The following is a 56,504-nucleotide window of genomic DNA, read 5'->3' on the forward strand; positions in this document are numbered from 1 at the left end:
AAATTTAGCATAATCTGTTAATAACTCATTTGGAAAAAGCGAAGGCATACACTGAAAAGTGCATAAATAAGACCCAAGCAAGTATCCATAAACAGTTGTGCTGGCGACAATAGCAAGAGTGAACCACCTGATCCCTTCCCGAACTCAGAAGTGAAACCTCTTCGCGCTGATGGTAGTGTGGGGTTACCCATGTGAGAGTAAGTCATCGCCAGCTCATTATTCCTAAAAACACCCCCAACCTAAACGTTGGGGGTGTTTTTTTATGTGGGGAATAAAAGAAATAAAAGTTAAATATTAGGAATGATGAAAAATATTCAAGAGCTGTATAGATAATCGTTGAGGTTTATTTTTTACTTAGGGCTTGTTAATATTTACTAGATCACTTGTATTAAAGCAGCTGATTTAGATCAAACCGATAATTTGAAAATATAGTTAAGCTGTTAAAATATAATAATTTTTTATGAGTTATTCAGGACACTTTAGAAAGAAAGTATTAGCTAAGCTTGAGGAAGACTATTCCATCCGAGCAGTTGCTTCACAATTTGAAATTGATAAAAATACGATTTTAAGTTGGAAAAAGTATATTGAAACTAAGCGAAGACGGCCTCGAAAACCATCAAAAATCGATGATCAAGCATTAAAGAATGAAGTTGAAAGCATCCCCTTGCGTAACAGTATTACTCATACCCAGATGAGCGTGCTCAGCGTTTTTCTTGTGCTCAATCTTCTATAGGTAATGCAAAAGACGATTGGAGATTGCAGTTAAAGCTAACCCACCCAAAACCAGATCCTGAGCTTAGAAAGAAGTTTAGTGATTCTCTTGATCTTTTAAAGATCATCCCCTCATCATTTATCTTGATGAAAATGGATTTAAATCCAATAGAAAAAATGTGGGCATGGGTTAAACGCAAACGTAAAGAGTGGCTTGTTGATTCTATTGATCAGCTATTCCAGTTGTTTTTCATTTGTGTATGGGAAATTAGACGGTTTGACTATAGTTAGTCACTTAAAACTATCTTTAAAGTATCAACTATATTTTTAAATATTGAGTTTAAATTAGTAAGCTCTTGAGAGAAATTTTGCCATGGATAATTTTCTCTAATTTGATAAAGAATGGCTTTAATGAAATTTCTCGAATTTTGTTGCAGATAAACTCTAAAATTATGGATGAAGAGCATAGTTTCATAAGGCTGTTAAGCGATAAAATTTTATTTACTCGCTATTTTTTGAACAGTAAAGATTATATCTACTTGTTTATGAATCAATAGGCATCTTATACCTATAATGCACTTTTCAATGTTTTCTGATGTTGTTGCACTTGATGTGCATATTTTTTACCTTGTTTCTTCATTTTGTGGTTAGTGTTATAACCTGTAGGGCCTACATTGTAATAGGCCAAGGCTTTCGGCCAACTACCAGCCTTGCTATTATAAGAGGCTAAAATATATGTACCACAATTAATATTATTATTTTCTTCAATCAAATCCCCAGAACATATTCGTTGCCAATAACGTGGAATAATTTGAGTAAGCCCAACAGCACCTACAGGTGAAATAGCATAGTTTTTATAACTTGATTCTTGTCGAATCATGGCAGCTAATAGTAATGGATCAACATTATACTTATCAGCACTTTGAACAATCATAGGCGATACACGATTTGCTGTATTGGGTTCAACAGCATAAGCTTTTTGTATGCCCATAGATAATTTAGCAGACCGTTTAGCAATTGAGCCACTGCCTAAAGATGAACAACCTGTAAAAGCTAGGGCAATAATGGCTATAGTTGCGAATTTAAATATACAGAAATGAGTATTTAATAATTGTGATTGTAAGTGAGATGTAATCAACAAGGTTAGAAACCAAAAGTAAAATTTTATTGAAAGTTATGCTAGTGACCTTAGTCGCTAGAGTCAATAGTTGATGTTTTGTATTATTTACTCAATTTGTGAAAAATGTTGATGTTAAAATTATTGACTGATTTTGGAAAATAAATTATTTCATATAAATAGAATATCTTATTATTTTGATGCAAAGTATTCATTAAAGAGTATTTTAACTGCTTAATTCTTTTAAGATGGCTTCATTAAAAGCTGGAATATCGTCTGGGCATCGTGAAGTAATCAAAGACCAATTGTGGATATTACAACGATGAACATCTTCATTCACCCAATTTCCGCCAGCATTTTCTAGATCCAATTGGATGCTTTTATAAGAGGTTAAAATTTTATCTTTAATTCGTCCAGCATTGATTAAAACCCAAGGTGCATGACAAATAGCGGCAATAGGTTTTGCATTATCTGTGAAGTATTGAATAATTCTATGTGCATCTTGATTTAGCCTAAGTATATCAGCATTTATAGTTCCCCCAGGAATCACCAAAATATCATAATCTTGTGCTGAAACTTTGGCTAACGTGGTTTGTGGAATATAAGAGGTTGCAGATTCTTTACCATTTTTAACTGTATGTACTTCCTTTTGTTCTTCAGCAGCATGAATCACTTCAATGCCTTTCGATTGTAAAAATTCAAGTGGTTTGATTAGTTCATCGTGTTCTATACCAACATTAGAAGTAATAAATAATGCTTTTTTAGACATGTTAAAAATCCTGAATTTTGTATTCGAATTTTTACATTAACAAAGTGTATTCGATGAAGCTGTACAAAATTTAGCTTGTTCTTGTTAAGGTTTGAAAAAATTGAGTGAAAAATAAGCCCCATACGTGATGAGGCTTATTTTATATAGATTTCAAGTTAGACCTTTTTCTTACTTTTATGCATCCTGCTTGTGTCGTTTATTATTTTTATTATTGGAAACATCCTATTTCCTGATAATTTAATCATATATTTTTGGATCTATTTCAACTAGCCGAGATTGTATACTTTAGTTGTAAGTAATTGCGTACAAAATAGAGATCATTGGTCGGTAAAACAGAGTCGAAGAATGACTGATTTTCTATCGCTCTAATATTTAGGCGTACATTAAAGTAGTTTTTGCATCCAAATTTCACAAGCATGGCTATGTCCAGTATTTCCTTTAGGTTGGTCTAAATATTTAAAACCTAATTTTTCATACAGTTTGATTGCTTGCCACAATTCTTTGGTCGTTTCTAGATAACAAGATTTAAAACCTTGTTGCTCAGTAAATTGAAAACTTTTTTCTAGTATTTGCTTAGCAAAGCCTAAACTGCGAATTTCAGGCAAAAAATACATTTTTTGAATTTCTAGGATGGTTTCATCACCTTTTAGTTCGGATAAACCACCGCCACCAAATATTTGACCATGTTCATTTTCAATAATCCAATATTGGCTGTTTTTCTGTGAATATACGCTGTATAAATCATCTAAAATTGGATCAGCTACGGCAAAACCAGATTCAGCAGCGAGTCTAAATTCTTTGGAAACTTCGCGAATAATACGTGCAATTTCAGTATTATCTTGGGCTTGGATCGGTCTGATGTGATACATAAACTTAAATCAATAACAATAAAAAAAGAGATGGATTTTTATAACAAAAAATTCATCTCTTGTAAGTTCTTTTTCGATTAAAAAATTACAAAACTATTTTAATTCACTTGAATTTTTGCCTAATTCGCGACGCGCAATAATGAGTTGTTGAATTTGTTGTGTGCCTTCAAAAATGTCGAGAATTTTTGAGTCACGCGCCCATTTTTCCAATAATTCATCTTCGTTATAGCCAACAGTTGCAGCCAATTCGACACATTTTAATGTAATTTCATTACAAATTCGTCCTGCTTTGGCTTTTGAAATAGAAGCTTCACGTGAGTTTGGTTTTTTATTGTCAGCCATCCACGCAGCTTTCATGGTCAGTAAACGTGCAGCTTCCCATTCTGCTTCCATCCGATAAATTTGTGCGGCTATATAGGATGTCTGTAAATAGGGCGTTGCATAATTTTCATCGAGTTGATCTTTAAAAATTTCTTTAATTCTTTCTAGCGATGCTTTGGCACAGCCTACAGCCATTGCAGCGACCAAAGGGCGAGTGTTATCAAAAGTTTCCATGACACCAGCGAAACCTTTTGCCACATCAATTTCGGCATGACCCAATAAATTTAGACTCGGTACACGGCAATCAATAAAGCTAATCACGGCAGTATCGGATGCTTTAATACCGAGTTTATGTTCCAGACGTTCTACTGTCATTCCCGCAGTTCCTTTCGGAACGACAAAGGATTTAATCGCAGCTCGACCTTGTTTTTTATCTAAGCTTGCCCAAACAACAACAGAATCTGCACGTTCACCTGAAGTCACGAAAATTTTTTCGCCATTTAAAATATAATCATCGCCATCTTTGGTTGCAGTGGTACGAATCGCTGCGGAATCTGAACCACAGCCAGATTCGGTAATGGCCATTGCGGCCCATGTGCCTTTGAAGCGTTCTAGCTGTTCGTCATTTGCAACAGCTGCGATTGCGGAATTACCTAAACCTTGACGTGGCATACTGAGTAATAATCCAGTATCTCCATAGCACATCTCAATGACACCGAGTGCCGTAGACATATTGACACCATTTTTATTTCCAGCTTCGGTGTTGCCACGTTTTCCGACGGCAGCACCTGCGTTCATACCTTCGCCACCATCGTTCATCCCGTCAAGGATTGAGGCAAACATATCGAGTTCTTTAGGGTAGCTATGTTCGGCTTTATCATATTTACGTGAAATGGGGCGCAGTACATTGACAGCCGTTTCATGGGCTTGATCTATCAGTAGCTTAAATTTTTTAGGATTTTGTAAGTTCATGTGCTTTATTCCTTATTTTTATAGATTAAGCATGTAAGCCTGAATGTAAGATTGCTGTTGCACGTAAATCACGATACCAACGTTCTACAGGGTGTTCTTTGGTAAAGCCATGACCGCCTAAAATTTGCACACCATTCGTTCCAATTTGCATTGATTTTTCTGCACAGAGTAACCGTGCTAAATAGGCTTCGCGATGAAAAGCTTGACCTGCTTCTGCAAGACTTGCCGCATTTAAAATCAACATACGCATCGCATCAATTTCAATTGCCATATCTGCAATCATAAATGCCACACTTTGACGATGTGAAATGGGTTCACCAAAAGCAGTGCGTTCATTGGCATATTGAATACAGTAAGCTTTGACTGCTTCACAAGTGCCTACGGCCATAGCGCACCACATTAAATTACCTAAGTCTAAAAAAGCTGGATAATTAAAGTCTTCATCACCTAACAGTTCAGCAGGGGTTTGGTTGAATTTTAAAGTGACCGTTTCAGCGGCTTTCATCCCCATGGCTGTGCTTTTTTTAGCGGTAATAGTATGGTCGCGTTTTACAATGAACACCTCTGGTGAGCCATTAAGTTCAGCATTTACCAGCAATAGATCAGCCGTTTCACCTAAGATCACCAGAGTCTTTTCTCCATCAATGCTATATTTTCCATTGTCTGAAATTGCTTTGGTTTTTAAGTTGAATGGATTAAATGCAGGGGTTGCTTCTTGTATGGCAAACGTTGCTTGGATGTCGCTATCATTAGCAAAGCTGGGTAAATAGGTCGCTTGAATTTTTTCCGAACCCCATTGTGTAATTGCATTTATGACACTGAAGGTAGAAAGTAAACCCGCAGTTAAGCTGAAATCACCTTTAGCTAAATGTTCAGCAATCAAAATATTACTTAAAATATTTTTTTCTGTTGCCACGCCACCTAAGGCTTCAGGAAGCGCATAGTAATTTAATCCTAGATTTGTACAGTGTTGCCAAAGCACAGTGGGAAATTTTTCATCTTGATCTGCTGAATGTGCTAAAGGATAGAGGACTTCAGATGCAAATTGATCCATTGCATCACAGGTCATTTGTTGTTCTTCGGTGAGGTTTAAATCGAAGAGTGATTTTTGCTGATTGGGTAGACGCTGTTTGTGGATATTTACATCTGCTTTAAATACTTTTTGGGTTTTACTTAAGGTCTTAAAACTAATTTTTGAGCCTTGATATAGCGATTTTTCCAAAAATTTACGTAGCTTGAGCTGATCAAGAACATCACTTCCCGCAATTTTGGTGATCAGTGAAAGCCCAAATCCTTGTGCCTTGTTTACCATATTGGTCATTATTATCGTCCATCAGTTTTTGATTTTTTGTATTTTTATGCTGACATGTGAACATGGAAAAGACTATGTCGTTGCTGACAATTAAAATTGACTTAGATGAATGGTTTTAAGTTTTTTTAAAATTTCTTAAATTACTGAATAATATTTATTTTTTTAGATTTTAATTTAGCATTAGAAATAGGGGATTGACTAGAATGACAATAAGCTCATTCTAGTCAAGACCGCTTTATAAGAATTTTTCAACCATGTTACGGACATTGGTTTTTGCATCAATCACGGTCATAAAAGTGTATGCACCAATGAATTTACGGCTAATAAACATAAATTCTTTTGGCGGTACGCTGAAATAACGCGATGCCATTGATTTGGATGCACGCTGCATTACACGGCTATGTAGTTGGCTCTTTTTCCAATCGTAACGCTGTTGTTCATCCATAACGCCTTCAGGTAAGTCTGGATTATTTGTGATTGTACTAAAGGCTTCAGTGGCTAATAAAAAGACTTTCGCCATGTCGGGTTTAATGCTTTGAGGAATGGAATCAAAGAATTCATAACCAGTCATGGCATTGACCATTTCATCAATATTATGATGATAGCCTGCTTGAATTAAATTGCGAGCAACGCTCAGCAAATGCTCATCAAATTGACGAATAGCACCAAAATCTAACAGTACAATTTTATCTTTACTGTCTGATCCATTGCCCAATTGCACCAAATAATTGCCAAAATTTGGATCGGTTTGCATTTCGCCCCATTCAAAAATTTCACGAACGGCAATTTCTAAAGATGCTTCACCAAGTTGATTGCGACGTTCTTGAGGCAGCGACAACATCACAGGGCTATTGATCGGGACACCACGTTCAAAGGTCATACAAAGAATTTGATCTGTGCAGTACTCATCAATAATGTGCGGTACGACATAGCGTGGGTCATCTTTTAAACGGGCTGCAAAACGACGCGTAGTCGCAGCTTCGATGTCATAGTTGACTTCACGATGCAGCATTTCGCGGACTTCATCAAACCATTGATCAAATTCACGGGTTTGCGGCACGATGCGCGTCAGTTTAAGCATATTTTTAAATAAGCTCATATCTGAATCAATAGCATCGGCTACACCAGGATATTGGATTTTAAGAACAATTTCCAAGCCATCTGATTTGCGAGTGGCGCGATGTACTTGTGCCAATGAGGCTGTGCCTAAAGGTTCATGGTCAATCGTTAAATCATGCAATTTAGAACCTAATTGTTGTTCTAAATGCTGTTTAATGGCTGGCCATGCAAGGGCAATGGTTTGATTATTTAATGTATTAAGCGCTTGTGTGATTTCTTCAGGTAAAAAATGTTCGCCATACAGCGCCATCATTTGACCAATTTTAACGATCGAACCTTTGAGTTTACCAATTTCAGAAACAAGATAATCGGCTTGTTCTTTCATGGCTTTTTTACGTTTCTTTTCTTTTTCTGCTTCACTGGAAAACATAGTTGTCGCATTAGATGCAGCCCAACGAGTTCCTGCTAGTAAAGATGCTTTAGCGATAGATAAGCGTCGATCCATAGAGGAAGTTTTAAGTTGTTTAAGCTTATCGTTCTGATCTGACATTAAACAAAATCCTTTAATCAGCAAGTCGCAGAATAATTAATTGTAGCGGATATTAACGTGTATTGACGTATTAAAAAAGTTCAACATGCTTAAATAGAGTATGAATATGCTGAATATTTAATGCATTTTTCAATAAAAGCACCTTTTATGAAGATGAATCTGTACTTTTATGTTGCGAGCCTAATCATGGGCAAGCGTACTTTTTAAAGGTGTTTATCACAAAGAATATGTGTTAAGAGCTGTATATCCGCTACTTACATATTAAATTGAATTTTAATGTTACTTTTTTGGATTAACGTCGTTTTATTGTTTTGAATATACTGAAAAATCATGGCTTGAACAGTATCATGCTGAAAACCAAGTGAATAACCTTTTACAATGATAATGCTAGGTAGACTAAAAAATAGATATTTAGCATCATCTTCAGTCGCTGTTGCATAAATACCGTGTTGAATGAGAATTTCTTGGAAAAACTTTTTTTCATGTAAAACTTGAGTGGATAACGTGTCATTCCAATAATTTTGACGCATTGCCATTAAATTGTTGTGTTTATAACTCATAATAAAAGATTCGATGCTGAATTGAATGAGAGTGTGTTCAATATAAGGGCATTTGTGCCGAATTCAATATGAAAATTGCAGTGAGCTTTTTTGATCTTTAGATTTCAACATGCTGTGATAGGAATCTGTAGATGATTACTGTACTATTCATAAAATAAAAGAATAGAATTTTAAATGAGTCATGTCGACAAGGGGAAGTCATGCGATTCGGATCAGCCATTTTTGGATGTATCATTGCTTTGGGGTCAAGTACAGCTTTTGCTAATGGATACTCAGCAGTATATACGCAGTGTTTAAATAAAGCTTACGGTGATCTAGAAATCATTAAAAAGTGTGTCAGTACAGAACAGGAAAAACAAAATAAATTACTGAAAAAGTATTACGAAAAAGTTTTGGAAAATAATACTCAGCACATGGTAAATATTAAACAACAGCGTCAACTTTGGCAAAATCAGGTTGAACAGCGCTGTTATTCGGCACTAAAAAGTGATTTTGGTAAAATAAGGCAAGCGAAGTGCCAGTTAGAGATGACCATGAACCAAGTCGGTTATTATCAAAGTAAGCAATTAGGTCTGAGTTAATTGTGCATGAATGTCATGCAAGCGTTATAAAAACCAGTAAAACAAGGTATCATAAGGCGTTTAAAAATATCGACCTTGGAGATGCCTTAAGTGGATCAACTGACCATTAGCCCTGAACATTTGCAGGAAGCCGCTGAAAACCTAGTTACCATTCGCGATTTTATTCGTTTTGGTGTTTCAGCTCTACGTCAATATGATGCACATTTAGGTCAAGGTACGGAAGACTTTTTTGCTGAAAGTTCGGCTTTAGTATTGCAAACATTGGCATTGGATTGGAGTGCGAATCCAGAAATTTTAGATGCGAAATTATTGCCAAGTGAAAAAGCAGAATTTATCAGTTTGCTTGAACGTCGTATCAATGAAAAAGTGCCAACCTCTTATTTATTGAATCTGGCGTATTTCTGTGACAAGCCATATTACGTAGATGAACGTGTGCTTATTCCACGTTCACCGATTGCAGAATTGATTAATCAGCGTTTTGCACCGTACTGCTTAGATGAAAATGGTCAAGTACGCGAAGCTTTAAATAATCTACCTGAAAATACAAATCCTAAAATGCCACGTCGTATTTTAGATATGTGTACAGGTTCTGGTTGTATCGCAATTGCTTTGGCATATGCATTCCCTGAATCTGAAGTGGATGCGACCGACATTTCTAAAGAAGCTTTAGAAGTGGCTTCGATTAATGCTGAACATCACAATATGCAATATCAGGTTGCATTGATGGAATCAGACTTATTTGCAAAAATTCCTGCTGAAAATCAATATGACTTAATCGTTTCAAATCCTCCGTATGTGGATGCTGAAGACATGGCTGATTTACCTGCTGAATTTTTGCATGAGCCAGAACTTGCACTTGCTGCGGGTCAAGATGGTTTAGATTTAGTGCGTAAAATGTTAGCGCAAGCTGCTGATTACTTGACTGAAGATGGCTTAATCGTGATTGAAGTCGGTAATTCTGAATGGGCAATGAAACAGAATTTTAATACTGTGGATTTTCATTGGTTAACATTCCAAAAAGGTGGTTCAGGTATTTTTGCTTTAACAGCAGAACAATGCCGTAAATACCGTGATTTATTTGTAAAATCGGTTCAAGCATAAGGAGTTGTGAACATGGCAGGTAATAGTATTGGACAGCTGTTCCGTGTAACGACTTGTGGTGAATCTCATGGCGTTGGCCTCATGGCAATTGTCGATGGTGTTCCGCCAGGTTTAGAACTTTCTGAAGCTGATTTGCAACACGATTTAGACCGTCGTAAGCCGGGCACCTCTAAATTTGCAACTCAACGTAAAGAACCCGATGAAGTTGAAATTATTTCAGGTGTATTTGAAGGTAAAACTACAGGTACATCGATTGGTTTGCTAATTCGTAATACCGACCAAAAGTCGAAAGACTATGGCAATATTGCACAAACCTTCCGTCCGGGGCATGCAGATTATACTTATACCCAAAAGTATGGCTTTCGTGATTACCGTGGTGGCGGTCGTTCAAGTGCGCGTGAAACAGCGATGCGTGTAGCGGCAGGTGCGATTGCCAAAAAATATCTGGCTGAAAAGTTTGCGATTGATATTCGTGGTCATGTCACGCAAATTGGCACAGAAAAAGCAGAAAAATTAGATTGGGCAGAAGTTCCGAACAATCCTTTTTTCTGTGGTGATGTTGATGCGGTGCTTCGTTTTGAAGCTTTAGTGACTTCATTGCGTGAACAAGGCACAAGTTGTGGTGCAAAGCTTGAAATCGTTGCCGAAAAAGTTCCAGTAGGTTGGGGCGAGCCTGTATTTGACCGTTTAGATGCCGACATTGCCCATGCGATGATGAGTATTAATGCGGTTAAAGCTGTTGAGATTGGTGATGGTTTTGCTGTTGCAGAACAGTTTGGTCATGAAACACGTGATGAGTTAACAACCGATGGTTTCTTGGCAAATCATGCGGGCGGTATTTTGGGTGGCATTTCATCTGGGCAAACGATTCGTGTGGCAATTGCATTAAAACCAACTGCAAGTATTACCACACCGGGTAAAACCATTAATATTGATCGTCAGGATACTGATGTATTGACCAAAGGTCGTCATGATCCTTGTGTGGGTGTACGAGCGACACCAATTGCGGAAGCCATGCTTGCCATAGTATTGATGGATCACTTTATGCGTCATCGTGCGCAAAATGCGGATGTGATTGCACCGTTTGCACCGATTGAGCCGAAGTGAAATAAAGATTTTCTTTACTGAACCTTGTTAGTGAAGAATTCATCTACAGGCTTAATAAAACCAGACTTTATGTCTGGTTTTATTTTTGCATTTCATTCAAAATCTGCTAGATTTTGTTAATCACAGATCAAGATAATAAAAATTGAAAAACTTAAGTTTAAGAATAGCAAATTCTTCAGATATTCAAAATTTAGTGATTCTAATCAACCAAGCTTATAGAACAAATAATGCTGCGAGTTGGACCAGTGAAGAAGGTATTGTTGCTGGGACAAGAATTAATGAAGAACAATTGGTTCATCTTTTGTGGCAGAAGAATGTGTGGCTCTTTGTCGCCGATGTTAAGGACAACCCTCAACAGGGATTGCTTGGCTGTATTGGTTTGACTTTCCAACAAGATGCAGTGGAAATAGGTACTTTTTGTGTTGCATCTGCTTGGCAAAATCAAGGTATTGGTCGGCAGCTACTTAAATATGCAGAAATGAAGGCACAAGAAATATGTATAAATTTAAAGTGTTATGAGATGTTTGTACTTGATGCCAGATCTGAATTAATTGAATATTATGAACGGTGTGGATATGTTAAAACCGCTTACATTGAAAATTATCCTGTGAATGCAAATGTAGGCATCCCATTAATTGATTTAAAGCTACAGCAGATGAAAAAGTTGATCACGCAATAGATAACTTCTCCGCTGTTGTTGATCTGTAGCATAAGCTAAAGCCATGCTAAGGAAACGACTAAAAATATAAGTTATATTTAAAAAGCCAATAAATTTAAAAGCTTAATAACTTTATACTGATTTTTATAAATCACTTCTAATTTTTGGGGAAAGCAAACTAAATTTAGCCCACGAGAAATGAGCAAGTCGATTTGTTCTTGCCCCAGTAGATGCGGCACTTTCAACTTTATCATTTTATTTTTCCACGGCTAATTTTTTTATAAATCTTAGAATGTAAAAGAGGGATTGTTTTGCCTGCGTTACACTGAATTAAATAAAATGTGTGTTAGATTATAAAAAGATAATATAATTCTATTCTTTAGAAGTTTTTGTATTCAATATTTAATTAATATAATCATTAAGCTCAATAAAATGTTATATAAATAAAAATAGTTACAATTTAAACAACAATGATTGTGTATTTATTGTATTTAGATAAAATCTAAAAAGCAGCAACCATAGAATGTGGTTGAATTAAGTCATACGAATAGGATACATCGCAATGACTGCTATGAATCAATATGGAACAAAATTAGAAATTACAGCTCATTCGGAGTGGTCTCAAAAGTTTTGGGATGAACTTTTTCCTGCGAAAGAACGAGTTAGCAAACACCCTTTATTTTTAGATATGGCGAATGGATCATTGAGTCTAGAATGTTTTCGTTCAGCATTACTCAATTTTTATCCTTTAGTTGCTCATTTTCCAGCTTATATGGCTGGTGCGCTTGCTAAAGCAACATCATTTTCTCTAGAGGGGGTCATAGATACTAGAAATTGGTTAATTCAAAATATTAAAGTTGAAGAAAGTCATCTGCGTTGGTATCAAGATTGGGCTAGAGGCTTTGGTTTAACCGCTGAAATGTTAAATGAAGTTAGACCTCCTGCTGCAATGAATGCAGTGAATCATTTTCTATGGGATGTTAATTTTAGAGGAACTTTAGCGGAAAGTATTGCTGCAACAAATTTAGCAATTGAATGGGCAACAGGGGACTGGACAATACAAGTTTACAAAGGAATACAAGCATATACAGAGCACCCAAAAGTAAGTATTAATAAGCGATCTTTGGCTTGGTTAAGAGCACATGCTCATTATGATGATTTACATCCGTATGAAGCAATGGAGCTTATCAAGCGATTGTGTGATAAAGATCCTGTATTGCAGAAGAAAGCATTTTTAGCTGCACAAGAAGGTTTGGCGTATTATGAATTAGCGTTAGATGCATGCTACAAATTACGTTAGAAAGATTTACAAACCTTCATTTAGAAAAAAACTGTACCAACCTTAAATAAGATTGCTACTATTCTTTGGGTATTGCTCTTTTGGGATGCGTTGGAAATCATTTGTAGCTCTTAAAATGTTTTGCTCATGTAAAATTTCAATGTAAGTGCTGGAATATACTATATTTTAAAGCTATTGAAATTGAATAACTAAATTTTAATTGTTTGATATATATGGTTATTTTTTACAACCAAATTGGTTAACAAATATAATTAATTTAGTGTTCGCAAATGGTATAAAAATTGCTCATATTAGAATAAGCAATTATTGCAGGAGAGATGTTCTTCTGTGAACACGCCGAAGGAGCAACGACCCCGGAAACTCTCAGGCAAAAGGACTGTAATAATTTTAAAAATCTGGAGAGAAGCATATAAAATATGCTCACCGAAGGGGATGGTCAGCGTTGAAATTTTTAGCGTCATGGTCGAAGCTCTCAGGTACCAATGACAGATGGGGCTCATAGAAATGTCAGTACATTTCAAGGGAGTGTCGTATGTGTCATATTGTTGTGATTGGATCGGGAATTACTGGTGTTACTTCTGCCTATGAGTTGGCAAAATTAGGCTATAAAGTCACCGTGATTGATAAACATTTATATGCTGCTATGGAAACATCATTTGCCAATGGTGGGCAACTTTCAGCGTGTAATGCAGAGGTTTGGAATCAAAAATCTACGGTGCTAAAGGGCATGAAGTGGATGTTTAATAAAAATGCACCTTTGCTGCTTAATCCTTCATTTGACCTGCATAAATATGGCTGGTTAATAGAATTTCTCGGTAATATTAAACATTATGAAGCCAATACGCGTGATACCGTAAAAATGGCGTTATTGGCACGTGAGCGTTTATTTACCGTGGCTGAAGAAGAGAATATTCAGTTCGATTTAGAGAAACGTGGAATTCTTCACTTTTATCACAATAAATTGGATTATGAAGTAGCCACTCGGGTTAATACTTTATTGAATGAAGGTGGGCTAGAACGAAATGCGGTTACGCCAGAAGAAATTAAAAGTATAGAGCCGAGTTTAAAGGGTGAATATTATGGTGGCTTTTATTGCCCAGGGGATGCAACAGGGGATATTCATAAATTTACAATAGGTTTAGCCAAAGCCTCTGAAAAATATGGCGTGAAGTATGTGTTTGGTATGGAAGTCACTGATGTGAAGCATCATGCCAAAGGTGTTACGGTGCTTTATCATGCAAGTAATGAAAATATGCAATTGGATGCAACGACAGTGGAATCACTAGAGGCCGATGCGATTGTGGTTTGTGGTGGTGTTGGCAGTTACCATCTGGCAAATTTATTAGGTGATCGAGTTAATATTTATCCAGTGAAGGGATATTCGATTACGCTTAATTTAAATGATGAAGATAGTGTTAAGCATGCACCATGGGTTAGTTTACTGGATGAAAGTGCAAAAATTGTGACTTCGCGTTTAGGTGCAGACCGTTTAAGGGTCGCAGGAACAGCAGAATTTAATGGTTATAATCTTGATATTCGAGCAGACCGTATTCAACCACTGACAGACTGGGTGAACAAAAATTTTAATATTAGTACTGAAAATGTTGTGCCGTGGGCAGGTTTACGTCCAATGATGCCAAACATGATGCCGACTGTCCGACGTGGTCGCCGTGAACGAGTGTTTTATAATACAGGGCATGGACATTTAGGTTGGACGTTATCTGCTGCAACAGCAGTGATGATTAGTCAAGAAGTGGCATCACAACATCCCATTTAATTGTATAGAAACTAAAAAAGTGCAACGTGATATGTTGCATTTTTTTTGTCAGTTTAATATATGATTATCAAAAGATTTTCCTGAGATGCAAGAAAATGAACAAAGTCTGTCCAGTGATTCTGAGAAAAAACAATCACGTATTGGAAGTTTTACTTTTTAAACATCCGACAGCAGGTATTCAACTTGTAAAAGGTACGATTGAAAAATCAGAACAAATCTTTCATGCAGCTATACGTGAATTGTATGAAGAATCGGGCATCATTGTCGAAGAACAACAATGTTATGATTGGGGAGCACATCAAATAAGCAACCAAACGTGGCATTTTGTTTTTTGTGATACTTCAAGTCAAGATTTAGAGAATCAATGGTGTTATGACACATTAGATGATTATGGGCATTGTTTTGAGTTCTTTTGGGAAAATATAAATACGTATCACATACTAGATTTACATTCCAAGTATGTACAAGCCCTAGATTTGATCAGGCAGAAAATGAATCTTTATTTGCGGTAAGCAATAAAAAAGTCGCTAATATTCAATTTCAAAAAAATAATGAATGCATTAAAAAATTAATCATAAAGCCGATATACACCGACAAAACGTTCACAGCCTTTTTGTTTGGTTTTGACCGATAAGATTGCTTTATTGAAATTGAACTGATATTTGCAATCATGTTCGTTATCTATAATTTCATCTTTCTTTTCTGTTGTTGTATACGCCAAGAATGGAATGGTTTGAGTTTCTAATTTATTGTTCGGGTTACGGTAGGCAATACCTTCAATTTTAATTTTATCTTTGGTGAGTTGATGGACTTGTAAATGCACAGGTTGACTGGCAATTTTGCCATTTTCAAATTTTAAATAGTGATTGGTTAAACTCTGATTCAGTGATGTGTAAAAATTAAGATCTTCAATACGTAATTCAAATTGTTGTTTATAACAATCTAAACTTTTACATTGCTGTAAACGCTTAAACCATAAGGTATGTGTATCTTCTAATAAATGAACAGGTGCATCACTGACTAAAAAAGCAGTTATATAATCATTGCTTAATTTTTTTCGAAATTCTAAAAAACTTTCAGCACAAATATTTTTCATTGACGATGTATTTGGGTGAGAGCAGTCAATTTCTTGAGCATAAGTCATGGTTGAGCACAAACAGCCAATACTGAATAATGTGCTTAATGTTTTAATGAGATTAATATCGGTATTCACCAGCATGATCGCTTATAATTTCACTATGTTGCGCTGATGTAACTATAGCGAAATAGAAAGCGTGAATACAACATTTCAATCATTTATTTCTTAAGGATGCTAAAAGTGGTCGCACAAATTCGAATTGGTCAGGGAATGGATGTACACGCCTTTGAAGAAGGTGATTTTGTAACTTTAGCAGGCATTAAAATTCCCCATACACATGGCTTAAAAGCCCATTCAGATGGTGATGTCGTGTTGCATGCTTTATGTGATGCGTTATTGGGCGCGTTAGCTTTGGGGGATATCGGGCAGCATTTCCCTGACACAAATGCAAAATTTAAAGGTGTAGATAGCCGAGTTTTACTTAAGCATGTCTATCAACTTATTTTGGATCGCGGTTATGTGTTAAATAATGCCGATATGACTGTCGCATGTGAACGTCCTAAATTAGCCAAACATAATTTAGAAATGCGTCAAAGTATTGCTGATGTCTTAAACGTGCATGTCACGCAAATTAGTATTAAAGCGACAACCACAGAACAGCTCGGTTTTACAGGACGTCAGGAAGGCATTTTGGCAACGGCAACAGTCTTGATTTCACATCAAGCAAAATGATCTGGATGGATGAGCGCCTGTTGTAATTCTTTGGTGGCTTTACGACCTTGCAGTTGTAAAGCGACTGCATGAATTAAGCCTGTCCATGTGTCATTGGGTTCCCAAATGCTATGCATCAGCTCTTGCGCCGTAGGCATGTCCATATCCATAGAATATTGACGATATAAATACATCAAACAACTTACATGATAATTTTTACTACAGTGAACCCAAACCATTTGTTCTTGTACTAAATGAGCAAGCATATCTAATATTAGTAAACATTGGTCATCAGATGGGGTTTCAGCAGAAATAGGCAATTGAATATAGTTTAAGCCTAAATCTAAACAAATTTTATCTTCATGAGTTAAATGCTGCTTTGCATCAGATAATCCCAAATTCACAATTGTCGTGACACCGTATTCTTTAATCAGCTTTAACTGTTCAGCAGATGGCTGAGCAGATGTGAATAGGTGTTCGTGAATAAACTGGAAATTTTGAATGTGGCTTAATGCATTTTCAATTTCATTCATAAGATAAAACTTTTCCTAAGGTTAAAGTAGAAACGCCATCAATCAAGATGGCGTTTTAAATCTCTTAGCGATTTGGTAAAACGTCTTTGAGTGCTTCATGCATATCAAGTAGGGCTTTTTCAGTGGTTTCCCAATCAATACAGCCATCCGTCACTGATTGACCATATTCAAGATCATTCAGATTTTCAGGAATATCTTGACGACCACCTTTGAGATGGCTTTCAACCATAAGACCAACAATTGACTTGTTACCATCTAGAATTTGTTCTGTGATGTTTTTCAATACAAGTGGCTGTAAGTACGGGTCTTTATTTGAATTGGCATGACTGGCATCAATCATAATTTTGTTGCTTACTTTGGCTTTGGCTAAAGCATTTTCAGCTTCTGCAACAGAACCTGCGTCATAGTTTGGTTTGCCATTACCACCACGAAGTACAACGTGTGCATATGGATTACCACTGGTACGAATGACAGAAACTTGACCTTGATCATTTAAACCAAGGAAGCTGTGACCATGTTTAACGGATTGCATTGCATTGGTTGCAACGGTTAAACCGCCATCTGTACCATTTTTAAATCCAACAGGAGAAGATAAACCTGAAGACATTTCACGGTGAGTTTGGCTTTCAGTGGTACGCGCACCAATCGCTGACCATGAAATAAGGTCTTGATAATATTGTGGTGAGTTTGGATCAAGTGCTTCAGTGGCACATGGTAAACCTTTATTATTGAGTTCAACTAAAAGTTGACGACCAATACGAAGACCTTTTTCAATGTTAAAAGAATCATTCATGTCAGGGTCATTAATTAAACCTTTCCAGCCCACAGTAGTTCGTGGTTTTTCAAAGTAAACGCGCATTACGATATAAAGCGTATCTTTAATTTTTTCGCTTAACACTTTTAAACGATCTGCATACTCATGTGCAGCAACCGTGTCATGAATTGAGCAAGGACCAATGACCACAAATAGACGGTTGTCTTTACCATCAAGAATATTGCGAATGGTTTCTCGACCTTTTAAGACAGTTTGATAGGCATGTTCAGTCAGAGGTAACTCTTTTTTTAATTCAGCAGGAGTTACAAGAGGCTGAATGCTTTGTACATTCACGTCATCGATGTCAGATTGTGTAATAGGATTTGACTGTAGTGTATTCATTGCCGTCACTGGTTTGATCATACAAGAGTTTTTTTAGTAGCCTGAATATAACACGATTTAAGCGGTGAGTTGCTATACAAAACACCAATAAATCCGTGAAAAAAACCAATTAATCGCATAGATAGCTTAACCGTTGTTCGATTTTTCAACAGTTAAAATCATAGCAGTTGTTGGTTTTTCAACAGGTTTTACTTTTACTGGATGAAGGATGAAGTTAATACCTAATGCGAATAAGGTAATGCCTAAAATTTTACGGATAATTTTTTCAGGTAAGCGTGAGCTAATTAAAGTTCCCACCACAATGGCAGGGATTGAACCCACTAATAACCAACCGAGTAAGTGTAAATCTACATTACCTGAACTCATATGTCCTAAACCTGCAACTAAAGTTAAAAGTACAGCGTGTACCACGTCAGATCCAATAATACGAATCATGGGTAAATTCGGAAACATGAGCACCAATGCCATAATACCAAATGCACCAGCACCGACTGATGATAAAGTGACAAATACACCCAATATGATGCCCATAATCACAATATAGACACGTTTATCTTTGGCACTAAAGTTAACTTTTTCTAAATCTTGTGTCATATCTAGTGTTTCATTTTTACGAAACTTGTTAAAGAAGCGTTCGATATGCCCACGGAAAACGATAGAAACACCTGTTAAAGTCAACATAAAACCTAAAACAGTGGTCAGAACAGCTTTATAGCTTGTAGATTGACTTAAATAATTTTCTAAAACCCAATGAGTGCCCAATGATGCAGGAATACTGCCGACAGCCAGCCAAATCACAATCGGCCAGACAATATTCATTTTTTTAGCATGGACCATTGAACCGCAAAATTTAGAGATTGCGGCATAAAGCAAGTCAGTACCAATGGCAATGTGTGGCTCAATTCGAAACAAACTAATTAGAATAGGCGTCATGAGTGAGCCACCGCCAACACCTGTAATGCCGACGCAGAAGCCGACGATAACACCCGCTAAAATAAATTCAATTGGACCAAACATGGTTATATGCCAAATATCAAAAAACGTGCATATGTTATGACTATTTCAGATAAGTCGTTGTCTTGATTATTGATTTGCTTATTCCAAAAAACGCTAAAGTAAACTCAATGGGCTTAAACTTTTTAACACTTATTTTAAACAGGGAATGACAGTTATCTATAGCGTTACTTTTGTTTAGCGCTAAGCTCATTGATATATAGAATAAAGATAAAAATAAGGGGACTGGAAAAGACCCAGAAGCTGACGAAACCAATAGAATAACCGTCTTCTTGGATAATCAATAGAGTGGCAATCACCAGCAGAAAAAGACAAATAACACGCACAATTCGCGGATGGTATCCCAACAATGTCCATTTAGACTGCAAAGTTTTTCTGATTTGTTTTTCACTGACCCGATATAGACCATAAACAGCACATAGAATAAAAAGGAAGCTGAATAAAATATTCATCAGAGGCTTTCTCCATTGTTTAGCTGTGTATTTTTTTCAAGCTTATTTTTTATTTTTGTTTGAGCTTTAAGTTGAATAGGCTGAATATTTCTGTATAGAAACACTGCCAATAAGCCAAAAATGAGCATGAATAAGTCGATTCTAAAGAAAGTCCAAAGCTGAGTAAAATTTTGAATCTGATTTTGTTGTAGAAGAAAAAACAGATTAAAAATAGGTAAGCTGAATGCTAAAACAATAAATATTGCCAATTGTTTTTTCCAAAGATATTGTTTTTTAATACCTAAGCTTGTGGTAAAGATGGCTAACCAGACGGCAAAAAAAGTGGTCACTTCATAATTTTGTGTGCTTTGGAGCATCAGTCCAATTCGATTTGCATAAAAGTAGCCAAGAACCGCAATAGGTAAGCCGATAATAGCAGCGACATTAAGTCGTTGTACCAGATAATATCCAAAATGGAACTTTTCCGTTTTTTTTTGTAGTTGTCGCTTTAGACTCCAAAGCAATAGTCCTGAAGCAATCATCGCGCAGCCCAGTAAGCCTGAAAAAAATAAGGCCAAACGAAGTAAAGGCTGAGCGAAAGTCGCCATATGTAATCCGTATACACCTGCATTTAGTGTCGCAATAGTGCTGTTATTCTTCGTGCTGCGTAATTTTTCTCCCGTGACTGCATTCAAGGTGATTTGTGCTGGATTACGGGTAATTGAGTGATCTTGAGCTTCGATAAAGGTGATTTGTGCTTGCTGTGTATTGGGATTTTTTATATTGATGGCACTGTATTTGGTGTCGCCCCATTCTTGATTAACGGACTGCATTAAGTTGTCAAGAGATAACATCTTGGCGTGGCTGTTATTTTCAATTTTCGGAATGGTTTTGGCATTAATTTCTGTAAAATATTGGTAATTATTTTCAGGATAAAGTTTTTGCATACCCCAAGGTAAATATAAATAAAAGAAAATGGCTAAGCCTGTAAATGTAATGGTAAGAAAGAAGGGCAAGGCAATAACAGAGCTGACATTGTGGAAATCTAAATAAGAACGTTGTCCTTTAAAGGCACGTAGGGTAAAGAAATCGGTGAGAATTTTTTTATGGGTAATAATGCCCGAAACCAATGCGATCAGCATAATAAATGCTGCGAGTGAAACGATTAATCTGCCTATTAAATAAGGCATACCGAACAATTGAAAGTGGAACAGATAGAAAAAATCGCCCCCTTGTGTTTGCGTCAGCGTTAACTCTTGTCCTGTATTGGGATTTAAGGTTTTGCTTTCATAAGCATCATCTGCCTTTTGCCAATAGAGTTGGTTTACAGGCTTTTGCTCATTTGCGAGATTGATCATCCATGTTTTTGCATCTGGTGCATTTTGTTGTAAATATTGGTATGCCGTATGTAGCGCTGTATCTTGATTAACGTGTATTTGAGCAACGGGTGGTTGCATCCATAGGCTGATTTCATGACGATAATAAGACAATGCCCCCATCAGAAAGATGGCGAACAATAACCATCCGAAAAGTAACCCTGTCCAAGCGTGTAGCCATGCCATAGATTGACGTATTGATTTTTGCATGACTTAACCTAATATCCAGTAGATTGTATAAAAACACGCCGTCAAACTTATACTTATCAAGCTTAGTTTATGTAAAGAGCAGACACAAAAACTGCTGATCACAAAACTTACAAAGAATAAAATACTAATGAATGCCGCTAGATAAATTGCTTCTGCTTTGGGCAGTGAATGATGAAAAAGTATGGTGAGATTACTCACCAGTAAAGACGTGCAAGCGTAACCAAATACAAAGGCAATGATAAAGCGGTAGAGCACCGTCATTCGATAAGAGAAAGATAGGGAAGAAGTTTTACTCATAGAAAAGATCACTGTGCTCATAAAAAACCAAGCCTGAGTACTCAGGCTTGGTGGTTGAATTAGTATTTGAATTTAACTGCAAGTGTATAGTTAGCAGGCTCTCCATAAAAAGCTTGTCCACTAGGGAAGCTATTTAAGTATTTTTTATCGGTAACATTTTTAGCATTCGCTTGTAGCAGAATATGGTCGTTGACTTCATAACTGGCCATTAAATTGACGAGTGCATAGGCATCCTGAGAGATGGTGCTTTTTAAAGTCGAGTCATATAGCTTAATCTTATCTTGCCATTGTAGCCCAGCGCCAATTTTAAGTTTAGGTAATGCAGGAACTGTATAAGTGGCTAACAAATTAATGGTTTGATTTGGATTATAAGTACGCGCGGCACCGCCATTTTTCATATCTTTGAGGCTAAATTGGGTGTAACCAAAAGCTAAACTAATATCATCACTAATTTGCCCTGCAAGACCGACTTCGACCCCTTGTGATTGTAAATCACTGGTCTTAGAAGTACGATTTAATAGATTACCATCTGAATTACGGAGTGGATAATTATTCTGTTCAGTTCTAAACACTGAGAGCGTACCCGTCAATTGATCGTTTAGCCATGCGCTTTTAATACCGACTTCATAGCTTTCACCCTCGACAGGTTTTAACGCTTGGCGTGTTGTTTCTTCAATACCTGTTTGTGGGCGGAAAATAGAGGTATAGCTCATATAGCCTGTGTATTCGGGTGTGAAGTTATAGGTTAAGCCCGCATATGGCGATAACTTACTTTCATCGTATGCCATTGGAGAGCCATAACTTACGCCTTTACTGCTTGCTTGAACGTAATTTCCACCCAAGATTAACTTTAAATCATCCGTTAAATGAAGACGTGTTGCGGCATAGTATGAGTTAATTTTTTGTCTGTATTCAGCTGCATCACTGAAGTCAGACCATGTTATGGACTGAGGTGTCCAGCTCGCCCAATCTGTAGTGTATTGCGTAAGATAAGGAACGCCATTATAAATGCCCGAGACATTGTTAATATTACTGTCATTAATAAAACCACTGGATTGTTGGTCGTATTGATGCGTTTGAATCCGACTGTATCCCAGAGTTGCTTCATGTTCTTGATTGAATAAGTTGTAAGTACCTTGGAAATTTAGATCAGCAAAATGTTTACGGAGTTGTTCTTTACCGCCCCAAGCTGTAAGTGAAACGCCTGAACCATCTGCTTGAGGGTTGCCATAGTAATAAAGCAAGCGGCTATTGTGTTCAGTATCACTATAGTTATAGGTGAGTTTAGCCGTCCATTTTTTGCCAAGTTTTTGTTGTAATTCTAGGAAAGCATCTTGGGTTTTATTGTCCCAATGTGCCCAATCTGGATTTGGATTGTAATTTCGGTCATAAGACAGTTGTTTTCCATTTGCATCCAGTAGCGGTAAAGCCCCCCAGTTATTGGCATTTGGCTTGTTCTGATTTTGACTGTAACCGACCGTGAATAATGTTGAGTCAGTAATATCGGCTTCTAAGATGCCTGCAAAGCCATTTTTTTCAGAAGAATATCGGTCAAGATGAGAATCTCCCGTCTGCTCATAACCCATGAGACGACCACGTACTCGTCCATTTGGAGAAAGTGAGCCAGAAACGTCTGCTTCATAGCGCTGAGTATTCCAAGAACCATAACTTAATCCAGCACTTGCCTGTAATTCTTTGGTCGGACGTTTACGAATATTATTAATGGTTGCACTTGGATCACCAAAGGCATTCGATAGGGCATCGGCTCCTTTTACCACTTCGACACGGTCATAAAAGTAAGTGTCTGGATTGGTATTGTTATAGTTATAACTGCTTAAAGGAAAGCCTACGCCGTCAGTGAGAATATTTGAAATTTCAAAACCTCGTGCCATGTAAGAAGTACGTTCTGTTTCTTGACTTTGAACAGTGACTCCGGGCGTATTTTTTAAGATTTCACGTGTTGAATTTAACCCGAAATCCTCAATCTGTTGACGCGTTACGACATTGACGGTTTGCGGTGTTTCTTTCACTGTAATATTGAGTTTTGATGCGCTGCGACTATTTTTAACGGTATACGCTTTGGTTTTTTCAGAGCTTTGATCAGCATTTTCTGATTGAGCTTGTAGCTGAATGGTCGATAAAGTTTGCACCTGATGGTCTACAGCATCTGCTGCGTAACTATATTGAATATTCAGTATGGATAAGCTTAGGAATGACAATTTAAAGCATTTGGAAAGCAGAGGAGAGATGGACTTCATTATAAAATCTAAGTGAAAATAATTATCATTTATATTATTGTTTAATAAATCTAAACACAATGGGATGATTATCGATATTTTGAATTAAAAAAATTATTTAAATATAAAATAGAAGCAAAAATCTTATTTGTACTGTCGGGATATGTAGATAAGATTTCAAATATATGAGTATGCTAAAATACCCCTACTTTGAAATAGGATAAAAGTTTTGCAAAATCGGAAACTTAAAATAGGAATTGTCGTCGGTGAAGTATCGGGTGATACACTTGGTGCTCAACTTATTCGTAGCTTCCGTGAGCAGGGAATTGATGCAGAGTTTGAAGGGATTGGTGGACCTCAAATGATTGCTGAAGGTTTCAGCAGTGATTATCCGATGGATATTTTATCGGTTATGGGTATTGTGGAAGTTTTAAAAGATATTAAAAAACTATTTGCTGTCCGCGATGGTTTGGTCGATAAGTGGACTCAAGATCCCGTTGATATATTTATTGGTATTGATGCGCCAGACTTTAATTTACGTTTATCGAAAAGCTTAAAACAAAAAAATCTACCGATTAAAACAGTACAATATGTCAGTCCTTCGGTATGGGCGTGGCGACAGGGACGGGTACATGGTATTAAGGCCAGTATTGATTTAGTCCTGTGTTTATTTCCGTTTGAAAAAGCGTTTTATCAGAAATTTGATGTGCTTGCTGCGTTTGTTGGGCATCCATTAGCAAGTCAATTGCCATTGAAAAATCCTCTTATTGAAGCAAAACAAGAGCTGGCTTTAAATGTAGAGCAGAAGCATATTGCGCTTTTACCGGGTAGCCGCCGTGGTGAAATTGAACGACTTGGCCCATTGGTGCTTGATGCAGCGAAAATCATCAGCCAAAAACATCCTGACTATATATTTTTAATTCCTGCGATTAATGATGCACGTAAGCAGCAGATTGAAGAATTATTAAAGCATTATCCAAGTGATTTTATCGCTAAAGTTAAATTGATGGAAAACACGGATACTGAATCTAAAATTGGCCGTCAAGTGATGAATGCTTCAAATATTGTGGCATTGGCTTCAGGAACGGCAACTTTAGAAGCAATGCTGTTACATCGTCCGATGGTGACCTTTTATAAGCTTAATTGGTTGACTTATGTTGTGGTTAAATTTTTGATCAAAATTCAGTATTATTCTTTGCCGAATATTATTGCGGGTAAAAAAGTCATTCAAGAACTGATTCAGCATGATGCAACGCCAGAAAATTTAGCCGCTGAAATTGAAAAACTGATGAATATTGAAACTGCGCAAATACAAGCGATGCAGCACCTTACTATGCACAAGCAATTGCTTTCAGGAAATAGTGAGAACCCCGTTCAGACTATTCTTAGTACATTAAATGCAGAATAACTTATTGAAATTGTTGTCGATACTGACTTGGTGTTAGATCAAACAGTCGTTTAAAGGTTTGGCTAAATGCCGTTTCAGAAGAATAACCAACCCGATGAGCAATGTGTTGAATAGACCATTGTCCTTCGCGTAGGTACTGAGATGCCAAACGGAAGCGATATTGCTGTAAATAAGCCAACGGTGTTTCGCCAACAATCGTGCTAAATAGCGGGGCAAATTTGGAGCGAGACATACAGCATTGTTCAGCCAGTGTTTCAACTGTCCAAGCCAGTTCGGGTTTTCCGTGAATGGCGGCTAAAGCATTGGCCAGTTCGGTATGTACCAGTGCGCGAAGCCAATTATTGGAATCACTTAATTGGGCAATGTAGTCACGCACACACTCAATAAAAAGAATACTAACCAAATGATCGAGAATTTTGTCCCGACCGGGGCGAATTTGGTAGGCTTCAACCGCCAGAAAATGCAGACCTATTTGCAGCCATTCCGGTGCATTACTGCCCGTAATATGGTGAATATGAATATAGTTGGGTAGTGCGTTAAGTAAAGGGCGCGCCATGATGGTATCAATATGACAGCGAATGGCTAAAATGAGAGCAGGTTCACCACTTTGGCTGCCAAACTCGATCGTCTCTTGTCTTTTTTGATCAAAAAGTGCTGTGATGTTTAAGGCTTCAACTAAATTATTTTTGTTATTGCTATGACAAGAATGATTTTGTCCAGACGGAATAAGGACTAAATCACCTGCTTCAACGTGAAGTTGGGTGTGTGAGTCAAGTTGAATGGTGAGATTGCCAACCAGTACCACATAGCCAATCATGGCACCTTGTTCTTGATAGGCATATGCCCAGTCGCCTTGAGGTTTTAAATAAATATATTCAGATTTATTGAGATGAATATCATCAAAAATTTTACTTAAAGCATCCATGTATTATCTTTCTGTCATCATCGAATAAAATTATAAAAAGCTTAGAGTCATTCAAGCATGTGTTTTTAGGTCAAATATTGGCTCTTGATGCCAAAGACGTTTGCATAGCTTTTTTGGACGTTTACAACTGTTATTGATTGCCCATTTCTAGAAATATAACGGTAGAACAAAAAATAGGGAAGTCGCCAGCATGAATGCACCAGTAAATTTAAATCAAACAACAATTCAAACCCTGCCCATTGCTTCAGGTTTAGCACTGGATAAAAAACGCTATTGGTGGTTATTAAGCCCCGGTTTACCTGTCATTGGGATGGGGATTTTGGCTGGCTATCAGTTTGGTCCTAAAGCGACGAAAAAAATCTTTGCTTTGGGTGGGCCGTTATTACTGCATGTGATTATTCCCAGTATTGATTATGTAGTTGGGACAGACAACAATAATCCCAGTGATGATCAAATTTCATCTTTGGTCGCTGACCCTTACTATGACCGTATTGTAAAATTATTTATTCCTTTGCAAATGGCAGCAAATGTATTTGCAGGTTATGTGGTTAGTCGTAAAAGTACCTCGTTGCTTGATCAAATCCTGTTGGGGGTTTCGATGGGGGCAATTAATGGTATTGGGGTGAATACTGCGCATGAGTTATCACACAGACCCAATAAAAAAGATCATTATCTTTCACATGCGACGCTCATGCCACTGTTTTACAACCATTTTCGTGTAGAACATCCGTATGGACATCATAAACGTGCTGCAACCCCTGAAGATCCTGCATCGTCTAAAATGGGAGAAACATTCTATGAGTTTTGGCCAAGAACAATTTTTGGTGGTCTAAAGTCTGCCGTTGAAATTGAAAGAAATCGTTTAAAACGTAAAGGATTATCTTTTTTTAGTCCTCAAAATGAACTGTTTCAAGGTTGGGCGATGAGTGCTGGTTTTCATGCCACCATGTTGAAATTATTTGGTAAAGACATTATTCCATATTTAGCAACACAGGCTTTTTATGGTGTGAGCTTGTTTGAAATTATTAACTATATTGAGCACTATGGTTTAATGCGCGATCAAAAAGAAGATGGCTCTTATGCACGGACGATGCCAGAACATAGTTGGAATAATAATAACATTACCACCAACTTATTTTTATATCAGTTACAGCGCCATTCGGATCATCATGCTTATCCGACACGTCCATTCCAAGCGTTACGTAATTTTGAACAAGCGCCTGAATTGCCAAGCGGTTATGCAACGATGTTATTGCCTGCGTTAATTCCATCGTTATGGTTTAAAATGATGGATAAGCGAGTATTTGATCATTATGAAGGTGATTTAAATAAAGCCAATATTCATCCGAAACGCCGTGCAAAAATCTTTAAAAAATTTGGTGTAATTGATCGATTATTAAATAAAGAAGAATAGATGTGGTTTGCTTAACAGCGAAGTAAATTTATTCTAAGCAATGATGTGAAACATTGATTGAATAATAATCGAAAAGCATTGTAAATTATAACAAAACCCAATCGGTTGATATTGGGTTTTGTTATCAATTTTTTGATTTATATGAAAATAAAAATATTTTTAGATAAAGGGTATTATCTGGGTTGTAATAAAACTTTAGAATTCACTGTAAAGTATCCGAAGCAATCGAGTGAAGTGCTTCCCTTGCAAATTTTTGATCAATCATTAATTTTTTAATGATTGGAGAAAACAAAAAGAGCCTTAGTAGACTCTTTTTATTTGAAATAACAGAAATTTATGACTGTTTTGATTTGTTTAATACTTCATCTAAAACTTCTTTATCTAAAGCATTATCCCAACGAGCAACGACAATGGTTGCACAGGCATTACCAACAAGGTTGGTCAATGCACGACACTCAGACATAAAGCGGTCAATGCCTAAAATGAGTGCCATACCTGCAACTGGTACAGCAGGTACAACCGATAGTGTCGCAGCTAGAGTAATAAAACCTGCACCAGTTACGCCTGCTGCACCTTTAGAACTCACCATTGCAACGAGCAATAATGCTACTTGTTCACCAATTGATAAATCCACATTACACGCTTGGGCAATAAATAAAGCGGCCATAGTCATATAAATATTAGTGCCATCAAGGTTAAATGAATATCCTGTTGGTATCACTAAACCGACTACAGATTTTTCACAGCCTGCTTTTTCCATTTTATGCATAAGAGAGGGTAAAGCCGCTTCTGAAGAACTGGTCCCCAAGACTAGCCATAATTCATCTTTAATATAACGGATAAGCGCTAAAATTGAGAAACCATTATAGCGAGCAACAGCACCTAAAATAATAAGTATGAATAACAGCGCAGTGATATAAAATGTCATAATAAGTAATAATAAATTACCAATAGCTTCAATACCATAGGCGCCAATTGTAAATGCCATTGCACCAAATGCGCCAATAGGAGCTAATTTCATTAGCATACCTACTAGGTAAAATACGGGTGCTGTCAGGTTATTTAAAATATCAACAATAGGACGACCACGATCACCAATTGCAGCTAGAGAAATACCAAATAAAACTGCTACGAATAGAACTTGTAGAATACTTCCTTCAGCTAAAGGGCTAATTAAAGTCTTTGGAATAATATTCATGAAAAAATCGACTAATGTCGCATCGTGCGCTTTTTCTATATAACCCGCGACTTTGTCATTTGCTAGAGTAGTTGGATCAATATTCAAGCCTTTACCAGGTTGAATAATGTTTGCCACAATCATGCCTATAACAAGTGCAAGTGAAGAAAAAGTAAAGAAGTACAACATTGCCTTACCAGTTACACGACCAACACGACTCATATTGGTCATACTGGCGATACCAGTCACAACTGTTAAAAAGATTACAGGAGCAATAATCATTTTAACGATCTTAATAAAAGCATCCCCTAAAGGCTTTAAGCTTTCACCAAATTCTGGATAAAAATGTCCTAAAAGGATACCTAAGATAATTGCAAAGATGACCTGTACATATAAGATCTGATGAAACTTTTGTTTCTTCTTTATAACTTCTGGTTCAAGGGTACTGAAATCCATTATCTGCATACCTTTTACGATGGAAAGATTTTTAAATTGCTAAAGTACTTAATCGCTCAGCAATATCGGTACTTCAGAAAGGAGGAAAAAGAAGCATTGTAAAGAAGAAAAAGCCAACTCCATCATAAATTTTGGAAATACTAATTTGGGAAATTATATCTTTAAGATATAAAAGTATATTTTGTCATGTTATAGTAGGCACTAATATGGTGCGTATAAATACATGTTTTATATGGTATATTTTATAAACAACTGTTTTTTAAAAATTAAAGTTAAAAAACTTATCTAAATTATAAAAGTATATAAGGTATATTGGTATTTTTTGTATGAATGATCTGAAGGGTGAAATTTCAGTAAATAATGAACTCACGATATTGATATATTTTTATTAGAATAGGTTTATTACGGTTAAATAAAAGATTAGATTTTTATTGATGAAGTATTTTAAGCAACTGAAATTGTATGAGCATAATGACATTTATACGAAACTCGGCTCTAAACCCCAAGCAAAAATATCCACTTTTAGAGTACTCAATTGAATATTAATTTAGATAAAATAGCCTAAGCAAACTAAACATTCACTTTAAAAAAGCATATAATTTCGTAAACCAACTATTTTCATCATTAAAAATGACACCAGCTTGTAAAGTTTTAAAATCAAATAAAATTGAATTTTCTATCCATGAATATGAGCACGATGTAAATGCTAAAAGTTTTGGATTAGAAGCTGCCGAAAAGCTTAATTTAGAAGTACATGAAGTCTTTAAAACGTTATTGGTAACGGATAGCAAGAATTACTATGTAGCGGTTTTACCTGTTGCACATCAGTTAAGTTTAAAGAAAATTGCTGCGGCAGTTGGCGTAAAAAAATTACAGATGGCAGACCCTAAAGATGCTGAACGTTTAACAGGCTATTTGGTGGGCGGTATTAGTCCAGTAGGGCAGAAAAAGCGTTTAAAAACGGTTGTCGATGGTTCAGCAGAATTATTAAATAAAATTTACGTTAGTGGTGGAAAACGAGGTTTAGATATTGGGGTAAAACCGCAAGATTTAGTCCATGTTTTGGGTGCTCAGTTTGCAGATGTTTTAGATCAAGATTAGGGCGGGTCATAAAACGAGTCAAAAAATACCTCTTTATACATGTCATCAGGTTGCCATTTTTATCCTGAACTTTGATAAAAATATAAACCATGAATGATGTGTAGTAGATGTCACATGCCATGATTCACAGCATTCTTTGACTCTTTTTACAAGGGATAATCATCCGTTTTTAATGGTTGGTTAATGACGAGAAAGTTATTGAGGCATCAATATGTTGCTAATATGCTTTAATGCGATAAAAGCTGAATATAATTCACTTTTGTTGAATATTACTAAATCAACAGATTAAGAAAGCCAGCATCATCCGTGCTTTAATAACAAGGTTGAATTTAAAGTGATTTACGCGTGTTTTTAAAACCTTCTATGCCCGTTGTTGCTACCCTTGCAGGGGATTATCCCGAATGGCATTGTGGTCGTGAGAATTTTTCATTGTGGTACATTGAAATTGAGCATCCAGAATTATTAGATTATTTAAATCAACTACGTGCAGATTTTTACAAATTTTTATATACACCGAATAACCGTCAATTTCACATTACTTTATTTGTCTGTGGTTTTATAACTGAACAAAACCCAGTTCTGGATGATGATTTTGGCATTGAAAAACTGCATCAGCACATTCAAGATTTAACCTATCGTTTTTCCAAGAAAATTCAATTAAAAACGGGTCATATCAATAGCTTTGAGAGTGCTTTATTTGTCGAAATTATTGATGAAAATAATGTACTTTTAGAGTTGCGCAATATACTTGGACAAAGTTGTGCCGAAATAGCACCGCTTGACTATTGTCCACATTTAACTTTAGGTTTGTATGATCAAGATTTTGAAAGTGATTTAATTTTTAATCATATTAAAAGCATAGAACAAAAAAGCTTTGAATTTTCAGTGGATCAACTGACATTTGGTACATATCAGGCGAAAATATTACAAGGTCAGCTCTATCCGTTTCAGCAATTTAAATTGGAAAATGCATGATGCAACTTATTTTAGGTGGCGCGCGTTCGGGTAAAAGTCGCCTTGCAGAGCAAATAGCAAAAGATTCAAATCTAAATGTGACTTATATTGCCACGGCACAAGCATTTGATCATGAAATGCAGGCGCGTATTGATCACCATCAAGCACAGCGTCCACAACATTGGACTGTAATTGAAGAGCCTTTATATCTAGCTGATTGTTTAATCGAGCTGGATCAACCCAATCAAGTGATTCTTGTCGACTGCCTAACGCTATGGATGAGCAATTTGTTGATGCATGAAAATACTGAGTTACAGATGCAGCAATGCCAAAAATTATTGAATATTATTCCGATATTACAGTCAGAGCTTATTTTAGTCAGTAATGAAACAGGTTTAGGTGTCATTCCGATGGGGGAAATTAGCCGTAAGTTTGTCGATGAATCTGGGCGTTTGCATCAACAGTTGGGGCAAATTGCCGATAAAGTTGTATTTTGTGTTGCGGGTTTTCCCATGCTGTTAAAAGGAGAGAAGTAGTGAACTGGTGGTTGGATGCGTGTAAAACGCCAAGTGCGGAAGCAAAACAATTGGCGGAAGAACGTCAATTACAATTGACCAAACCGACAGGTTCATTATCTGAACTTGAAAATATTGCGGTGCTATTGGCAAGTTTACAAGACAATCCACGCCCCAATGTGGATCGACCTTGGATCACTATTTTTGCTGGCGATCATGGTGTGATGGAAGAAAATATTTCTGCCTATCCACAAGCGGTCACCCGTCAAATGCTGCAAAACTTTACCACTGGCGGTGCATGTATTAGCGTGATTGCCAAAGAATATCAGGCAAAACTGCAAGTGATTGACTGTGGTTCAGTGGGTGATGCCTATGAGTATGCAGGCGTAGAGCGCCATTGCATTGCTTCGGGCACAGCAAACTTTGCTAAACAGGTAGCGATGACTGAAGCGCAATGTATGGCAGCGATGGATTTAGGGCGTAAAAGTGTTGAAGCCGCAGTCGCTGATGGCGCATCTATTTATGTCGCAGGGGAAATGGGTATTGGTAACACTTGCTCAGCTTCAGCAGTTGCATGTTTTTTATTGAATGAACCCGCAGAACAGTTAACGGGTGTGGGAACAGGGATTCGTGAAGAACAGCTCATTCATAAGAAAAATGTGATTAATCAGGCTTTGGCTTTGCATCAAGATTATGTCGTTCAGGATGCCTTTAAAGCACTGTGCGCAGTTGGTGGTTTGGAAATAGCAGCAATCACAGGTGCTTATATCCGCTGTGCTCAACTTGGATTACCTGTAGTTGTGGATGGTTTTATTACCACAGTTTCAGCACTGGTGGCAGTCCGTTTAAATCCAGCAGTGCGTGAGTGGATGTTGTTTGGACATCAGTCAGCAGAATATGGTCATCGTCGATTATTAGAGCAACTTCAGGCAAATCCATTGCTCAAACTGAACTTACGTTTAGGAGAAGGTAGTGGTGCAGGAGCTTCTTTAGGGCTGATTAAACTGGCATGTAGTCTTCATAATCATATGGCAACTTTTGCGGAAGCTGCCGTGATTGGTGAAAAAGTTTAATTCTAGAATGATTGCATAGGGTGTTGCAGATGTTAAAGATTGATCTATTGCGTCATGGTGAAACGACTTTAAGTCATACCTTACGGGGTTCTACAGATGACGATTTGACCGAACTGGGTTGGTCGCAGATGCAGCAAACCATAGATCAATCTTTGCAGGCTTTTAGTCAGCAACAGGCGCAATGGGATGTAATTTTTAGTTCACCCTTAAAACGCTGTCGTTTATTTGCCGAAACTGTCGCAGCACAGCAGCACACACCTATTTTTTATGATGCAGGTTTACAAGAAATGCATTTTGGGGATTGGGAAGCACTACCGACTCAAGTCATTTATGAAAATGAACCTGAATTACTGGCAAATTTTTGGCAACAGCCGACTGTATTTACACCGCCCAATGCAGAAAATATGCAAAATTTTCATCAGCGAATCGCTAAAAGTATGGTCAAGATGCAACAACAAATGTTGGCAAATGGTTGGCAACATGCTTTGGTGGTAACACATGGAGGCGTGATTAAACTTCTGAAGTGCATCGCTTTGAATCATACGTTGGATGATATTCTTAAAATGAGCGCAGAATTGGGACAACTCAATTCTTTTGTCATTCAAGATAATGCTTCGGTACATTTGCTCAAGGAATAATAATGACGCCATTTTTGATTGCTTTACAGTTTCTCACGACATTTCCCATTCAGCTCAAAGAAATGCCAAGTAAACAGCAAAATGGTCAATCTTTACTGTTTTATCCATTGATTGGTTTGATGATTGGTGCAATTTTATTTGCCATAGCTTCCTTATTACATGCACTACCCATTATTTTACTCAGCAGTTTAATTTTAGTGGTTTGGATTTGGCTCACAGGTGGCTTACATCTAGATGGACTGGCGGATACAGCAGATGCTTGGGTCGGTGGTTTTGGCGATAAAGAACGTACTTTAGTAATTATGAAAGACCCAAGTTGCGGGCCAATTGGGGTGCTTAGTTTAATTGTTTTATGTTTAATTAAATGGTCGGCCATTTATGTACTGATTGAACAGCAACATTATAGCGCCTTGATCCTTTTTCCAATATTGGGGCGTTTGGCACCACTATTTTTATTTTTAACCACGCAATATGTGCGTGAAAAAGGCTTAGGGTCTTCCATTGCAGAATTTATTCCTAAAACTGTGGCGGTAATGGTTTTTGTACTCTGTTTACTGGCATCAGCCTATTTCTCTTGGGTAGGTATTTTTACGGCAATGGTCTTTATGGTGACTTTGATATATTTACGTCGTAAATTTATGCAGAGGATTGGCGGTATTACGGGAGATACAGTAGGTGCAAGTGTTGAAATTTGTGAAACAGTAAGTGTCTTTAGTTTTGTATTATTAATTTTTTATTTACCTATAAGTTGGATATAAATTTCTATTGAATTAAGCGTAATTAAATGACATAAAATTACGCCTATATTTAAAACTGAATGTTTATAAGTAAGTCACAGTAAATTGAATCATCATTGGCCCAAACAAAACCATAAAAATACCTGCAAGTACCATCGTTAAACAAGCCACTACGCCTTCTTCACGATTGCGCATAAAGGCTTTACTGGTTCCAAAACCGTGTGCAGAATTGCCCAATGAAGCCCCTTGGGCAAATCGTGAATTAAGCTTTAAGCCAAGTAAAATAAGATCACCCATAGCAACACCAACGATGCCAGTAATCATGGTAAATAAAATCACCAGTTCAACCGATCCACCAATATTTGAAGTCAGTTCCATGGCAAAAGGTGTGGAAATAGAACGCGCCATTAAACTGTAAGATGTTTCTGGATTGAAACTAAATAACTGTGCCAAATAAAATGAACTCACTACACCAGCAAACATTCCAATGATAATCCCCAAACTGATTGCAAGCGCATGCGCTTTAATCACGTGTCGATATTCATAAATAGGAATAGCAAAGGCAATGGTTGCAGGGCCGAGCATCCAGATAATCCATTGGCTTTCAATCATATATGTATCGTAGGAAACATGAAAAACCAGCAGAAACACAATGATAATAGAGGGTGCAAAAATTCCAGGTGCTAAAAGCATATAAGGATATTTTTTATGGAGCTGTTTAACCAGTACGTAGCAAATAAATGTGCCAATAAAGCATAGCATTGCAACTAAATTCATCTTATTTTTCCTGCTTCATCGGTGGGTTAGAATGTAATTTCTGTTTTAATAAAGCTTCTAATTTGAAACCGAAATACACGCTATATGCTGTTGCAACCATTACGCAGATTGTGCCTATAGATACAGCCAGAACCAGTTGCCAACCTTGAGTTAAAAAAAGATTTTTATATTTAATAATGCCGACCACACATGGAATAAATAAGAGAACCAATTCGCCAAGAATAAAATCTGATCCTGTTTTAATCCATTGCAAGTTAAATATGCCACTTAACAACGCCAATAAAACCAGTAAAAGACCAATCACACCTGCGGAAATCGGTAAATTAAATTGCTGCTGAATTATGGATGCGATCCACCAAATCACGATAAGTAAACTCAGTTGTAGCAGCACTTGAACGAGATGGCGCAATTTGGTGGGGAGTATTGAAGTAGACATGTTACGTTGATCTAAAAGCGTGAGATTATTTTAGATTTGACCAAAGTGTTATATTATGAATAATAAAAAAAAGATTATGCCTAAATGGAATATTTGTGGATATTAAAAGTCTGACGATGTTTGTAAAAATTGTGCAGCTACAAAGTTTCACACGGACAGCAGAGGAAATGTGTGTCACTCAACCGACCATTAGTAAAGCCATTCATCATTTAGAACAAGAAATGGGAGTACCGCTATTTCATAAAGGTGAGGCAGGGCGAAAAAGAGATGTGACCTTGACTTATATGGGCGAGCAAATTTATCAACATGCTTTGGTTATACTTGCAGAACAACAACGCATATTTGAAACCGTGGCTCAAGTTCGTCACCTTAAACAAGGAAAATTAACATTAGGCTTACCCCCTTTAGGTTCAGTGTTATTGAGTACGTTAATTGCTAGATTTCATAAGCAATATCCCAATATAGAGCTGAGTTTTTTAGAAGTGGGCGCAACGAGTATTGAAGATGCAATTTTGGCGAAAACCATTGATGTCGGTATATTACTCGGTCATTTAAAGCCAATATTAAGCGGTATTCCTATTATGGATTCACCCTTATGTTTACTCTCACGTAAAGAAAGCCAATGGAAAAACCGAAAAAGTGTTTCTTTAATTGAATTAAAAGAAGAATCATTTTTATTGTATGCCGATACCTTTAGCTTAAATCATCTGATTATACATGCAGCAAATCATGCTGGTTTTGAACCCAATGTGGTGTGTAAAAGTAGCCAATGGGACTTTATTGCCAAAATGGTTGAATCCGATGTTGGAATAGCATTATTACCGAAAATTTATTGTGAACAGTTGGACGCAGAAAAATACAATATTAGTGTGTTGGAAAACCCCAATTTAAACTGGACGCTGAGCATGGCTTGGAATACCACAGTTGCAATGAGTCCTGCGACACGGGCATGGTTAAAAATTATTGAGGAAAATCAGGATAAAATTCATTTTTAATGATTTGAGATTTTAGGAGGTGAAGTACAATTTAAAGTGTCATCACTTCCTAAGCGCTAAAATTTATAAACAATTAGGAGGTTTAGGAATACCAGCTAAACGGCTTAAATGACGCGCCACCAAACCAGTATTAAATTGGTCTTGTAACACTGCATTATTGATGTCGGTACTTACTGTTTTCATGAGGAATTTAATCAGTGGGCGAGTCGCAGGTGAATGACTAAACTGGGCGTAAAATTGGCGTACTGCATGTAAGACTTCAAAATGCCATGCGGTCAGTTCTAAATTCAGGCTACTTGCTAATTCTTGCGCAACCGTTTCATTCCAAATCGTATAATCGACTAAGTGACCATCTTGATCGAGTTCTAAATTCATTATTAATCTCAAATTAGTTCAAACGAATACAACGGGTATGAGTTAAGCAAATATCTGCAAATTCAGCATAAGAAATAATTTGCATATTCTTTACGTCTTTACCCGCTAAAATTTCTGCATCGGTATCAAGTACATAAATACAATTCAATTGTTGCAAAAAAGGTTGCTCAAACTGCAAAACAGATTCACCCATTAAAACTACGCTATCTTCAGGGCGATACATTTTTTCTAATTTTGCCACTACAGCAGGAGTCGCTGAAAAACTACTTTGTAGCAAATATAAGCTTTTATTTGACATGATTATTTTACTCTTCTACCAATACAGTACAAAATCAAAACTTTGAATGAACTCGCTATTCAGCTCAATAAACTCAATATCCTGTTGCGCCTGAGTCACAAAGTAAGCATCTTTATGCTGATTTTCGACCAAAACTGGGGTAAGGTCGTAAAACTCAAAGCTATCGACCATATTCGATGCGACTTTAAATGCATGTTTCATTTGTTCAAATTGTAATTCTGAATTTAATAAACTTAAAGCCCCATCTTGGAGTAAGACTTTGACTTCACAACCAAAAGTAGCTAGAACCATGGTTGCCGATAAGCTTTCATGCACGTGCAAGTTGACAAGATTGGCTTGAGTTAGAATAACGAGTACAGATTTCACACAATTAACCTTTTAAAAGCAACAAATTCACAAAAATAACATCTTAGAATTGAATAAGACGTTGTGTTGACTGTACTGCATCGGCAAGTTCGCCCAACCCAACCAATTCAAAGCCATGAGCAAGGTTGTGTTGGCTAATCTGATGTCGTTTTGCATTTTCTTGATCGGTAATACCGCGAGCCAATGCAGCACTGACACAAACGGGTAAGCGAATGGCTAACTTTTGCCATTCTTGAGTCAAATTACGTTGGTCATCAGGAACCCACTGTAAAGTATTCGCTACGGAAACGCCGTCTTGATAGAAAAAAACGCGAAATGCTTGCTTTTTAGTGTATAAGGCTTGTGCTAAGCCAAGCGCATGCCAAGCATAGATCGAGGTTGGTGCGGAGGTAATTAGTAATAAGGTACTCATCGAAATTCACTTTAGGAATGCCCAATCCAATGTTGATGCATCCAAACTTCATAAGAAAAAGGTAGTATACAATGATTTTAGGTGGTATCTAAAGAATTTGGAACCAAATATTAAAATTATTATAAAAATAATTATTTAAAAACAGCATCTTATTAAGTATCTGAAATTTAAAAAGTATCAATACCTTTCTTTTATATGCATGAAATCATCCGCATTTTTTTCCTTTTCTTACTTTATTGATAAAATAAAAAGGCAATCTGCACAAAGAATGAAACTACCAAAATCAATACAACGCGGGTCAAGTTGGCGTATCACTGTCACATTTGAAAACAAGCGATACTCAGCGACTAGAGACACTGCCAAAGAATGCGAGCACCAAATTACTAGAACTTAAAACAGGTAAGTCTAGTCTTGAACAAGGGATAAAGCCAGCTTAAGTCGCTACCAATGCGTAAGCTTACTCAGCAACAGCGAGAAGAGTTGATTGTAAGATACATGAGTGATGAGAATTTTCGTGAGCAGTGTTTGAGAAAAGGAGTAGCTTGTCAGATTACAGACAATGAAGCACGTGCTTTCCAGCGGATTGTCTTGGATATTCGTCAAATTGATAGTGAACCTCTACAAGAATGGATGGATGCAGTTTGGCAGATATGTGTAGAAAATAAAAAACTATAGCTAAATTCCAAATAAGTCACCACAGTAATTTTTAAATAATTTATCAATATCTTTAACTCTAAACTTTTTCCTAACTGATTTTACTTGAGCCCACATTTTTTCTATCGGATTTAAGTCAGGACTATATTTAGGCAACCATACAAGGTAATGACCTGCTTTCTGAAGTAGTTCTTGCAGTCTTTTACCTTTATGAAATGTCGCATTATCCATATTCAAAAGATTTTAAAGACAAAGTCATAGAAATTATGGCTAGAGATAAAATGTCTGTGCGAAAAGCAGCACAGCATTTTAACGTCTGTATACAGACGATTCAGAATTGGAAAAAATCCACTGTAAGTAAACCTATTTCTGGGCGTCCAATGAAAATCACCAGAGATCAAATATTGAAGGATGTTGAACAATACCCTGATGATTACATCAGTGAACGGGCAGAACGTTTTGGTGTCAGTACCCATGCGGTATTTAATGCGTTACATGGCGCAGGAATATCGCGTAAAAAAAGACATTAAGGCATCCTAAAGCAGATCAAAATCAACGCTGGCAATTTCAAAATTTAATTGAGTGTTTAGAACAACAATTACCTCTGGTTTATATAGATGAAAGTGGTTTTCAAAGTGAAAGTACGCGATCACATAGTTATAGCCGCAAAGGAGCAAGGGCTGTAGGTGAATTTAACTGGCAGTTAAAAAATTGTAGCAATGCGATCGGTGCATTAATCGAAAATAGATTGCTTACAGTTGGAGTGTTTGATTGTTCAGTGAACACAGCGGTATTTGATTGTTCAGTGAACACAGCGGTATTTGAATGTTGGATTGAACAGGATTTATTGCCCAAGCTGAAAGAAACCAGTGTTTTGATTATGGATAATGCCACCTTTCACAAGGGGAAACGGCTTCAGGATTTGATTCGCTGTGCAGGGCATTACATTGTGTGGCTTCCTAAGTATAGCCCGGACTTAAATCCAATAGAAAAAATGTGGTCACGAGTAAAGTCGATTAGAAATAAGTTTAGAGTTAAAGATATTGATCAATTGTTTAAAGATTACTGTGATCATTTATTTGGTATTTAGCTATATTACAACCATGATCGAATCAAGGTTAAATTAAAAGGACTGAGTCCTGTGGAGTACAGAACTCAGTCCTTAAAGGCTGCTTAATCAAACCGTCCAACTTATTGGGGGCAGATCAATTGAGGGCTTTGCTTAAATTTAAAAGGTCTTTTTACATTTATAATGCTTTTTTAGAAAACACAACCAGTATTAAAGTCTGTGTATTCTCCTGTACCACATGAATTAACAAGTTCGCTACCCACTACATCTGCAGCAATCGAATTATAGTAATAATTATTACCTTGATTGAAAATCACTTTATAATTCTTAGGATAGAGCCATGCTTGATAAACCTTGCCATTATATGAAGCATATCCTAAGGGAGTGGAGTTTGAATATCGAATTTCCACACCGCCAAAAGTTCGGCTTAATGGGTAGTTGGCAATATTAGGGACAGCATTAAAACTACTATAGGACACGCCAGAATCTGCGAATATTTCATAATATTCATCTAGGTTAGTAATTTCTCCAGGAATAAACACAACTGAACCTTCAGGAAATAGCGTGGTACTGGCATTCAAAGCTGCAGCAGATGTTGGATTGGTTGTGCTCGTTAATAACTTTTTATAAATATAATCTTTTACTTTTAACCCAGAAACATCATATCTCTTATAAGACATAGCATGTCTAATCGTTGGATTAACGCCTTCAGTATTATAAAAAGAAGTAACCAGAGTAGCCCCATTATCTGAAATGAAGTAATTAGTTAGAGCTGCTTGGTTTATAGGAGTATCTAATATGTCTTTTTGAATATAAACTTTATTCTGATCTAAAAAATATCTATCACCAAATGAGGATCTATTTAGGATTTGAGATGGTTTAGTATTCGTTAATGTTTGACTAATAACATCATTCATCAATGTATGAGTGAAACGATTATTAAGCCCAGAGCTAGAAATATCAAAAGTATATACAGATCCTGCTTGTGTAAACATTGGACTAGATTCTACTTTTGAGGGCGGTGACTCTGGCTGTTTAACTGTATTTTCTTGACCTGAACCTGATGAGCCACCACCACAAGCACTAAGTATTAAAGTAAGAGGCAATATAGCTAAAAGTGTAGTTTTAATCATCTATATGATTTTCCGTATATTATTATCAAAATGAAGCGCTAGAATATACAGCAGTGAGATTTTATAATCAAATAAACATAGCTCAGTTTATTCTTGATTTTAGGTTCATCCTAATTCACTGTCCCAGTTATCGACAATATCCGCCCAATTTTGCGCAGGATAACTGTATGTTATTTCTTGTCATAAATAACATACAGTTAATAGCCATAACTGCAACACATGCAATATTCCGAACCTGTAAGATGGTGTTATAATGCTCTTGCAAATTAGTCGACTCAAGAGAAATTTTGAGTCTTTTTTTTGTTTTTAATATATGTGGATAAGTTGGCAATAACGCCAAAATTACACCAATAAAACATAAGATGCTGATTATTATAGGGAGTATCTAAACAATGATTTTAGTGACTGGTGGTTTAGGCTTTATAGGTTCACATATTGCTTTAAGCTTAATGGCGCATGGGCAAGAAGTCATTATTGTGGATAATTTATCCAATGCAAATTTACAAACATTAGAACGACTTGAATATATTTCAGGCAGATATGTGCCATTTGTCAAAATTGATATTAGAAATACACCTGCGTTAAATAAAGTTTTTGAACAATATTCTATAGAAGCGGTCATTCATGCTGCTGGTTTTAAATCGATAGAAGAATCTGCGCTTAAGCCACTTGAATATTATAACGATAATGTCAGTTGTATTATGAGCTTACTGCGTGCTATGCAGCGTACAGGCATCCGAACATTCATCCATTTGTCCAGTTTGGCAGTCTATGGACAGTCAAGTTTAACCCTGTCAGAAGATACCCCGTTTAAATATGCTTATCCCAATCCGTATATAAAGTCACAACAAATGGTTGAAGAAATTATACGAGATACAGCGCTGACGGACAATGAATGGAAAATTGCCATTTTAAGACTAAGTAATATTGCGGGTGCATTTGAACATGCAGTATTAGGTGAATTTGTTGCACCCTTGCCTAAAAATATTATTCCTTTGGCATTACAGGTTGCAGCAGGGCAACGCGAATATATTGAACTACGTCAGCAAGCCCAAACAAACGATCATACGGTTGAACGTGGTTTCTTACATGTGTTAGACAGTTGTGATGCCATTATTGCAGCTTTAGAGTGGTTAAGAGGTCAACAATATGTATGTGAAGCCTTTAATATTTCAGGGCAAAGTATCTCGATTGCTGCTTTGCTAAAGGAAATTTCCAAAGTCACTCAAGTCGACATTAAAACCATCGAGGCGCAATTTTATCCCGTTGCTGAACTCGATCAGATTGCTGCAACCTCAGAAAAAGCACATCAAATTTTAAAATGGCAACCTAAACGCAACATCAGCAAAATCATAGAAGATGCTTGGCGCTTTTATCAACAAACATTAATAGGACGTTAGAACGCTTTGGATGTTAGAAACAGTATGTAAATAATAATCATTTACAATTATAATTTGTTTGATTAAAATATTTGAATGTGTCAAAACATAATGAAAGAGCAAAGCTATAAAATTACAGGGAAATGAGGTTAATCATGCAAACACGTATTGAACATGACACTATGGGCGAGGTTGAAGTTCCGAGTGAGGCAATGTGGGGCGCGCAAACACAGCGTAGTTTGCAAAACTTTAAAATTGGGCAAGAGCGCTTACCACGAGCGATGATTCGGGCGATGGGCTTAGTCAAAAAAGCGGCTGCCATCACCAATGCTGAGTTAGATCAAATCCCTCATGAGTTGTCACATTATATTGTGAATGCGGCAGAGGAAGTAATCTTGGGTGATTGGGACGCACAGTTCCCATTGGTGGTATGGCAAACAGGTTCTGGTACGCAAAGTAACATGAACTGTAATGAAGTGATTGCAAACATTGCCAATCAGAAACTGGGGAACCCTTTAGGTTCGCAAAAACCAGTACATCCCAATGATCATGTGAACCGCGCACAATCAACCAATGATTCATTTCCAACCGCCATTCATGTGGCAGCCAGTTTACAAATCAATGAATTGCTGATTCCAGCAGTCACACGTTTACGCGATACTTTGGCGGCTAAAGCGCAAGAATTTTCTGATATTGTTAAAATTGGTCGTACCCATTTACAAGATGCAACCCCATTAACACTGGGTCAGGAATTTAGTGGCTATGTTTCTCAGCTTGATCATGGTTTAAAGCGTTTAGATTATGCCTTATTGGGTTTATATGAGTTACCTTTAGGCGGTACGGCAGTGGGAACTGGGTTAAATGCTCATCCTGATTATGCGGTAAAAGCAGCAGCACAGTTGGCAACATTGACTAGTTTGGCTTTTGTGACTGCACCAAATAAATTTGAAGCTTTAGCCGGGCGTGATGCCGCAGTTTTTGCTTCAGGTGCTTTAAAAACCTTAGCTGCTAGTTTAAATAAAATTGCCAATGATATTCGTTGGTTAGCCAGTGGTCCACGCTGTGGTTTTGGTGAGATTCGTATTCCTGAAAATGAACCGGGTTCAAGCATTATGCCGGGTAAAGTGAATCCAACTCAAAGTGAAGCCATGACTATGGTGGTTGCCCAAGTACTGGGCAATGATACGACCATTAATGTCGCTGGGGCTTCAGGTAACTTCGAGCTAAATGTTTTTATGCCCGTCATTGCATTTAATTTATTACAATCTATTCAACTGTTGGGTGATGCGTGTAATAGTTTCAATGATCACTGCGCTGAAGGGATTGAACCCAACCGTGAAAAAATTGACTATTTCCTACATAACTCACTGATGCTGGTCACGGCTTTAAACCCTGTTATTGGTTATGAAAATGCCGCAAAAGTAGCAAAAACAGCGTATAAAGAAGGCAAGACCTTGAAGCAAGTTGCTGTTGAATTGAACTTAGTGACCGCAGAACAGTTTGATGCCGTGGTGATTCCTGAAAATATGGTTTCACCTAACAGCAAATAATCATTTGATTGCTTGAAGTTTTATCAATTGATCATCAGTGGTTTTTGTCTTATGCATATATGCGTACAATATAACTAGAAATTAACTGCTGATGATTGATTATGCTTGATGTTTATTAAACATGTATTTTAATTTTTGTTAAATAATTGTTTTACATAGTCTTTTGTATGTCGTTTTACTGCTCAAATATAGGAAAAATGGCTATTGTGGACACTATAGAAAACAACGAGTTAGCATATAGTTTGCTCGGCAGTTCAGCTAATTAAAAAGCCACTTGTAAAAGTGGCTTTATTGTTTGTTGATCAATCTGTATTAAAGGGAAGATCAATACCAACATCTGCATCATTCCAAATAAGCTCATGACTAGATGCATAAATTTTTGTCATTTTTTCAGTTGCATAACCTGCCAACGTTTGGGCTGATTTACCAGCTTTTTTATGCAAGTGAATGGACAGAGCACGAATTTCATGAAAACTTGGTAGTTGGCGACCATTTAATTCAGGATAAGCATTGGCTGCTCTGCTTACATTCAAAAATTCCCTAGAAACATATTGAGCTTCGATTTGTGTCCAATCCACTTTGGTTTGACTACGGTTTTTAGTCTTTCCTTTTGGGACTCTGTGAATAATGTATGGGCTTAAAATATTATCTTTGCAACGACCTAAAACACGCTGCAATTCATGATTAATTTTAATTCGCACATATCCAACACCTTCTAATAATTCAAAATCATCTTCTGGATCGTCTGTAGTTTTTTCTTGTGCAATGTGTAAAAAGCCATCTTTAATGTCGGTCCATTTCATATTAATGATGTCTATGCGTCGCTGTGTTGTGGGTTAAGTGGAAATTATATGTATTTTGAGTATGCAAAGAAAAGGATTGGTAGTGATGTCAGTATTGTCAATAATCTACTTATTCATGAAGGAAAGCCCAGTATGCTAAGAACATTTGGCTTTTTCATGTTGATTTTATTTGTAGTATTATCATTTCCTTACAAGTCGTTTGTGTATTTCAATTGAGGATACCGTTGATACTTCCGAGATTATTGAACTGTCACCGATAATACGGCGTTTAGTTCCTGCCAATGTTGTGGTTAAGGTTCATTCAAAGGCTTTAGATGTTGAGTTGGGGGATAGCTCAATAGGTGCAGCGCTATACGGCAAGGTTTATCAGGTAATAGACTTCAGTGATTAAAATTGAAAGTTGCAAATTCTGGGGAGTATAAAAAGGCGGGAAAACCCGCCTTTTTATATTTTATTACCAAGGGTTAGTTGGTAATTCTCTAAAGCCTAGATATAGTCCATAAGCAGCTTTTTGATCAAAAGCTGAACACAAACCGGATTTAAGTGAAGGATCAATATTTTTACTTAGATCGACTTTTTCGTTTGATGTGTAATCGCCAAAATATAATTTTCCATTTAATTCCACTACGACCATTTGGTGTTCATCTGAAACCTCTCCATCAGCTTTTTTTACATAAGCAACATTCTTATTTGCCCACTGTTCTGTAATAACATTTAAACCCTGAGTTTTTCTCTCACTTACCCAAGCTGAATATGTTTTATTGATTAAGTTATTCTTATCAAACTCAATAGTAGAGTGGGAAAGTTGGGTGCTTAAGAACTGGTAACACTCAGCTCCCTCCGGAAAAGTTTGAGTAGATCTGAAAAAGGCAAGTCTAAGCTTTAAAAATTCAGTTGGTTCTGAATTGAGATTTTCAGAAGCGAAAATAGAGTTTATTACTTCCGAAGAGTTAATTTTCTTTTTAGAAAGGTTAAGTGTCTTAAATGTAATGGTTTGAGTTAGACCACCCTTGTGCTGGTCATACGAAGTTATGACAGTACCTTTATTATTTTTTTCTAAATATAGAGGCAGGCTATAACCGTTAGATTCATATAATTTATCTTTAGTAAGAGTAAAATCATATTCTGTATAAGGGTTTTCAGCCGTAGCGTATTGTTGTTCAAAATCAACTTCTGTTCTAGTGGTTATTGAAACATTATTATCACGTAATATTAGTGATTCACTAAATATTTTATATAACTCCCTTCCCATAGAATCATTTCTTTCACCTATTAATTCGTAAGTATGCATTGAAAATTTAATTGAAGTATTAGCTGCACTATTATTGTAGTTGTCACCTGTGCCACCTTCACCACATGCAGAGATAGTTAAGCCCATTAGGGAAATCAAACTTAGTTTTGAAAATTTTGAAGTTAATAATTGCATTATTGAATTACCCGAATTTTAAATTAATATAAAGTATGTATTTAAAAATAATAAGAATTTAGCAAGTGCTATTCTAAAAAATTGAAGGAATTCTATATCAATTTAGAAATTTTTCCTTCAATTATTTTTAACAAAAGGTAAAAAATGGTTACACGGTTTTGATTGGAACATTCCAAAACCTACAGTGCGCCGTATTGCCAAAATAGCCCTAATAATCACTTATTGGGGCTTTTTTCATGGCTGATACAGCTCGAAAAACCAAGAAAATTAAATACAACTTATTTGAGCGTGGTCGCCAGCATTCAGGTAAAAACCGCGCCAATGTTGATATGAAAGAAATGATCAATCAGATTAACCATCCTAAAGTTCAGGAAATGATTAAGTCAGGAACTATGTATGGCTATAACGGGCATGAGATCCGCCGCCGTTACGGCAGTTCCCGCCTGAATCTACGCTCATTGATGGCAAAGTGGTCTATTTAGAGCCAGCATTTAGAACGCTTGAATCTTATGCGGAAGAAAATGGTGATGTGACACATGTAGCAGAGTTTTTCGAGAATGATGCAGGGGAATATGCACGTAAGCAGTACCTTACCCGTGCTGGTGGTTTCAGCTCTGCACAGGATTATCGCCGTTCTGGACTGAGCTTAGTACCTGTCAATTTCTATGGCTATGATTATGTCATGCAGCCGAACTACACAACAAATGTGGGGATGGTCAGCTGTTCGATGGACTTGCAGTACCAGAACATCAGGACGGCCTTATTTCATGTTTTGACAGCGCGACTGATATTTCCTTGCTATCACCCTCTGAAGCGATGATTGCGAATATGTTAGAACAGCAAATTGTGCGTGATTTTGACAATATCCATGAACAGCTTCAGCAACTCAATGAACATGCTTTAGATCAAGTGGATATGCTGGCAAATCAGCTGGCTAAACGTGATCAACGAGCCATCTTACAGGCACAGCGGACACAGGATTTCTATACAGGCATCGCTCGTTTGATTCAGTGTGTGATGAAGCAGAGCAGCTGCTGACTGTTAGCGATTTAGGCAAGTCACAAGATTGCTACCGCGTATGCAGTCACATCTAACAAAGAGCAAAATGTTGATGATGTAGATCCAACGATGCTGCCGTTTAGTATTTGATTCTAAAGCTGACTAATATTTCACAGAAAACCATGAGATGCCGTGATCTTTAATTAGGTCATGGTCTGAAATGGTGACTAATGTGCTCAGTTGGGCTTTTGTAATTGATAGAGATTTAAATTGAATGTCAGTATTTGAGTATATCGGAAAATATGATTTTTTTAACAAAAAATAAACATAATACCGATTGGTAAAAAAATAAAACCTACTATTATAGTCAAGTTAATGATTCTCCACTTTAACTGGTTATCCAGTTTCCAGCCTGCACCTTCCCCAAGATGCAGGTTTTTTTTGATGGCTACTTTATCCCTTAACTGGTTTAGAAATGAATCTAGCCGTCACCATGCGCCATTAGCTCAGCTGGATAGAAGGGATAGACCAGAAGTTCAATTTTTGTATGGCGCACCAGTTATTTATTAGCTGAATGGGCATTGTTGATTGCTGGTATAGTGAGTTGCTATAAGGGCTATTAACTATGTATGAAACCTATAAATATTTATATACACATATAAGTACATTTGGCTCTCTGCCAACACATAAAGTATTTCTGAACAGTACAAGCAATAAATCAAAATTAATTTTTGCTGATAATACTTTCATTTATGGTTTAGTTTCTGATTGGACTTTAAATAATTCAGCTTTTGGCAGTAGGAAATCTGAATGGGAAGAGGAACCTAAACCTTTTTTAGAAAATGAAAGAAAGAGATTAATTTTATACAAATGTGCTCATCCTCTATTTCAAACCGAGTCGGCGGTAAGATCGGTTTAGTTGAGGGGTTCTGTTATAGTGAGCTTGATCGAATCCGTAAGCGGAACGGTAGTGTTTGAGTTGTTATAGGAATCGCGTATTCCCATCAAATAGATTCAGGTGAGTATTCGCCTAATTCAGACAGTTAACGCAAAGCATGAGATCGCAGCATGCCGATCTATAAAGCCCACAGCTATTAGTGGGCTTTTTAATATCTAAATGGATAAAGGATTTTTTAAATATATCTAATAATGTTTGTATTACTTATCTTAAACGCGTATAAAGACACTTCGTTGATGCGGGATGGAGCAGTCTGGTAGCTCGTCGGGCTCATAACCCGAAGGTCGTTGGTTCAAATCCAGCTCCCGCTACCAACGAAAAAGATTTAAAGTTTATAACCTAATTTACTTCATGTAAATTAGGTTTTTTTATTATAAAAATATCTATTTTTCATTTTGCAAACAAAAACCCCACTTAAAAAGTAGGGCTATATATTCAGTGATTTGTGTACTTAATCATCGTTTTTATAGTTTATTTTGCTTTTGGTGCATCTTTGTCGGGTTCAACTGTTTTTTCAGGTTCGTCTGATGGTTTTGGCGCGGTTTCAGTTGGATCATTAGATGCATGAACTGGATGTGGGGCAGTTGAATTAATCTTATTTGAGAAAGCTTTGAATCCAGTATTTTGAGTGCTCATGTTCTTTCCGTTGAAATGTTTATTGAGTAGCCATCATGGCCTTTTAAACTGTTAACACTGCGGTAGTTATGAGATGAAAATGTGGCGATATGTACGATTAAATTTTTTATATCTTATTTATATTTCAAGGATTTTTTTAATAAGACTGCGCTGAGCTGGTTTGCTTGACTATCTGAGTAGTCAACGTATTTATTTTATATTTTTTCGATACAGAATAGATACAAGACGTTAGGCAGAGAGTCATATCAATCAGTGAAGATATTCGCTGGAACAGCTTGAAATTACAACAAATTGAAAAACCTAAGATAAAAACAAACTTCAATCAGCTTTCCAACATCTCAAAGAAATTCCAGAATGGTGGGAGCTTTGCGTTCGGTACCGCTATGACCTTTATGCATTTGCGGTCGATGCGACATTCCTCACTGCTGAAGGCATTATATTTATCTTGATTAAGTAGGACAGCACATACACATCGCAATAAATGTAGACATCAACAGTTTGCATTTAGTGTGTGTCCAACTTTAGGTGTAGGTTAAGTAAGGACTATTTCGCAAATAATAGAAGTTGCAAAAATTATACACTTACATATAATTGCGAATGATTCTTAATTTCAATTGTATTTTTATATTATGTCAAATCAAATACTTTCCTCTAAAAAGATCCTTAGTATTACTATGCAGAGTTTATTGGGCCTAGGCTTATTTGCTAGTTATACGCATGCTGAAAAAACTATTACTGAAAAATTAGCGACCATTACTGTGACAGCAACTCAAACAGAACATGATCAAAAAAGTGCTCCAGCAAGCATTAGTATTATTACCCAAGAAGACCTAGCAAAACGTCCTGTTTATGATCTGGCAGATGCTCTACAGCAGAGTGCAGGTATTCACATAAATACGTCCTCTGCTTATGGTCGTAAAGAAATTAAAATACGTGGTTTAGACTCAGACTATACGCTGATTTTGGTGAATGGGCGCCGAGTTAATTCTAGGGATGCGTTAACCTCGAACTATTCAAATGATTTTGATTTATCGTCTATTCCTTTAGCTGCTGTAGATCGTATTGAAGTAGTTCGCGGACCAATGTCTTCAATTTATGGGGCTGATGCCTTGGGTGGTGTCGTCAATATTATTTTAAAGAAACCAAGTGAACAACTAGAGACAGCTTTCAACTATAGCTATGAGTTACCAACTGAAGGGGACAACGGGATAATTCACAAAGCAAGTGCGTATATCGGTGGCAGCCTGATTGAAAATAAACTTTTGGCAAATCTAGTACTTGAGGGTGTAGATCAGCAGGCTTGGCGCTCTGAACAAAGTATCTATAAAGATACGGATGCTGCAGAAAAACGCAAAGGCTTTAGCATACTTTCTAACCTCAGTTGGCTTATTAATGACAACCAAACATTGGATGTTGACTTGACCCATCGTTCAGATGACCGTAAAGCCACATGGAGCAACTACGGTTTGTCATTCCCAACCAATATCCAAGAAATGGATCGTACCAGTGTTGGACTCACTTACTCAGCGAATTGGAATGATATCAACAGTAGACTGCGTTATTACTATGAAAACGTAGACTTGATGGATAACTCAGAAATCATCACCAATTTGTATAAAAAGACGGGAGATATTCAGCAAATCAACCACACGATTGATGCGCAAGTGAGTGGTCATGTTGGAGAACAGCATTTAGTTACTGGTGGAGCCGAATTTCGTAAAACAGAATTAGAACATAACCAAAATTTAAATGGGTCATTATCTCTGAATCAAACAGCATTCTATCTCCAAGATGAATGGAAATTAGATAGACTGTCTCTTACATTTGCTGGACGATTTGATGACTATGAAAGCTTTGGAAGTGAATTTAGTCCACGTTTTTATAGTGTTTATCAAGTAACTCACCAATTTAATTTAAAAGGTGGTATTGGTAAATCATTCAAAGCACCAAGTATTTCACAATCAGATCCTACATATTCGGTATTAGCTTGTCGTGGGCTGTGTCAGGTTGTTGGAAATCCTGACTTAGAGCCAGAAACAGCAACGAGCTACGAGTTTGGTGGTGTGTATGAAAATGATCAGTTCTATGCAAGTTTAATGTACTTTGATAATGACATTAAAAACATGATTGTGAGTGATAGCTGGAGAGCTGGATATCGCCCGAATATAATGACTTATACCAATATACATTCAGCATCAGTAAAAGGCGTAGAACTTGAAAGCCAATATGATATTAATGATGCTTTGGGCATTAAGCTGAATTACACATATTCAGATGGCAAAAATAAAGATACTAACCAAGAGTTAGATTATAGCCCTCGTCATACAGGGAGTATGAATTGGGATTGGCGAGTGAGTAATGTACTTGGGTTAAATCTAAATTACCAATATATCGGTAGCCAAATGCTATACGTACCTGCAATTTCGAAAAGTGAGAAATCAGATGATTACCATGTTCTTGGAGTAAGTGGGCAGTATCAATTTAATCCGAGTTTTTCTATGCAGGCAGGAATTAAAAATTTAACAAATACTAAGCGTGATGAGGTTTCTCGTTCTATTGATCAAATATTAATGAGCAGAACAGCTTTTGTCGGTTTTAATTTTAAATACTAAACAACATATATTTATCTAGGATCTATCATCCATGAAAATAGATTTTGGTGCAGTATTTGCTATACAGACAATGAAGCCTATTTAAAACTCCAAACATTTATTGCTATTTTCTGGCAACGAAACCTAAAGCATATTAAATGCTTTAGGTTTTTAAATTTTTTCCAGTTATCAATTTTTTGATGTGTATACTTTGAATAGTTTTTAGCTCTTACTTCTGAAAAGTAGTCTATAACCAACTCTGAAAATTAAAATAATAAAACAATTAAGCATGTAGAATGAACAGATAAATTATCAAAAAATATCAGGATTAATAATGTAACTAGAGCAATTATAATTAATGTCCATGCTGTTTTGCGATACCGATTGATAAATCCATCAGTACGTAACTTTTCGCTCTTTACAAATTCTACTGGATTTTCCTGAAAAGATCCTTTGTATTCCGAGTGGTAGATGTTATCAAATGGTGTGTTGCTGTACAGTCTGATAGAAGGCTGTACAGCATTATAGTTTTTCTTCTGTTTTTTAGGATGCTGTATGACTATTTCTGTTGCATCTACGATAACAACATCCCAATTAAAACCTCTACCAGTAAGAAATTTCTTTGATAATTAAGAGTAAATTTTTGTTAAATAATAAATTTTATACAATATAAAAACTATTTAATAACTCTTTTTTTGAACATGTTTTCTACTATTTTGAGCATTATAAACCTAGGAATAATACGGGCGAACTGAGCTGTAAAATAGTTTCTTTTCCCTGGAATACAATATAGCTGATTACGGTCTAAAGCCCTTATAGCGGCATCAACGACGGTTTCTACTGTTGAAACTGGCATTCCATCTGTATCAGCATTTGCAACTTGAGCAAAATTTGTTGCGGTATTGCCAGGACATAATGCCAAAAATTTTACTCCTGAATCAAGATTTTCTCCTGCAATCGCTTCCGTAAAATTAAGCACAAAAGTTTTAGATGCTCCATATACTGCAATATAGGGAAGTGGTTGAAATGCGGCTATTGATGCAACATTAATGATCAATCCTTGTTTTTTTTCAAGCATAGCTGGCAAAAGTAAATAGGTTAATGTGACTAGGCTATTGATGTTTAATGTCAGCATTTGGTGATAACTGCTTAAAGGCTCACCTAAGAACTTTGCCCATTTTCCAAAACCAGCATTATTAATTAAGATATCAATTATTATATGATTTTCTGTTAAATATTCTGTTAATTTATAAACTGAATTAGTTTCAGCTAAATCTAAGACAATTACATAAATTTTAATGCCGTATGCAGTTTTTAACTCTTGTGCCAGATCTTGCAGCTTCATTTCAGAGCGTGCAGTAATAACCAAGTCAATTCCATTTGCTGCAAGAGTTCTAGCAAATCCCATCCCTATACCAGATGATGCCCCTGTAACTAAAGCTGTTTTCCCCTTAAATGATGTCAATATATTCATGTTTTGCCCTCGCGGTTTGCTGTGGCAAGTAATATAAACCTTTACCCTAAGGTGAGAGTCAAGAGTATTTCTAAAAGAATCTCTTGCTATCTATGATGTTTTTTCAGCGCCGTACATTTCTGTAAGCTCTTGCTCTAAGAAAAGTAAATCTTTTTCTATTCTCTCTAACTCAGCTTTTTTCTGCAAAATTTGCAGATGTTTATCTTTAAGAAGTTGTTGAGCTATTTCTAGCGGAAATCGCTTTTCTTGAGCTTTAATTTCTGCCAGTGTAGCAATTTCCGAAAGACTAAAACCTACGGCCTGTGCCTGTTTAATCATTTTAATTAACTGAATATCTAACTGTTTATAAAAACGGTAATTACCTTTACGCTCTGGTGCTGGGATTAAACCCAAGTTCTCATAATGTCGAATCGCTTTTTGTGTTACACCTGTCACCAGAGCTAATTTCCCAATATACATCTATCTATCTCTTTTTTAGTTTGCAGGTGATAAATATCATTAGATCATTCTTCCTTTCAAGTTTTTCAACTATTTTTATTTCCCATGCAATCTTATTTTATAAGAAATGTTAATAATGAAACTTTATAAAGTATATATCTTCCATTAGGGGGAGTTTCTCTATGGATTTTGCTTTTGAAAATTAAGACTCTTTTAAAAAAACTGGAATATTGGTGATATAGAGAGAAGCCAGTGCTCAAATAATCTTGGGGAAATTATTCCTATGGGAAGCGTGTGGCAGGGTAATTAGGAAGCGATGTACTGGCACCAAAAATCAGCAGCACAAGGCGATTCTCAGCCATAAATAATTTGAGTGCTCTCAAGAGGAAATTATCCATAAAGGTGCATATTAGAGTTTACGTGTAATGCGGATACTCATTATTTAGACTACAAATTACACCGTTGTTTTCGCCCTGCTAAATATTTGAGATAGTTTTAAAAATTCAAGCGATTTTTATCGAATTTCGTGATAAAGAAGGGTATGAATAATAAATTTTAATTTTGTTTTAAGAGGGATGCATGGATAATATTTTGCATGTTTACGCATTATGTACGTTATTGCTTTTTATTAAAATGTTCGCAATCTCTTGTTATCAAGGATTTCATCGAATTAAAAATAAAGCTTTTAGGAATGTTGAAGATGCAGGTTTTTTAAAAGTTGCTGCTCAAACTACAGAACTTCCACAAGTTGTTAGGGCTCACCAAGCATGGTTGAATGATTTGGAAAATATTCCATTATTCTGGGTTCTAGGTGGTTTATGTATTGTACTAAATACAAATTATACTATGACGGTATGGTTATTTAGTATTTTTACATTTTTTAGAGTTATTCATACGATTACGTATCTGAACTCTATTCAGCCTTGGCGTACTATTGCTTATGTAGCGGGGGTAGTTTGTTTATTTATTATGGCTATTCAGATCATATTTACGATTATTTGATTATCATATTTGAAGATCGGATTACATATAAAATTTAGAAAGAATGGTTGTAAGAAGATAAAAGCTTTGTTAATCGTTGAAAAGCCCTCAATGTGAGGGCTGTTATTCATAATGTTATTATATTAATTTTAAAATTTTGACTAAAAACTATTGAGGTGTTTTGACCAATTTACTCACATCATAACCATAGCTTTTTGCAGTATCTAAATAAGATTGATAGATTTTTTCATCAATTTTTGTATCACGTGACAATATCCATAAGTATTTATTACTTTCACCACCTACTAAAGCAACTTTGTATTCAGGGTCAATACGTAGAACCCAATAATCTCCTTTAGTGAATGGTAACCATCTTAGCCCTTTTGGTAGGAAGCTTACTTTAAGTTTACTATTACCTTGGTTTTGCGGATAAGCAATACCTTTTGAGCTAATAACTTCACCAGTTGCTGTACGACAGCTATTTAATACCGATACAGTCTGGTTGTTATTTATACTATATTGAGCCGTGGTGTTTGCTACACATTTACGTTGAAAATACATTGGTAGGTGAGAAACTTCATACCACTTACCTGCATATTGTTTAATATCAATTTTATCGACAGCTTGTGGAGCAATCGTTTCGGCATGAGAAGTAACTGAAATTATAAAACTAAATATTCCAAATGTTGCAAACTTATACATTGATTTCAATAGTATATTCATTTTATATACCTTAATAGTTTATATCTGAAAGATAGCACAAGCGCCCATTAACAAAATTTTAAAACGCTATTATAAATACTTATCAATGTTTATATTGGCGACTGCAATAGGCTCGACAGATATCCAGTGGATGTAACTGGAAGTGTTTAGTCTCACTTTCTGTCATTCGCTTACGCCAAATTTTAAAACTACTGAATTAGTTCCCCCTGTATGTTGAATATCCGTAAGGGCTAAGAAGTAATGGTATGTGATAGTGCTTTACTGAACCGTCTGTTTGAAAAATTACAGGAACTTCTGGAAAGAAAGAATTTTGCTTATTCTTTTTAAACCAATCACCTGTTTTAAAAGTTACTTTATATATAGTGTTGTCGAAGGTTTTATTTTCAGGAAAGAGCGCAGTTACACGACCTTGCTCATTGGTTTTTGCTTCTGAAATTTGAATCCATTTACCATTTTTCTGTTCTTCTAAGGTGACTTTTACATCTGATGAGGGGAGTCCACTCTCTAAATTAAGCACATGTACGCTTAAAGGATTTTGAGCCATAACCCAACTTGAAAAAAATAAACTGCTGGCGATTAAAAGTGACTTTTTCATATGGAAAAACCTATAATAATATTGATTTAAATTTGTTTCAGCGTTGTGGCTATACCTTGTTGCGCGCATTGGTCATCTTGAATTGACCCACCTGCACCAGCGACACCGACTGCACCTAATATCTGACTTTTATAAATCACAGGGACACCTCCACCTAAAAGTAATAATTCAGGTATGCTAGTTAAGTTCTGTGAATCTAAATTGTTCTGCGCATTGCGCATAAATTGTAAGGTGCTTACTTTACTTGAGTAAGCAGTAAAAGCTTTTCTTTGTGCTGCTACTAAGTTATGAATACCAATGGTTTCATGACGTTGACTCACCATCTCATTACCACCTTGGTCAAGAATGACAATTGCGGCAGGTTTTGTAAGATGAGTACAAGCTTGCATAACATTCATTGCAAGTTGATTAGCAAGATTCAAATCCATGACATAATTGGTTTTAGGTGTAGCATATGTCATTGAACTAAATAAAATTATAGGAATAAATAGAAGTTTTTTCATAAGTTCTATTAAGTTAAATGAAGAGATCACTTAGCTTATATAAAATAAAATCACTATTGCATGACAATCAGATTACGGATTTGTAATATATAAACAGACAAACCAATATAATATGCTTATATGCAAATACTTATTGTTGAAGATGAAAAGAAAATTGCTCAATTTTTGGCAAGAGGTTTAAATGAATCAGGCTATTTATGCTCTATTGCGTATGATGGATTAACCGCTATAACATTGCTGCAGGAAAAAAAATTTGATTTAGTGATTTTAGATGTCATGTTGCCTGAAATTGATGGTTGGCAGATATTAAAGACCTTAAGAACTTTTTCTAAAATTCCAGTACTCATGTTAACTGCCAAAGATCATGTTTTAGATAGAGTTAAGGGTTTGGATTTAGGTGCAGATGATTACTTAATCAAACCATTTTCTTATATTGAATTATTAGCGCGAGTCAAAAGCCTATTGCGACGAAGCGTGAAAGTCGAATCTGAATATTATCAAGTTGAAGACCTAATCTTATATAGACTTGAGCATACCGTATACCGGAACCAGAAAAAAATCGATTTAACTTCCAAAGAATTTTCGCTTTTACATTTATTAATGCAACGCACAGGTGAGTTATTAACCCGATCTCAAATTGCCTCTGAAGTGTGGAATATTAATTTTGATACAGATACCAATGTTGTCGATGTTGCTATTCGGCGTTTACGTGCCAAAGTTGATGATAA

Annotated in this window: 62 protein-coding genes, 1 tRNA gene, 1 rRNA gene, 5 pseudogenes and 1 riboswitch (1 of these 70 running past the window's edge); of the genes and pseudogenes, 34 read left to right on the forward strand and 35 right to left on the reverse strand. The window is 36.4% G+C overall.

The genetic code is table 11. The features are described from left to right. Nucleotides 1-99: 99 nt before the first annotated feature. Nucleotides 100-214: ribosomal RNA gene (gene rrf, locus B9T30_RS13625) — 5S ribosomal RNA — on the forward strand. A 246-nt stretch (nt 215-460) separates the two neighbouring features. Further along, a pseudogene (locus tag B9T30_RS13630) lies at nt 461-794 on the forward strand (IS630 transposase-related protein). Between the two features lie 485 nt (nt 795-1,279). Here B9T30_RS13630 and B9T30_RS13635 read toward each other — a convergent pair. The 7 genes from B9T30_RS13635 to B9T30_RS13665 all read right to left on the reverse strand — a co-directional run bounded on the left by B9T30_RS13635 (nt 1,280) and on the right by B9T30_RS13665 (nt 8,240). Further along, on the reverse strand, nt 1,280-1,801 hold the full coding sequence (locus B9T30_RS13635) for a lytic transglycosylase domain-containing protein (protein ID WP_227518983.1): 522 nt from the start codon (nt 1,799-1,801) through the stop codon (nt 1,280-1,282). A gap of 253 nt (nt 1,802-2,054) precedes the next feature. Further along, nucleotides 2,055-2,597, reverse strand: coding sequence for a type 1 glutamine amidotransferase domain-containing protein (locus B9T30_RS13640; RefSeq protein WP_086185481.1), 543 nt, complete (start codon nt 2,595-2,597; stop codon nt 2,055-2,057). 383 nt (nt 2,598-2,980) lie between these two features. Next, the gene (locus B9T30_RS13645) at nt 2,981-3,466 is read right to left on the reverse strand and encodes a GNAT family N-acetyltransferase (RefSeq protein WP_086185482.1); all 486 of its coding nucleotides are present in this window, start codon (nt 3,464-3,466) and stop codon (nt 2,981-2,983) included. Nucleotides 3,467-3,559: 93 nt separating this feature from the next. Continuing rightward, complete coding sequence (locus B9T30_RS13650; RefSeq protein WP_086185483.1) at nt 3,560-4,759, reverse strand: acyl-CoA dehydrogenase family protein; 1,200 nt, start codon at nt 4,757-4,759, stop codon at nt 3,560-3,562. A gap of 25 nt (nt 4,760-4,784) precedes the next feature. Continuing rightward, nucleotides 4,785-6,071, reverse strand: coding sequence for an acyl-CoA dehydrogenase family protein (locus tag B9T30_RS13655; protein ID WP_171264173.1), 1,287 nt, complete (start codon nt 6,069-6,071; stop codon nt 4,785-4,787). A 235-nt stretch (nt 6,072-6,306) separates the two neighbouring features. After that, complete coding sequence (locus B9T30_RS13660; protein ID WP_086185485.1) at nt 6,307-7,680, reverse strand: ABC1 kinase family protein; 1,374 nt, start codon at nt 7,678-7,680, stop codon at nt 6,307-6,309. Nucleotides 7,681-7,934: 254 nt separating this feature from the next. After that, complete coding sequence (locus B9T30_RS13665; protein ID WP_086185486.1) at nt 7,935-8,240, reverse strand: hypothetical protein; 306 nt, start codon at nt 8,238-8,240, stop codon at nt 7,935-7,937. 200 nt (nt 8,241-8,440) lie between these two features. Between B9T30_RS13665 and B9T30_RS13670 the strand changes: the two genes are divergently transcribed. The 4 genes from B9T30_RS13670 (at nt 8,441) to B9T30_RS13685 (ending at nt 11,708) form a co-directional block, all read left to right on the forward strand. Then, the gene (locus B9T30_RS13670) at nt 8,441-8,821 is read left to right on the forward strand and encodes a lysozyme inhibitor LprI family protein (RefSeq protein WP_086185487.1); all 381 of its coding nucleotides are present in this window, start codon (nt 8,441-8,443) and stop codon (nt 8,819-8,821) included. A 90-nt stretch (nt 8,822-8,911) separates the two neighbouring features. Next, the gene (gene prmB / locus B9T30_RS13675) at nt 8,912-9,922 is read left to right on the forward strand and encodes a 50S ribosomal protein L3 N(5)-glutamine methyltransferase (RefSeq protein ID WP_086185488.1); all 1,011 of its coding nucleotides are present in this window, start codon (nt 8,912-8,914) and stop codon (nt 9,920-9,922) included. A 12-nt stretch (nt 9,923-9,934) separates the two neighbouring features. Further along, nucleotides 9,935-11,029 carry a chorismate synthase gene (aroC, locus tag B9T30_RS13680; RefSeq protein WP_086185489.1) on the forward strand — a complete coding sequence of 365 codons (1,095 nt, stop codon included), beginning with the start codon at nt 9,935-9,937 and terminating at the stop codon, nt 11,027-11,029. Nucleotides 11,030-11,171: 142 nt separating this feature from the next. Next, entirely contained in the window at nt 11,172-11,708 is a 537-nt protein-coding gene (locus B9T30_RS13685; protein WP_086185490.1) for a GNAT family N-acetyltransferase, read from the forward strand. A 110-nt stretch (nt 11,709-11,818) separates the two neighbouring features. Here B9T30_RS13685 and B9T30_RS16715 read toward each other — a convergent pair. After that, nucleotides 11,819-11,941, reverse strand: a pseudogene (locus B9T30_RS16715) (hypothetical protein); the annotation flags it as partial. Between the two features lie 308 nt (nt 11,942-12,249). Between B9T30_RS16715 and B9T30_RS13690 the strand changes: the two are divergent. The 3 genes from B9T30_RS13690 to B9T30_RS13700 all read left to right on the forward strand — a co-directional run bounded on the left by B9T30_RS13690 (nt 12,250) and on the right by B9T30_RS13700 (nt 15,276). Beyond that, on the forward strand, nt 12,250-12,987 hold the full coding sequence (locus B9T30_RS13690; RefSeq protein WP_086185491.1) for a TenA family transcriptional regulator: 738 nt from the start codon (nt 12,250-12,252) through the stop codon (nt 12,985-12,987). A gap of 299 nt (nt 12,988-13,286) precedes the next feature. Further along, nucleotides 13,287-13,376, forward strand: a riboswitch (glycine riboswitch). A 143-nt stretch (nt 13,377-13,519) separates the two neighbouring features. After that, nucleotides 13,520-14,764, forward strand: a complete 1,245-nt coding sequence (locus B9T30_RS13695; RefSeq protein ID WP_086185492.1) for a D-amino acid dehydrogenase — start codon at nt 13,520-13,522, stop codon at nt 14,762-14,764. A gap of 95 nt (nt 14,765-14,859) precedes the next feature. Next, nucleotides 14,860-15,276, forward strand: coding sequence for an NUDIX domain-containing protein (locus tag B9T30_RS13700; RefSeq protein WP_086185493.1), 417 nt, complete (start codon nt 14,860-14,862; stop codon nt 15,274-15,276). A 56-nt stretch (nt 15,277-15,332) separates the two neighbouring features. On the opposite strand, the gene B9T30_RS13705 is transcribed toward B9T30_RS13700, so the two are convergent. Next, nucleotides 15,333-15,983, reverse strand: a complete 651-nt coding sequence (locus B9T30_RS13705; RefSeq protein ID WP_086185494.1) for a hypothetical protein — start codon at nt 15,981-15,983, stop codon at nt 15,333-15,335. A 99-nt stretch (nt 15,984-16,082) separates the two neighbouring features. Here B9T30_RS13705 and ispF point away from each other — a divergent pair, with 99 nt between their 5' ends. Next, entirely contained in the window at nt 16,083-16,574 is a 492-nt protein-coding gene (gene ispF, locus B9T30_RS13710; protein WP_086185495.1) for a 2-C-methyl-D-erythritol 2,4-cyclodiphosphate synthase, read from the forward strand. Here ispF and B9T30_RS13715 read toward each other — a convergent pair. From B9T30_RS13715 to B9T30_RS13745, 7 genes are all read right to left on the reverse strand, one after another. Beyond that, a complete protein-coding gene (locus B9T30_RS13715; protein ID WP_086185496.1) occupies nt 16,562-17,086 on the reverse strand; it encodes a protein tyrosine phosphatase family protein in 525 nt (174 codons plus the stop codon). The two genes, ispF and B9T30_RS13715, sit on opposite strands and share 13 nt — an antisense overlap. A gap of 64 nt (nt 17,087-17,150) precedes the next feature. Further along, nucleotides 17,151-18,242 carry a 3-deoxy-7-phosphoheptulonate synthase gene (locus B9T30_RS13720; RefSeq protein ID WP_143223213.1) on the reverse strand — a complete coding sequence of 364 codons (1,092 nt, stop codon included), beginning with the start codon at nt 18,240-18,242 and terminating at the stop codon, nt 17,151-17,153. A gap of 126 nt (nt 18,243-18,368) precedes the next feature. Further along, complete coding sequence (locus B9T30_RS13725; protein WP_086185498.1) at nt 18,369-19,259, reverse strand: sulfite exporter TauE/SafE family protein; 891 nt, start codon at nt 19,257-19,259, stop codon at nt 18,369-18,371. A 164-nt stretch (nt 19,260-19,423) separates the two neighbouring features. Then, nucleotides 19,424-19,708, reverse strand: a complete 285-nt coding sequence (locus B9T30_RS13730; protein WP_086185499.1) for a hypothetical protein — start codon at nt 19,706-19,708, stop codon at nt 19,424-19,426. Next, nucleotides 19,708-21,273 carry a PepSY-associated TM helix domain-containing protein gene (locus B9T30_RS13735; RefSeq protein WP_086185500.1) on the reverse strand — a complete coding sequence of 522 codons (1,566 nt, stop codon included), beginning with the start codon at nt 21,271-21,273 and terminating at the stop codon, nt 19,708-19,710. The genes B9T30_RS13730 and B9T30_RS13735 overlap by 1 nt, the downstream gene beginning before the upstream one ends. 3 nt (nt 21,274-21,276) lie before the next feature. Continuing rightward, nucleotides 21,277-21,570 carry a hypothetical protein gene (locus tag B9T30_RS16720; RefSeq protein WP_086185501.1) on the reverse strand — a complete coding sequence of 98 codons (294 nt, stop codon included), beginning with the start codon at nt 21,568-21,570 and terminating at the stop codon, nt 21,277-21,279. A gap of 59 nt (nt 21,571-21,629) precedes the next feature. Beyond that, complete coding sequence (locus B9T30_RS13745) at nt 21,630-23,828, reverse strand: TonB-dependent siderophore receptor (RefSeq protein ID WP_086185502.1); 2,199 nt, start codon at nt 23,826-23,828, stop codon at nt 21,630-21,632. A gap of 208 nt (nt 23,829-24,036) precedes the next feature. On the opposite strand from B9T30_RS13745, the gene lpxB reads away from it, so the two are divergent. Then, nucleotides 24,037-25,215, forward strand: coding sequence for a lipid-A-disaccharide synthase (lpxB, locus tag B9T30_RS13750; RefSeq protein WP_086185503.1), 1,179 nt, complete (start codon nt 24,037-24,039; stop codon nt 25,213-25,215). A 1-nt stretch (nt 25,216) separates the two neighbouring features. On the opposite strand, the gene B9T30_RS13755 is transcribed toward lpxB, so the two are convergent. Beyond that, nucleotides 25,217-26,140: an AraC family transcriptional regulator gene (locus B9T30_RS13755; RefSeq protein ID WP_086185504.1), complete on the reverse strand. Its 924-nt coding sequence runs from the start codon at nt 26,138-26,140 to the stop codon at nt 25,217-25,219. A gap of 190 nt (nt 26,141-26,330) precedes the next feature. Between B9T30_RS13755 and B9T30_RS13760 the strand changes: the two genes are divergently transcribed. Continuing rightward, the gene (locus B9T30_RS13760) at nt 26,331-27,554 is read left to right on the forward strand and encodes an alkane 1-monooxygenase (protein ID WP_086185505.1); all 1,224 of its coding nucleotides are present in this window, start codon (nt 26,331-26,333) and stop codon (nt 27,552-27,554) included. A 334-nt stretch (nt 27,555-27,888) separates the two neighbouring features. Here B9T30_RS13760 and B9T30_RS13765 read toward each other — a convergent pair whose 3' ends face one another. Continuing rightward, nucleotides 27,889-29,187 carry a dicarboxylate/amino acid:cation symporter gene (locus B9T30_RS13765; RefSeq protein ID WP_086185506.1) on the reverse strand — a complete coding sequence of 433 codons (1,299 nt, stop codon included), beginning with the start codon at nt 29,185-29,187 and terminating at the stop codon, nt 27,889-27,891. Between the two features lie 630 nt (nt 29,188-29,817). Here B9T30_RS13765 and ybaK point away from each other — a divergent pair. From ybaK to B9T30_RS13795, 6 genes are all read left to right on the forward strand, one after another. Beyond that, nucleotides 29,818-30,288, forward strand: coding sequence for a Cys-tRNA(Pro) deacylase (gene ybaK / locus B9T30_RS13770; RefSeq protein WP_086185507.1), 471 nt, complete (start codon nt 29,818-29,820; stop codon nt 30,286-30,288). A 345-nt stretch (nt 30,289-30,633) separates the two neighbouring features. Continuing rightward, complete coding sequence (locus tag B9T30_RS13775) at nt 30,634-31,263, forward strand: 2'-5' RNA ligase family protein (protein ID WP_171264172.1); 630 nt, start codon at nt 30,634-30,636, stop codon at nt 31,261-31,263. After that, nucleotides 31,260-31,778: a bifunctional adenosylcobinamide kinase/adenosylcobinamide-phosphate guanylyltransferase gene (cobU, locus tag B9T30_RS13780; RefSeq protein WP_086185509.1), complete on the forward strand. Its 519-nt coding sequence runs from the start codon at nt 31,260-31,262 to the stop codon at nt 31,776-31,778. The genes B9T30_RS13775 and cobU overlap by 4 nt, the downstream gene beginning before the upstream one ends. Next, nucleotides 31,778-32,830, forward strand: a complete 1,053-nt coding sequence (gene cobT / locus B9T30_RS13785; protein ID WP_086185510.1) for a nicotinate-nucleotide--dimethylbenzimidazole phosphoribosyltransferase — start codon at nt 31,778-31,780, stop codon at nt 32,828-32,830. The genes cobU and cobT overlap by 1 nt, the downstream gene beginning before the upstream one ends. A gap of 29 nt (nt 32,831-32,859) precedes the next feature. Further along, a complete protein-coding gene (locus B9T30_RS13790) occupies nt 32,860-33,468 on the forward strand; it encodes a histidine phosphatase family protein (protein WP_086185511.1) in 609 nt (202 codons plus the stop codon). Between the two features lie 2 nt (nt 33,469-33,470). Further along, nucleotides 33,471-34,226 (forward strand): adenosylcobinamide-GDP ribazoletransferase, encoded by a 756-nt coding sequence (locus B9T30_RS13795; RefSeq protein WP_086185512.1) that lies wholly within the window; start codon nt 33,471-33,473, stop codon nt 34,224-34,226. 63 nt (nt 34,227-34,289) lie between these two features. Here B9T30_RS13795 and B9T30_RS13800 read toward each other — a convergent pair whose 3' ends face one another. Both B9T30_RS13800 and B9T30_RS13805 read right to left on the reverse strand, forming a co-directional pair. Continuing rightward, nucleotides 34,290-34,982, reverse strand: a complete 693-nt coding sequence (locus B9T30_RS13800) for an LrgB family protein (protein WP_086185513.1) — start codon at nt 34,980-34,982, stop codon at nt 34,290-34,292. 1 nt (nt 34,983) lies between these two features. Next, nucleotides 34,984-35,418, reverse strand: coding sequence for a CidA/LrgA family protein (locus B9T30_RS13805; RefSeq protein WP_086185514.1), 435 nt, complete (start codon nt 35,416-35,418; stop codon nt 34,984-34,986). A gap of 95 nt (nt 35,419-35,513) precedes the next feature. On the opposite strand from B9T30_RS13805, the gene B9T30_RS13810 reads away from it, so the two are divergent. Beyond that, nucleotides 35,514-36,413, forward strand: coding sequence for a LysR family transcriptional regulator (locus B9T30_RS13810; protein ID WP_086185515.1), 900 nt, complete (start codon nt 35,514-35,516; stop codon nt 36,411-36,413). 63 nt (nt 36,414-36,476) lie between these two features. Here the strand turns inward: B9T30_RS13810 and B9T30_RS13815 are convergent, their stop codons facing one another. Genes B9T30_RS13815 through tusD form a run of 4 tightly spaced genes read right to left on the reverse strand, consistent with a single transcriptional unit; the run spans nt 36,477 to nt 37,864 of the window. Next, a complete protein-coding gene (locus tag B9T30_RS13815; protein WP_086185516.1) occupies nt 36,477-36,788 on the reverse strand; it encodes a TusE/DsrC/DsvC family sulfur relay protein in 312 nt (103 codons plus the stop codon). 13 nt (nt 36,789-36,801) lie between these two features. Continuing rightward, nucleotides 36,802-37,086, reverse strand: a complete 285-nt coding sequence (locus tag B9T30_RS13820; protein WP_086185517.1) for a hypothetical protein — start codon at nt 37,084-37,086, stop codon at nt 36,802-36,804. 15 nt (nt 37,087-37,101) lie between these two features. Continuing rightward, entirely contained in the window at nt 37,102-37,452 is a 351-nt protein-coding gene (locus B9T30_RS13825; protein ID WP_086185518.1) for a hypothetical protein, read from the reverse strand. A gap of 43 nt (nt 37,453-37,495) precedes the next feature. After that, entirely contained in the window at nt 37,496-37,864 is a 369-nt protein-coding gene (gene tusD, locus B9T30_RS13830) for a sulfurtransferase complex subunit TusD (protein WP_086185519.1), read from the reverse strand. A 268-nt stretch (nt 37,865-38,132) separates the two neighbouring features. Between tusD and B9T30_RS16725 the strand changes: the two are divergent. After that, nucleotides 38,133-38,295: pseudogene (locus B9T30_RS16725) on the forward strand (site-specific integrase); the annotation flags it as partial. A gap of 16 nt (nt 38,296-38,311) precedes the next feature. After that, entirely contained in the window at nt 38,312-38,539 is a 228-nt protein-coding gene (locus B9T30_RS13835; protein WP_086185520.1) for a hypothetical protein, read from the forward strand. Here the strand turns inward: B9T30_RS13835 and B9T30_RS16875 are convergent, their stop codons facing one another. Beyond that, on the reverse strand, nt 38,540-38,749 hold the full coding sequence (locus B9T30_RS16875; protein WP_143223212.1) for a transposase: 210 nt from the start codon (nt 38,747-38,749) through the stop codon (nt 38,540-38,542). It lies immediately after the preceding gene. Here B9T30_RS16875 and B9T30_RS13845 point away from each other — a divergent pair. The 3 genes and pseudogenes from B9T30_RS13845 to B9T30_RS16880 form a co-directional block, all read left to right on the forward strand. Beyond that, nucleotides 38,734-39,048 carry an IS630 transposase-related protein gene (locus tag B9T30_RS13845; protein ID WP_086185549.1) on the forward strand — a complete coding sequence of 105 codons (315 nt, stop codon included), beginning with the start codon at nt 38,734-38,736 and terminating at the stop codon, nt 39,046-39,048. The genes B9T30_RS16875 and B9T30_RS13845 overlap by 16 nt on opposite strands. A gap of 83 nt (nt 39,049-39,131) precedes the next feature. Next, nucleotides 39,132-39,608 carry a transposase gene (locus B9T30_RS13850; protein WP_227518984.1) on the forward strand — a complete coding sequence of 159 codons (477 nt, stop codon included), beginning with the start codon at nt 39,132-39,134 and terminating at the stop codon, nt 39,606-39,608. 3 nt (nt 39,609-39,611) lie between these two features. After that, a pseudogene (locus B9T30_RS16880) lies at nt 39,612-39,695 on the forward strand (IS3 family transposase); the annotation flags it as partial. Between the two features lie 83 nt (nt 39,696-39,778). Here the strand turns inward: B9T30_RS16880 and B9T30_RS13860 are convergent. Then, nucleotides 39,779-40,720, reverse strand: coding sequence for a hypothetical protein (locus B9T30_RS13860; protein WP_086185522.1), 942 nt, complete (start codon nt 40,718-40,720; stop codon nt 39,779-39,781). Nucleotides 40,721-41,112: 392 nt separating this feature from the next. Between B9T30_RS13860 and B9T30_RS13865 the strand changes: the two genes are divergently transcribed. Beyond that, the gene (locus B9T30_RS13865; protein WP_086185523.1) at nt 41,113-42,120 is read left to right on the forward strand and encodes an NAD-dependent epimerase/dehydratase family protein; all 1,008 of its coding nucleotides are present in this window, start codon (nt 41,113-41,115) and stop codon (nt 42,118-42,120) included. 134 nt (nt 42,121-42,254) lie between these two features. After that, nucleotides 42,255-43,649, forward strand: a complete 1,395-nt coding sequence (fumC, locus tag B9T30_RS13870) for a class II fumarate hydratase (protein WP_086185524.1) — start codon at nt 42,255-42,257, stop codon at nt 43,647-43,649. 302 nt (nt 43,650-43,951) lie between these two features. Here fumC and B9T30_RS13875 read toward each other — a convergent pair whose 3' ends face one another. Both B9T30_RS13875 and B9T30_RS13885 read right to left on the reverse strand, forming a co-directional pair. Beyond that, nucleotides 43,952-44,452, reverse strand: a complete 501-nt coding sequence (locus B9T30_RS13875; RefSeq protein ID WP_205666514.1) for a hypothetical protein — start codon at nt 44,450-44,452, stop codon at nt 43,952-43,954. 454 nt (nt 44,453-44,906) lie between these two features. Then, the gene (locus tag B9T30_RS13885) at nt 44,907-45,878 is read right to left on the reverse strand and encodes a hypothetical protein (protein ID WP_086185525.1); all 972 of its coding nucleotides are present in this window, start codon (nt 45,876-45,878) and stop codon (nt 44,907-44,909) included. A 236-nt stretch (nt 45,879-46,114) separates the two neighbouring features. Between B9T30_RS13885 and B9T30_RS16730 the strand changes: the two genes are divergently transcribed. The 5 genes from B9T30_RS16730 to B9T30_RS13900 all read left to right on the forward strand — a co-directional run bounded on the left by B9T30_RS16730 (nt 46,115) and on the right by B9T30_RS13900 (nt 48,149). Then, nucleotides 46,115-46,360, forward strand: coding sequence for a hypothetical protein (locus tag B9T30_RS16730; protein ID WP_227518979.1), 246 nt, complete (start codon nt 46,115-46,117; stop codon nt 46,358-46,360). Then, nucleotides 46,348-46,698: a hypothetical protein gene (locus B9T30_RS16735; RefSeq protein ID WP_227518980.1), complete on the forward strand. Its 351-nt coding sequence runs from the start codon at nt 46,348-46,350 to the stop codon at nt 46,696-46,698. The genes B9T30_RS16730 and B9T30_RS16735 overlap by 13 nt, the downstream gene beginning before the upstream one ends. A gap of 8 nt (nt 46,699-46,706) precedes the next feature. Further along, entirely contained in the window at nt 46,707-46,916 is a 210-nt protein-coding gene (locus B9T30_RS16740; protein ID WP_227518981.1) for a hypothetical protein, read from the forward strand. Nucleotides 46,917-47,502: 586 nt separating this feature from the next. Beyond that, entirely contained in the window at nt 47,503-47,796 is a 294-nt protein-coding gene (locus B9T30_RS13895) for a hypothetical protein (RefSeq protein ID WP_086185526.1), read from the forward strand. 276 nt (nt 47,797-48,072) lie between these two features. Then, nucleotides 48,073-48,149, forward strand: a tRNA-Met gene (locus B9T30_RS13900). A 157-nt stretch (nt 48,150-48,306) separates the two neighbouring features. On the opposite strand, the gene B9T30_RS16525 is transcribed toward B9T30_RS13900, so the two are convergent. Then, on the reverse strand, nt 48,307-48,471 hold the full coding sequence (locus B9T30_RS16525; RefSeq protein WP_167356350.1) for a hypothetical protein: 165 nt from the start codon (nt 48,469-48,471) through the stop codon (nt 48,307-48,309). 674 nt (nt 48,472-49,145) lie between these two features. Between B9T30_RS16525 and B9T30_RS13905 the strand changes: the two genes are divergently transcribed. Then, complete coding sequence (locus B9T30_RS13905) at nt 49,146-51,083, forward strand: TonB-dependent receptor plug domain-containing protein (RefSeq protein ID WP_227518982.1); 1,938 nt, start codon at nt 49,146-49,148, stop codon at nt 51,081-51,083. 655 nt (nt 51,084-51,738) lie between these two features. Here B9T30_RS13905 and B9T30_RS13910 read toward each other — a convergent pair. Together B9T30_RS13910 and B9T30_RS13915 are read right to left on the reverse strand one after the other, a co-directional pair. Continuing rightward, nucleotides 51,739-52,536 carry an SDR family NAD(P)-dependent oxidoreductase gene (locus B9T30_RS13910; RefSeq protein WP_086185528.1) on the reverse strand — a complete coding sequence of 266 codons (798 nt, stop codon included), beginning with the start codon at nt 52,534-52,536 and terminating at the stop codon, nt 51,739-51,741. A gap of 90 nt (nt 52,537-52,626) precedes the next feature. Then, a complete protein-coding gene (locus B9T30_RS13915; RefSeq protein ID WP_086185529.1) occupies nt 52,627-52,995 on the reverse strand; it encodes a MerR family transcriptional regulator in 369 nt (122 codons plus the stop codon). Nucleotides 52,996-53,553: 558 nt separating this feature from the next. On the opposite strand from B9T30_RS13915, the gene B9T30_RS13920 reads away from it, so the two are divergent. After that, nucleotides 53,554-53,976, forward strand: a complete 423-nt coding sequence (locus B9T30_RS13920; protein WP_086185530.1) for an MAPEG family protein — start codon at nt 53,554-53,556, stop codon at nt 53,974-53,976. Nucleotides 53,977-54,123: 147 nt separating this feature from the next. Here the strand turns inward: B9T30_RS13920 and B9T30_RS13925 are convergent, their stop codons facing one another. From B9T30_RS13925 to B9T30_RS13940, 4 genes and pseudogenes are all read right to left on the reverse strand, one after another. Then, complete coding sequence (locus B9T30_RS13925) at nt 54,124-54,657, reverse strand: lipocalin family protein (protein WP_413772574.1); 534 nt, start codon at nt 54,655-54,657, stop codon at nt 54,124-54,126. A gap of 103 nt (nt 54,658-54,760) precedes the next feature. Beyond that, nucleotides 54,761-54,871, reverse strand: a pseudogene (locus B9T30_RS13930) (DUF2805 domain-containing protein); the annotation flags it as partial. 3 nt (nt 54,872-54,874) lie between these two features. Further along, a complete protein-coding gene (gene uraH, locus B9T30_RS13935) occupies nt 54,875-55,273 on the reverse strand; it encodes a hydroxyisourate hydrolase (RefSeq protein ID WP_086185533.1) in 399 nt (132 codons plus the stop codon). A 26-nt stretch (nt 55,274-55,299) separates the two neighbouring features. Continuing rightward, entirely contained in the window at nt 55,300-55,776 is a 477-nt protein-coding gene (locus B9T30_RS13940) for a GlcG/HbpS family heme-binding protein (RefSeq protein ID WP_086185534.1), read from the reverse strand. Between the two features lie 120 nt (nt 55,777-55,896). Here B9T30_RS13940 and B9T30_RS13945 point away from each other — a divergent pair, with 120 nt between their 5' ends. Beyond that, nucleotides 55,897-56,504, forward strand: the 5' portion of a protein-coding gene (locus B9T30_RS13945; protein ID WP_086185535.1) for a heavy metal response regulator transcription factor. Its footprint extends 64 nt past the window's final position; the window shows 608 of its 672 coding nt (coding positions 1-608); it begins with the start codon at nt 55,897-55,899; the stop codon falls past the right edge of the window.

The sequence above is a fragment of the Acinetobacter sp. ANC 4973 genome, assembly GCF_002135275.1.
Classification (GTDB): domain Bacteria; phylum Pseudomonadota; class Gammaproteobacteria; order Pseudomonadales; family Moraxellaceae; genus Acinetobacter; species Acinetobacter kyonggiensis.

Excerpts from the sequence above, each read along its gene's own strand:
- B9T30_RS13805 (WP_086185514.1), bottom strand. The coding sequence starts at position 35,418 with ATGTCTACTTCAATACTCCCCACCAAATTGCGCCATCTCGTTCAAGTG.
- fumC (WP_086185524.1), top strand. The coding sequence starts at position 42,255 with ATGCAAACACGTATTGAACATGACACTATGGGCGAGGTTGAAGTTCCG.
- B9T30_RS13820 (WP_086185517.1), bottom strand. The coding sequence starts at position 37,086 with ATGTCAAATAAAAGCTTATATTTGCTACAAAGTAGTTTTTCAGCGACT.
- B9T30_RS13925 (WP_413772574.1), bottom strand. The coding sequence starts at position 54,657 with ATGTATAAGTTTGCAACATTTGGAATATTTAGTTTTATAATTTCAGTT.
- B9T30_RS13645 (WP_086185482.1), bottom strand. The coding sequence starts at position 3,466 with ATGTATCACATCAGACCGATCCAAGCCCAAGATAATACTGAAATTGCA.
- B9T30_RS13910 (WP_086185528.1), bottom strand. The coding sequence starts at position 52,536 with ATGAATATATTGACATCATTTAAGGGGAAAACAGCTTTAGTTACAGGG.
- tusD (WP_086185519.1), bottom strand. The coding sequence starts at position 37,864 with ATGAGTACCTTATTACTAATTACCTCCGCACCAACCTCGATCTATGCT.
- ybaK (WP_086185507.1), top strand. The coding sequence starts at position 29,818 with ATGACACCAGCTTGTAAAGTTTTAAAATCAAATAAAATTGAATTTTCT.
- B9T30_RS16525 (WP_167356350.1), bottom strand. The coding sequence starts at position 48,471 with ATGAGCACTCAAAATACTGGATTCAAAGCTTTCTCAAATAAGATTAAT.
- B9T30_RS13835 (WP_086185520.1), top strand. The coding sequence starts at position 38,312 with ATGCGTAAGCTTACTCAGCAACAGCGAGAAGAGTTGATTGTAAGATAC.
- B9T30_RS13895 (WP_086185526.1), top strand. The coding sequence starts at position 47,503 with ATGTATGAAACCTATAAATATTTATATACACATATAAGTACATTTGGC.
- B9T30_RS13815 (WP_086185516.1), bottom strand. The coding sequence starts at position 36,788 with ATGAATTTAGAACTCGATCAAGATGGTCACTTAGTCGATTATACGATT.
- B9T30_RS13670 (WP_086185487.1), top strand. The coding sequence starts at position 8,441 with ATGCGATTCGGATCAGCCATTTTTGGATGTATCATTGCTTTGGGGTCA.
- B9T30_RS13665 (WP_086185486.1), bottom strand. The coding sequence starts at position 8,240 with ATGAGTTATAAACACAACAATTTAATGGCAATGCGTCAAAATTATTGG.
- B9T30_RS13845 (WP_086185549.1), top strand. The coding sequence starts at position 38,734 with ATGTCGCATTATCCATATTCAAAAGATTTTAAAGACAAAGTCATAGAA.
- B9T30_RS13700 (WP_086185493.1), top strand. The coding sequence starts at position 14,860 with ATGAACAAAGTCTGTCCAGTGATTCTGAGAAAAAACAATCACGTATTG.
- B9T30_RS16740 (WP_227518981.1), top strand. The coding sequence starts at position 46,707 with ATGTTAGAACAGCAAATTGTGCGTGATTTTGACAATATCCATGAACAG.
- B9T30_RS13660 (WP_086185485.1), bottom strand. The coding sequence starts at position 7,680 with ATGTCAGATCAGAACGATAAGCTTAAACAACTTAAAACTTCCTCTATG.
- B9T30_RS13735 (WP_086185500.1), bottom strand. The coding sequence starts at position 21,273 with ATGCAAAAATCAATACGTCAATCTATGGCATGGCTACACGCTTGGACA.
- B9T30_RS13695 (WP_086185492.1), top strand. The coding sequence starts at position 13,520 with ATGTGTCATATTGTTGTGATTGGATCGGGAATTACTGGTGTTACTTCT.
- B9T30_RS13755 (WP_086185504.1), bottom strand. The coding sequence starts at position 26,140 with ATGGATGCTTTAAGTAAAATTTTTGATGATATTCATCTCAATAAATCT.
- B9T30_RS13790 (WP_086185511.1), top strand. The coding sequence starts at position 32,860 with ATGTTAAAGATTGATCTATTGCGTCATGGTGAAACGACTTTAAGTCAT.
- B9T30_RS13940 (WP_086185534.1), bottom strand. The coding sequence starts at position 55,776 with ATGAAAAAACTTCTATTTATTCCTATAATTTTATTTAGTTCAATGACA.
- B9T30_RS16730 (WP_227518979.1), top strand. The coding sequence starts at position 46,115 with ATGGCTGATACAGCTCGAAAAACCAAGAAAATTAAATACAACTTATTT.
- B9T30_RS13640 (WP_086185481.1), bottom strand. The coding sequence starts at position 2,597 with ATGTCTAAAAAAGCATTATTTATTACTTCTAATGTTGGTATAGAACAC.
- B9T30_RS13730 (WP_086185499.1), bottom strand. The coding sequence starts at position 19,708 with ATGAATATTTTATTCAGCTTCCTTTTTATTCTATGTGCTGTTTATGGT.
- B9T30_RS13885 (WP_086185525.1), bottom strand. The coding sequence starts at position 45,878 with ATGCAATTATTAACTTCAAAATTTTCAAAACTAAGTTTGATTTCCCTA.
- B9T30_RS13760 (WP_086185505.1), top strand. The coding sequence starts at position 26,331 with ATGAATGCACCAGTAAATTTAAATCAAACAACAATTCAAACCCTGCCC.
- B9T30_RS13655 (WP_171264173.1), bottom strand. The coding sequence starts at position 6,071 with ATGGTAAACAAGGCACAAGGATTTGGGCTTTCACTGATCACCAAAATT.
- B9T30_RS13765 (WP_086185506.1), bottom strand. The coding sequence starts at position 29,187 with ATGGATTTCAGTACCCTTGAACCAGAAGTTATAAAGAAGAAACAAAAG.
- B9T30_RS13875 (WP_205666514.1), bottom strand. The coding sequence starts at position 44,452 with ATGAAATGGACCGACATTAAAGATGGCTTTTTACACATTGCACAAGAA.
- B9T30_RS13865 (WP_086185523.1), top strand. The coding sequence starts at position 41,113 with ATGATTTTAGTGACTGGTGGTTTAGGCTTTATAGGTTCACATATTGCT.
- B9T30_RS13720 (WP_143223213.1), bottom strand. The coding sequence starts at position 18,242 with ATGAATACACTACAGTCAAATCCTATTACACAATCTGACATCGATGAC.
- uraH (WP_086185533.1), bottom strand. The coding sequence starts at position 55,273 with ATGAAAAAGTCACTTTTAATCGCCAGCAGTTTATTTTTTTCAAGTTGG.
- aroC (WP_086185489.1), top strand. The coding sequence starts at position 9,935 with ATGGCAGGTAATAGTATTGGACAGCTGTTCCGTGTAACGACTTGTGGT.
- B9T30_RS16875 (WP_143223212.1), bottom strand. The coding sequence starts at position 38,749 with ATGGATAATGCGACATTTCATAAAGGTAAAAGACTGCAAGAACTACTT.
- B9T30_RS13920 (WP_086185530.1), top strand. The coding sequence starts at position 53,554 with ATGGATAATATTTTGCATGTTTACGCATTATGTACGTTATTGCTTTTT.
- B9T30_RS13705 (WP_086185494.1), bottom strand. The coding sequence starts at position 15,983 with ATGCTGGTGAATACCGATATTAATCTCATTAAAACATTAAGCACATTA.
- B9T30_RS16720 (WP_086185501.1), bottom strand. The coding sequence starts at position 21,570 with ATGAGTAAAACTTCTTCCCTATCTTTCTCTTATCGAATGACGGTGCTC.
- B9T30_RS13905 (WP_227518982.1), top strand. The coding sequence starts at position 49,146 with ATGCAGAGTTTATTGGGCCTAGGCTTATTTGCTAGTTATACGCATGCT.
- B9T30_RS13690 (WP_086185491.1), top strand. The coding sequence starts at position 12,250 with ATGACTGCTATGAATCAATATGGAACAAAATTAGAAATTACAGCTCAT.
- B9T30_RS13860 (WP_086185522.1), bottom strand. The coding sequence starts at position 40,720 with ATGATTAAAACTACACTTTTAGCTATATTGCCTCTTACTTTAATACTT.
- B9T30_RS13915 (WP_086185529.1), bottom strand. The coding sequence starts at position 52,995 with ATGTATATTGGGAAATTAGCTCTGGTGACAGGTGTAACACAAAAAGCG.
- B9T30_RS13715 (WP_086185496.1), bottom strand. The coding sequence starts at position 17,086 with ATGAATGAAATTGAAAATGCATTAAGCCACATTCAAAATTTCCAGTTT.
- B9T30_RS13795 (WP_086185512.1), top strand. The coding sequence starts at position 33,471 with ATGACGCCATTTTTGATTGCTTTACAGTTTCTCACGACATTTCCCATT.
- cobU (WP_086185509.1), top strand. The coding sequence starts at position 31,260 with ATGATGCAACTTATTTTAGGTGGCGCGCGTTCGGGTAAAAGTCGCCTT.
- B9T30_RS13745 (WP_086185502.1), bottom strand. The coding sequence starts at position 23,828 with ATGAAGTCCATCTCTCCTCTGCTTTCCAAATGCTTTAAATTGTCATTC.
- B9T30_RS13725 (WP_086185498.1), bottom strand. The coding sequence starts at position 19,259 with ATGTTTGGTCCAATTGAATTTATTTTAGCGGGTGTTATCGTCGGCTTC.
- B9T30_RS13650 (WP_086185483.1), bottom strand. The coding sequence starts at position 4,759 with ATGAACTTACAAAATCCTAAAAAATTTAAGCTACTGATAGATCAAGCC.
- B9T30_RS13800 (WP_086185513.1), bottom strand. The coding sequence starts at position 34,982 with ATGAATTTAGTTGCAATGCTATGCTTTATTGGCACATTTATTTGCTAC.